The 57,671-nt window shown below is 59.7% G+C and carries 52 protein-coding genes (1 of these 52 running past the window's edge); 3 read left to right on the forward strand and 49 right to left on the reverse strand.

Annotated features, from left to right (window positions below; all coding sequences use genetic code 11):
- Positions 1-131 precede the first annotated feature (131 nt).
- The 20 genes from FJY67_00610 to FJY67_00705 all read right to left on the reverse strand — a co-directional run bounded on the left by FJY67_00610 (position 132) and on the right by FJY67_00705 (position 22,360).
- A complete protein-coding gene (locus tag FJY67_00610) occupies positions 132-767 on the reverse strand; it encodes an ABC transporter ATP-binding protein (GenBank protein ID MBM3327959.1) in 636 nt (211 codons plus the stop codon).
- Entirely contained in the window at positions 767-2,101 is a 1,335-nt protein-coding gene (locus FJY67_00615; GenBank protein MBM3327960.1) for a hypothetical protein, read from the reverse strand. The genes FJY67_00610 and FJY67_00615 overlap by 1 nt, the downstream gene beginning before the upstream one ends.
- Positions 2,055-3,170: a glycosyltransferase family 9 protein gene (locus tag FJY67_00620; protein MBM3327961.1), complete on the reverse strand. Its 1,116-nt coding sequence runs from the start codon at positions 3,168-3,170 to the stop codon at positions 2,055-2,057. Before FJY67_00620 ends, FJY67_00615 begins: the two co-directional genes overlap by 47 nt.
- On the reverse strand, positions 3,146-4,132 hold the full coding sequence (locus FJY67_00625) for a hypothetical protein (GenBank protein MBM3327962.1): 987 nt from the start codon (positions 4,130-4,132) through the stop codon (positions 3,146-3,148). Before FJY67_00625 ends, FJY67_00620 begins: the two co-directional genes overlap by 25 nt.
- A complete protein-coding gene (locus tag FJY67_00630; GenBank protein MBM3327963.1) occupies positions 4,129-5,163 on the reverse strand; it encodes a polyprenyl synthetase family protein in 1,035 nt (344 codons plus the stop codon). The genes FJY67_00625 and FJY67_00630 overlap by 4 nt, the downstream gene beginning before the upstream one ends.
- A gap of 92 nt (positions 5,164-5,255) precedes the next feature.
- The gene (locus tag FJY67_00635; protein ID MBM3327964.1) at positions 5,256-6,158 is read right to left on the reverse strand and encodes a pyruvate synthase subunit beta; all 903 of its coding nucleotides are present in this window, start codon (positions 6,156-6,158) and stop codon (positions 5,256-5,258) included.
- A gap of 335 nt (positions 6,159-6,493) precedes the next feature.
- Positions 6,494-7,804 (reverse strand): ABC transporter substrate-binding protein, encoded by a 1,311-nt coding sequence (locus tag FJY67_00640; GenBank protein MBM3327965.1) that lies wholly within the window; start codon positions 7,802-7,804, stop codon positions 6,494-6,496.
- A 63-nt stretch (positions 7,805-7,867) separates the two neighbouring features.
- A complete protein-coding gene (locus FJY67_00645) occupies positions 7,868-8,632 on the reverse strand; it encodes a hypothetical protein (protein MBM3327966.1) in 765 nt (254 codons plus the stop codon).
- 51 nt (positions 8,633-8,683) lie between these two features.
- Complete coding sequence (locus FJY67_00650) at positions 8,684-9,712, reverse strand: PorV/PorQ family protein (GenBank protein MBM3327967.1); 1,029 nt, start codon at positions 9,710-9,712, stop codon at positions 8,684-8,686.
- On the reverse strand, positions 9,666-10,631 hold the full coding sequence (locus FJY67_00655; protein ID MBM3327968.1) for a hypothetical protein: 966 nt from the start codon (positions 10,629-10,631) through the stop codon (positions 9,666-9,668). The genes FJY67_00650 and FJY67_00655 overlap by 47 nt, the downstream gene beginning before the upstream one ends.
- A 391-nt stretch (positions 10,632-11,022) precedes the next feature.
- A complete protein-coding gene (priA, locus tag FJY67_00660) occupies positions 11,023-13,473 on the reverse strand; it encodes a primosomal protein N' (GenBank protein ID MBM3327969.1) in 2,451 nt (816 codons plus the stop codon).
- Positions 13,470-14,183, reverse strand: coding sequence for a methyltransferase domain-containing protein (locus FJY67_00665; protein ID MBM3327970.1), 714 nt, complete (start codon positions 14,181-14,183; stop codon positions 13,470-13,472). The genes priA and FJY67_00665 overlap by 4 nt, the downstream gene beginning before the upstream one ends.
- Entirely contained in the window at positions 14,104-15,201 is a 1,098-nt protein-coding gene (locus FJY67_00670) for an ABC transporter ATP-binding protein (GenBank protein ID MBM3327971.1), read from the reverse strand. Before FJY67_00670 ends, FJY67_00665 begins: the two co-directional genes overlap by 80 nt.
- Positions 15,149-16,093, reverse strand: coding sequence for a transketolase family protein (locus FJY67_00675; GenBank protein ID MBM3327972.1), 945 nt, complete (start codon positions 16,091-16,093; stop codon positions 15,149-15,151). Before FJY67_00675 ends, FJY67_00670 begins: the two co-directional genes overlap by 53 nt.
- Complete coding sequence (locus tag FJY67_00680) at positions 16,090-16,914, reverse strand: hypothetical protein (protein MBM3327973.1); 825 nt, start codon at positions 16,912-16,914, stop codon at positions 16,090-16,092. The genes FJY67_00675 and FJY67_00680 overlap by 4 nt, the downstream gene beginning before the upstream one ends.
- 28 nt (positions 16,915-16,942) lie before the next feature.
- Positions 16,943-17,758 carry a phosphatidate cytidylyltransferase gene (locus FJY67_00685; protein MBM3327974.1) on the reverse strand — a complete coding sequence of 272 codons (816 nt, stop codon included), beginning with the start codon at positions 17,756-17,758 and terminating at the stop codon, positions 16,943-16,945.
- On the reverse strand, positions 17,755-18,222 hold the full coding sequence (locus FJY67_00690) for a septal ring lytic transglycosylase RlpA family protein (protein ID MBM3327975.1): 468 nt from the start codon (positions 18,220-18,222) through the stop codon (positions 17,755-17,757). The genes FJY67_00685 and FJY67_00690 overlap by 4 nt, the downstream gene beginning before the upstream one ends.
- A 12-nt stretch (positions 18,223-18,234) precedes the next feature.
- Positions 18,235-19,215 carry a dihydroorotate dehydrogenase gene (locus FJY67_00695; protein ID MBM3327976.1) on the reverse strand — a complete coding sequence of 327 codons (981 nt, stop codon included), beginning with the start codon at positions 19,213-19,215 and terminating at the stop codon, positions 18,235-18,237.
- Positions 19,152-19,949 carry a dihydroorotate dehydrogenase electron transfer subunit gene (locus tag FJY67_00700; GenBank protein MBM3327977.1) on the reverse strand — a complete coding sequence of 266 codons (798 nt, stop codon included), beginning with the start codon at positions 19,947-19,949 and terminating at the stop codon, positions 19,152-19,154. Before FJY67_00700 ends, FJY67_00695 begins: the two co-directional genes overlap by 64 nt.
- On the reverse strand, positions 19,946-22,360 hold the full coding sequence (locus FJY67_00705) for a tetratricopeptide repeat protein (protein ID MBM3327978.1): 2,415 nt from the start codon (positions 22,358-22,360) through the stop codon (positions 19,946-19,948). Before FJY67_00705 ends, FJY67_00700 begins: the two co-directional genes overlap by 4 nt.
- Before the next feature lie 117 nt (positions 22,361-22,477).
- Between FJY67_00705 and rpsT the strand changes: the two genes are divergently transcribed.
- Entirely contained in the window at positions 22,478-22,741 is a 264-nt protein-coding gene (gene rpsT / locus FJY67_00710) for a 30S ribosomal protein S20 (GenBank protein ID MBM3327979.1), read from the forward strand.
- A gap of 61 nt (positions 22,742-22,802) precedes the next feature.
- Here rpsT and guaB read toward each other — a convergent pair whose 3' ends face one another.
- The 9 genes from guaB to tgt all read right to left on the reverse strand — a co-directional run bounded on the left by guaB (position 22,803) and on the right by tgt (position 32,471).
- A complete protein-coding gene (gene guaB, locus FJY67_00715; GenBank protein ID MBM3327980.1) occupies positions 22,803-24,302 on the reverse strand; it encodes an IMP dehydrogenase in 1,500 nt (499 codons plus the stop codon).
- A 68-nt stretch (positions 24,303-24,370) separates the two neighbouring features.
- The gene (locus FJY67_00720; protein MBM3327981.1) at positions 24,371-25,009 is read right to left on the reverse strand and encodes a ribulose-phosphate 3-epimerase; all 639 of its coding nucleotides are present in this window, start codon (positions 25,007-25,009) and stop codon (positions 24,371-24,373) included.
- Positions 25,010-25,050: 41 nt separating this feature from the next.
- The gene (locus FJY67_00725) at positions 25,051-25,884 is read right to left on the reverse strand and encodes a PASTA domain-containing protein (protein ID MBM3327982.1); all 834 of its coding nucleotides are present in this window, start codon (positions 25,882-25,884) and stop codon (positions 25,051-25,053) included.
- Positions 25,881-27,233, reverse strand: coding sequence for a 16S rRNA (cytosine(967)-C(5))-methyltransferase RsmB (rsmB, locus tag FJY67_00730; GenBank protein MBM3327983.1), 1,353 nt, complete (start codon positions 27,231-27,233; stop codon positions 25,881-25,883). Before rsmB ends, FJY67_00725 begins: the two co-directional genes overlap by 4 nt.
- A 112-nt stretch (positions 27,234-27,345) precedes the next feature.
- Positions 27,346-28,035, reverse strand: a complete 690-nt coding sequence (locus tag FJY67_00735) for a zinc metallopeptidase (protein ID MBM3327984.1) — start codon at positions 28,033-28,035, stop codon at positions 27,346-27,348.
- Positions 28,036-28,127: 92 nt separating this feature from the next.
- Positions 28,128-29,069: a methionyl-tRNA formyltransferase gene (locus FJY67_00740; GenBank protein ID MBM3327985.1), complete on the reverse strand. Its 942-nt coding sequence runs from the start codon at positions 29,067-29,069 to the stop codon at positions 28,128-28,130.
- Positions 29,070-29,072: 3 nt separating this feature from the next.
- Complete coding sequence (gene yajC, locus FJY67_00745; protein ID MBM3327986.1) at positions 29,073-29,381, reverse strand: preprotein translocase subunit YajC; 309 nt, start codon at positions 29,379-29,381, stop codon at positions 29,073-29,075.
- 38 nt (positions 29,382-29,419) lie between these two features.
- Entirely contained in the window at positions 29,420-30,979 is a 1,560-nt protein-coding gene (locus tag FJY67_00750; GenBank protein ID MBM3327987.1) for a hypothetical protein, read from the reverse strand.
- 340 nt (positions 30,980-31,319) lie between these two features.
- Positions 31,320-32,471 carry a tRNA guanosine(34) transglycosylase Tgt gene (gene tgt, locus FJY67_00755; GenBank protein MBM3327988.1) on the reverse strand — a complete coding sequence of 384 codons (1,152 nt, stop codon included), beginning with the start codon at positions 32,469-32,471 and terminating at the stop codon, positions 31,320-31,322.
- Positions 32,472-32,516: 45 nt separating this feature from the next.
- Here tgt and FJY67_00760 point away from each other — a divergent pair, with 45 nt between their 5' ends.
- Both FJY67_00760 and FJY67_00765 read left to right on the forward strand, forming a co-directional pair.
- Positions 32,517-32,951: an OsmC family protein gene (locus tag FJY67_00760; GenBank protein ID MBM3327989.1), complete on the forward strand. Its 435-nt coding sequence runs from the start codon at positions 32,517-32,519 to the stop codon at positions 32,949-32,951.
- Positions 32,952-33,166: 215 nt separating this feature from the next.
- Positions 33,167-35,314: a hypothetical protein gene (locus FJY67_00765; protein MBM3327990.1), complete on the forward strand. Its 2,148-nt coding sequence runs from the start codon at positions 33,167-33,169 to the stop codon at positions 35,312-35,314.
- Between the two features lie 62 nt (positions 35,315-35,376).
- Here FJY67_00765 and FJY67_00770 read toward each other — a convergent pair whose 3' ends face one another.
- The 20 genes from FJY67_00770 to FJY67_00865 form a co-directional block, all read right to left on the reverse strand.
- Positions 35,377-36,006, reverse strand: a complete 630-nt coding sequence (locus tag FJY67_00770; GenBank protein ID MBM3327991.1) for a phosphatase PAP2 family protein — start codon at positions 36,004-36,006, stop codon at positions 35,377-35,379.
- Between the two features lie 247 nt (positions 36,007-36,253).
- Positions 36,254-36,958: an rRNA pseudouridine synthase gene (locus FJY67_00775; protein ID MBM3327992.1), complete on the reverse strand. Its 705-nt coding sequence runs from the start codon at positions 36,956-36,958 to the stop codon at positions 36,254-36,256.
- Positions 36,959-37,173: 215 nt separating this feature from the next.
- Positions 37,174-40,539 (reverse strand): hypothetical protein, encoded by a 3,366-nt coding sequence (locus FJY67_00780; protein MBM3327993.1) that lies wholly within the window; start codon positions 40,537-40,539, stop codon positions 37,174-37,176.
- A 603-nt stretch (positions 40,540-41,142) separates the two neighbouring features.
- Complete coding sequence (locus FJY67_00785; protein MBM3327994.1) at positions 41,143-41,913, reverse strand: slipin family protein; 771 nt, start codon at positions 41,911-41,913, stop codon at positions 41,143-41,145.
- Between the two features lie 306 nt (positions 41,914-42,219).
- Positions 42,220-43,572 carry an aminomethyl-transferring glycine dehydrogenase subunit GcvPA gene (locus tag FJY67_00790; protein ID MBM3327995.1) on the reverse strand — a complete coding sequence of 451 codons (1,353 nt, stop codon included), beginning with the start codon at positions 43,570-43,572 and terminating at the stop codon, positions 42,220-42,222.
- Positions 43,573-43,575: 3 nt separating this feature from the next.
- On the reverse strand, positions 43,576-43,968 hold the full coding sequence (gene gcvH, locus FJY67_00795) for a glycine cleavage system protein GcvH (protein MBM3327996.1): 393 nt from the start codon (positions 43,966-43,968) through the stop codon (positions 43,576-43,578).
- Positions 43,969-44,068: 100 nt separating this feature from the next.
- Positions 44,069-45,400, reverse strand: a complete 1,332-nt coding sequence (gene accC / locus FJY67_00800; protein ID MBM3327997.1) for an acetyl-CoA carboxylase biotin carboxylase subunit — start codon at positions 45,398-45,400, stop codon at positions 44,069-44,071.
- Entirely contained in the window at positions 45,400-45,891 is a 492-nt protein-coding gene (locus tag FJY67_00805) for an acetyl-CoA carboxylase biotin carboxyl carrier protein (GenBank protein MBM3327998.1), read from the reverse strand. Before FJY67_00805 ends, accC begins: the two co-directional genes overlap by 1 nt.
- A gap of 21 nt (positions 45,892-45,912) precedes the next feature.
- Complete coding sequence (gene efp / locus FJY67_00810) at positions 45,913-46,473, reverse strand: elongation factor P (protein ID MBM3327999.1); 561 nt, start codon at positions 46,471-46,473, stop codon at positions 45,913-45,915.
- Positions 46,474-46,509: 36 nt separating this feature from the next.
- Positions 46,510-46,947: a hypothetical protein gene (locus tag FJY67_00815; protein ID MBM3328000.1), complete on the reverse strand. Its 438-nt coding sequence runs from the start codon at positions 46,945-46,947 to the stop codon at positions 46,510-46,512.
- 327 nt (positions 46,948-47,274) lie between these two features.
- On the reverse strand, positions 47,275-48,237 hold the full coding sequence (locus FJY67_00820) for a hypothetical protein (GenBank protein ID MBM3328001.1): 963 nt from the start codon (positions 48,235-48,237) through the stop codon (positions 47,275-47,277).
- Positions 48,238-48,269: 32 nt separating this feature from the next.
- Complete coding sequence (locus FJY67_00825) at positions 48,270-48,539, reverse strand: DUF2442 domain-containing protein (protein MBM3328002.1); 270 nt, start codon at positions 48,537-48,539, stop codon at positions 48,270-48,272.
- 7 nt (positions 48,540-48,546) lie between these two features.
- Positions 48,547-48,765 carry a DUF2283 domain-containing protein gene (locus tag FJY67_00830; GenBank protein ID MBM3328003.1) on the reverse strand — a complete coding sequence of 73 codons (219 nt, stop codon included), beginning with the start codon at positions 48,763-48,765 and terminating at the stop codon, positions 48,547-48,549.
- Positions 48,766-48,768: 3 nt separating this feature from the next.
- A complete protein-coding gene (locus FJY67_00835) occupies positions 48,769-49,029 on the reverse strand; it encodes a DUF4258 domain-containing protein (GenBank protein MBM3328004.1) in 261 nt (86 codons plus the stop codon).
- A gap of 10 nt (positions 49,030-49,039) precedes the next feature.
- On the reverse strand, positions 49,040-51,034 hold the full coding sequence (ligA, locus tag FJY67_00840; protein MBM3328005.1) for an NAD-dependent DNA ligase LigA: 1,995 nt from the start codon (positions 51,032-51,034) through the stop codon (positions 49,040-49,042).
- 122 nt (positions 51,035-51,156) lie between these two features.
- Entirely contained in the window at positions 51,157-51,888 is a 732-nt protein-coding gene (lepB, locus tag FJY67_00845) for a signal peptidase I (GenBank protein ID MBM3328006.1), read from the reverse strand.
- 230 nt (positions 51,889-52,118) lie between these two features.
- The gene (gene lepA / locus FJY67_00850) at positions 52,119-53,915 is read right to left on the reverse strand and encodes an elongation factor 4 (GenBank protein ID MBM3328007.1); all 1,797 of its coding nucleotides are present in this window, start codon (positions 53,913-53,915) and stop codon (positions 52,119-52,121) included.
- A gap of 42 nt (positions 53,916-53,957) precedes the next feature.
- Positions 53,958-55,166, reverse strand: coding sequence for an N-acetylmuramoyl-L-alanine amidase (locus tag FJY67_00855; protein MBM3328008.1), 1,209 nt, complete (start codon positions 55,164-55,166; stop codon positions 53,958-53,960).
- A complete protein-coding gene (locus FJY67_00860; protein ID MBM3328009.1) occupies positions 55,139-56,305 on the reverse strand; it encodes a hypothetical protein in 1,167 nt (388 codons plus the stop codon). The genes FJY67_00855 and FJY67_00860 overlap by 28 nt, the downstream gene beginning before the upstream one ends.
- 48 nt (positions 56,306-56,353) lie before the next feature.
- Positions 56,354-57,671: the 3' portion of a hypothetical protein gene (locus FJY67_00865; protein MBM3328010.1), read on the reverse strand. The gene runs 524 nt beyond the window's last position; the window shows 1,318 of its 1,842 coding nt (coding positions 525-1,842); the start codon falls outside the window, past its right edge; the stop codon is at positions 56,354-56,356.

A 57,671-nucleotide genomic window follows, 5' to 3' on the forward strand; every position in this document is an offset into this window, starting at 1 on the left:
AACCGCCCGCATCAGGGCTATAGACTAAACGGCTGCACCCCAGCAGAACGACTTATCGCGGCTCCAAAAGCTGCTTGATTGTAAACACGTTGACAAGACAATACAATTTATATAAACAACTATTTAAACGATCATCGCATTACGGTCAAACGCCCGCGTTCCAATATCCACCACGCGTCAGCCGGCGGAAGTTGCCGCCTCCGCGAGGCAATCCAGATCACTCCGGCCTCGCCGCAAAGGTCTTTTGCCAGCCCGGCGATTCGCCGGGCCCATTCGGGATCGAGGAACGACGTCGCTTCGTCAAGGATCAGGAAGTCCGGCCGCATCGAAACGATCGAGGCGAGGGCTGTCAATTGACGCTGACCGTCGCTGAGCGTCTCCGGCGGGCGGTTCCGTAGTGCGCCTAACTCGAACCGACGGATCGCCTCCTCGACCCGATGCGACAACTCCGGCTCCGGCACGGCAAGATTTTCCAGTCCCCATGCCACCTCCCGTTCGACCGACGCCGCGAGGCACTGCGCCTCGGGATCCTGCATCAGGTAACCGATGCCGTTCCACCCCCTGCTCCTTGGCGGCGACTGCCGAATGCTCCCCCCTGAAGGCGTCAGGAGACCGCAAACCAGCCGCGCCAAGGTGCTCTTGCCGGAACCGTTCGCTCCATACAAGATAACACATTCGCCCGTAAAAATGCGCGCCGAAGCGGCTTCGATGACCTTCCCGCCACCCGGCCAGGCAAACGAAACGTCTTCAATCGCCAGCGCAGCCATCAGGCGGGAAGATAGGTCTGGAGTCGCTCGAGGATTCGGTCGGTCGCTCCGGAACGCTCCCGAACGACTTGCCTGGCGCGCCCCGAAGCTTCCTTTAACGTCTCCGGCGATGCCAGCCAGCCTCCCCAAAGTCGTTGCAAAGACTCCCGCTCCATGATGACGAAGCCACCGCCGGACGCAATGAGCAACCCCGCCTCGTGCGCGACATAGTGGCGCGGACCGAAGGCAACCGGGAGACCGCAGGCTGCTGGTTCGAGAACGCTGTGCAGACCCTTGCCAAATCCTCCTCCCACCCAGGCCATATCCCCGACAGCGTAAACTTGCGCCAAAACACCCATCCGATCGACCAATAAGACCTCCGCTTCAACCGCCCCGCCTGTCCACTCCGAGAATCTCAGAACCCCAAGCCCTTCCCGCCGAGCACTCTCAATGTTCCGTTCCAGCGACTCAGAGGTTACTTCGTGAGGAGCAACGACCAACCGGGCGTTCGGGTTCTTCCGCTGCAATTCCGCAAAGACCGGGTAGAAAATCCGCTCGTCAGGCTCCCACGAACTCCCCGCTATGACCACCGGTCCCACACCCAGCGCCTCCCGCAGCGAGGCAAAGCGAGCGCCTCCCTCCTCCGCCCGGCGGAGCACCTGATCGTATCGGGTATCGCCTAACACTGCAAGATCGGTCCTTTCGTCAAGGAAGACCCGGGCGCGGCCGGCATCTTCGTCCGACACCGCCCAGACGGCACTGAGAAACTTCATATGAGATCTTGAAAAGCCCTTGACAAACGGGAAATGCCGCCGTGAACCGCGATGAAAGTTGGCATTCAGGAGTATCGTCGGGATATTAAGTGCGGCCGCCGCACGGAGCATATTAGGCCAGAAGTCATGCTTGCTGATCAGCAAAAGTACCGGCTCGAGCCGCGCTAAAAAGCGGAGTTGATGATCGAGGAAGTCGAGCGGCAAATAACCGCAAGCGGCGAGGTCGGACCGGGCCGAAACGGCTTTCTCGACCGACGACGACGAATAGGAGAGCGCAAGCCGCACCTTTCCCGCAGAATGAAGACGGTCCAGGAGCGGCATCACCCCCTCGAACTCTCCTCGCGACGCGGTATGGATTAAGACGAGCGGTCGGTCATCTTCGCGCTCAATGCGCCAGGCTTTGCGACGCCCTTCAAGTGCGCTGCGAAGCCGCCCCTCAAACGGTGACGCTGCCTTCAGCAAGAGTGCCGCAAGCGGCAGCATCGCATCGTAGAAGCGATACCACCCTCCACCCAGTTCATAAGGCCGGGCAATTCTATCGCCCGCCGTCGGAGCCTCCCGAGGTGCGATGACCGCTTGCATCTACAGCGAGCAGGTCCTTTAGCGCCGCCTCAACCATCTGCGGCCTTATCTCATTCATGCAACGGAAATGTCCCAGCGGACAGACCTTCGGGCCATGGGGATGGCACGGGCGGCAGGCCAGCCCCTCAACCTGAACCACTCCGCTGGCGGCGCGAAACGGGGCAAATCCAAACTCCGGCACCGTCGGCCCAAAAAGCGCTACCGTCGGGGTCCCTACCGCAGTCGCAATGTGCATCGGCCCGCTGTCGCTGCCGATGAATGCTTTTGACTGGGACAACAGGGCAACGAGATCGCCCGGTGTCGTTTCACCGCAAAAGTTCAAGGCCGGCCGGGTGAGTCGGGCCGCCAGGCGATTCGAAAACTCCCTCTCCCGGGTCGTCCCGACGAAAACCAGAAACGCTTCGCCCTGCCGGAAAAGGAACTCCATCCAACCCTCTTCTGTCCAGGCTTTGGTCGGGTGTGACGCTCCGGGAGCAACGACCAACGGCCGGACGTCCTGTGCGATCCCACTTGCTGCACGGAATTCATCAAGTCTTTGTCCGATAATGCGGACCCGTTCCGCATCGGCTCTTAGATAAGTTCCGCCCCCGTCGTCTTCGGCTCCGAAAGCCGCGGCCGCTTCAAGATATTGTAGCGCGACTGCCGGAGGCGTCCCAATCCTATCGCGCAGGGTTGGAAAGTGAATGCGTAAGAACCGGTTAAATCGTGGCCTATGATAGTGGACAATCCGGGTAATGCCGAGCTTTCTGATGAGTATCCGGGAGCGGACGTTGTTCTGTAAATCAAGCGCTCTGGAGATGTCTCGATCCCGGAGCCCGGAGGCAAGTCGCTTCCGCTCGGAATGCTTGCCAGGATAGGCGTGAACGAGATCGACCTCCGGCATTGCCAGTCCGATCTCCGTCCACGATGCGAGGGTAAGCAACTCGATCCGGGCTAAAGGATTCGCCCGTCGCAGCGCCCGGATTGCAACTGAAGTGAGAACGACATCTCCCAACGAACTGAGCCGCACGACCAGTATGCCAGCCGTTTCGTTCCCGGAGATACTCACTTCATCCGGCTGGTGAGCCATTGCCCCATAACCGGATCGGCTTCAGCGGCATACTCTTCGCTGCTGCCGCTTATGACGAAAAACCCGATGCCCGGATGGTGCATCAGCCACTCTGTTGCGCCGCGCCGGCCCATCGTGATGAATGCTTCGACCAAACCGCCGGCTTCCGCAGCCGAGCGACACCAAACGGCAAGCGTCCAGATCTCGCCCGATGGCTGACCGTTGCGAGGACTCACTAATCGAAGATAGAGACTATCCGCTATGACCATACCGTTCGCTGCCGGATGCAGTAGCGCCAATGCTCCGGCCTCCGGGGTAAGGGTATATTGCAGGTCCGGCTCCCGGGGGTCGGCAAAGGTATGATTCCATCTTGCGCTGTCGGCAGCCCGGCCCCAGGCAAGGTGCAGCGGTCCAACTACGATAGTCCCGTCGCTGCTTCCCATTGCGGCGATGGCTTCAAATCCACCGTCCGCTGCCCAACCCAGCCCATATAGACCGGGATCGACGAGTCCCTGACCCTCAATGCCGATGCGCTCCCGCGAGACCTCGATCCGGGTTGCGCGAGCACGCTGCAAGGCTCCCTCCAACTGGGTTGCGTCGGGCATCCCCGGGCGCTTGGAGTCGAGCGCCCAGAGTCTGCGCACTTCGCCGTAGCGATGGTCGAATGCCATCCCGGTCTCGCGTTGAAGACGCTCGGCGCCTTCCAGCAGCCTGACCAGGTCTTCCGGCGGCTGGGCGAGCGCCCGCTCCCGATTCAGTTTCGCCAGTGCGCCGTTATTGTCCTTCAGCAGTTCGAGTCGCTTCTCGATAGCGTCGATACCGGTCTGCGCCAGTTGCGAAGCCCGCTTGCTATCGCCTGCACTCTCCACGCGAACCGTTATTATAACGCCCTGAACGGATTCCTTGTTGACTGCGACTTCGCTCGAACCGCATCCGGATAGGATGCTCCCGGCTGCAAGCGTCAAAACGATTTCCCGAATCATCGGCTTCTCCTCATCGCATAAGTTACCAATTGGTGTAGTTCATCACGGGCAGCACCGGTCGGAACGCCGTTCAGCGCCTGCGCCGCCCGCGCCGCTTCCACTTCCATGACCGCAATGGCAGATTCCTCTCCCCCATACTTACGGACAAAGTCAGCCACCTTACCGGCTTCGCCAAAGCGGAGTCCTCTCCGGATACGAGCCCGAATGCGTCCCGCCTCTCGCGGGGGTGAGTTGCCAAGGGCGGTCAGGAGGGGCAGGGTCAACTTGCGCTGCTTAAGATCACCGAAGAGCGGCTTGCCCAGTCCGGCGCTGCTGCCGAAGAGATCGAGCAGGTCGTCGCGTATCTGGAAGGCGACGCCGAGGTGTTCGCCATAAAGGCCAAGTTGCTTTACCGCATCGTCCGCAAGCCCGCACGAAAGCCCGCCCAATCTGCAACCGGCGCTGAAGAGGGCGCCCGTCTTGTCGCTTATCATCTTCAGGTATTCCTCAGTGCTGAGGTCGAGGCGGCGCGACCCCGAGGCTTGCACCAGTTCGCCGCGCGCCATCCGGCGAGCGGTGTGTGAAAGCACATCGAGCCACTTCAAGTCGCGGGCCTCAAGCGTCTCGGCAAGCACCGTCGCCAGCATATAGTCGCCGAACAGGACCGCTATCTTGTTGCGAAACTTCGCCGGCAGCGACGGCCAGCCGCGCCGCGTTGCCGACTCATCGACGACGTCGTCGTGCACCAGCGTCGCTTCGTGCAGCAACTCGACGATAACCGCCGCCTGAATCGCCGTTTCAGGGGGACGACTCCCATTCAACGATGCAGCGAGCAGCGTCAAGGTCGGACGCAGACCTTTCCCTTGTGTCTTCACCAGATAACCGGCGACCCGGTCGATGACGAAGAGCCCGCTGTGCAGCCTCTCTTTGTATCGCCTGCGGAAACGTTCCAGTTCCGGTTCGATGAGGGCGATGTTCAAGTCTTTATACGCCAGGATGTCATGTGTCAGGCGGGATCGGACTACGGATGCAGCCGCAAAGATGGGTTTAATATACGAATGAGCGGACGGAGCCCAAGATGAAGTCCATTAGGTGGGAATGACCATCCATCAAGAGGAGCGATTTTCCAATCCGTCGGAGGAGGTCAGGCCGCTTCCATACGTCGCCTGAGATGAGCCCAGTCTTCGTCGATCCAATTCTGAATCTGCAACCGCTGTTCCGGTGTGAGATGCTTGAATCGCCCCTGTATTCTAAGGTAGTCGCTCACCGGCCGGGCCGGAGGATCGAGCGAGAGCATAAACCGGCGGCCGTCGAAGACCTCGTAGAGGGGGAAAACACGTGCTTCGACGGCGTAGCGCGCTTCGAGGATGGAGTCCTTTTCGACCGCCTTATGCCCCGGCGGGCAGGGCGAAAAAATGTGGATCAGGCGGAAGCCGGTCATATCCCGTGCGCGCTCAAACTTGCGGACGAGGTCGTCGGGCCACGCCAGCGTCGCCGTTGCCGCATAAGGTATCCGATGCGCGGCCATAATCTCCATCAGGTTCTTTTTGCGCTCGCGCTTGAAATCGTCGCCCGGCGTCGTCGTCGTCCAGGCTCCCCACGGCGTTGCCGATGAGCGCTGAATACCCGTGTTCATATAGGCTTCGTTGTCATAGCAGACGTATATGATGTCGTCGTTTCGCTCAGCAGCCGCCGAGAGTTGCCCGAAGCCGATGTCGAAGGTTCCGCCGTCGCCAGCCCAGGCGACGACGTTCACTCCCTTCTTCCCAGTCGCATTGAGCCCGGCACGGACTGCTCCGGCGGTGATGGCCGCTGTCTCGAACGCCGTCTGATAGACCGGCACCCCCGATGCTGAGTAAGGAAACGGCCCGTCGATCACTGCCCAGCAGCAAGCCGGAATGACCAGAATCGTCTCGCGCCCCAGCGTCTTTAGTGCCAGTCGCATAGCGAGCGCCGCACCGCAACCGGGGCAGGCGACATGGCCGGGATGCATAATCTCGCACCCCGGTATGGCCGGATAGTTTTGTAGATGAGGCAGAGGACGCATGGGCAAGTCGGGTGAAATTGGCAGTTGAAACCCGCTGGGGCAACATTCATCAAAGCAAGAATAGTGCCGCAGTACCTTCCTTACTTGTCCCCCCGCTCACGGGGGGACTACAGGGGGAATATACAGTTAGTCTTGTGAAAAAGCGTGCAGTCGTATTGTATTGGCGGGTGGACCCTTCGTCCACTTGCACCACATCTCCCCGCTACACGCCAGACTGGGTGTCCGGGGGCACGATTCGATTTCATCTGGAATGCCCTTCTTCGGTCGAGACGCTCACTGCGTTCAGCATGACAAGTGCCCTGCTAATACTTAGTGCACCAGGCAATATCCCTCGATCACGGCCCCATTCGCCTTCTCCTCACCATAATCAACACCAACAGGAGCGCAGTGACTGCCACCATAGCCAGGCTGATCCGGTCGCGGACGTTGTCGCGCCGGACGGCACGTTCCCGTTCACGCCAATCGGGAACCGGATAGACAGCTCTCGCAGACGCCAAAACGCGCGGCCAAACGACGCTCCAGGTGCCGCTGCGCAGTTGCATTGCAGAGGTTTGCATGCGATTCTGATTGTAGTAACCGGGGAAGTCGGTGAACTCGACCGGGCCGACTGCTGTCCTAAGCGACGTCTCAGCGAGTGCTTTACGAATGAGCGACCGCTCTTCGCCGCCGGAATGGGTAAGGACATCACCGACGACTTCCATCGCAGCATAGCCCAGCGCTGCGAGCGGATCGGGATCGTCGCCTTTGCGACCCGGTCGCCAGTGACGGAGAAACTCCTGCGCCGCCGGACGTGGATCATCCGCGGTCCAGATAACCGGGGCGAAAATCCAACTCGATGTGCCTTCCGAGAGGGCGATCAAGCGGTAGCTTGCGAGTCCTGTCGTCCCCAGCAGGAAGGCGAACGGCATAAATCGCTCTGATCGCGCCTGCCGTAAGAATCGGGCTATGTCTGCGGTCTCGCCGAAAAGCCAGACTGCGGCCGGTTTCTGAGGCTTAAGCAGCGACAGCAACGGGGTGAAATCCTCCAGTCCCGGGGCAAACCGGATCCGGTCCACCCGGCCCCGCCATACCCGGTTAAGGTCGCGCTCAAGGTCGTCTATCGCCGGCGCTGCGGATGTAGACTCGCTGCCTACGATTGCCAGAGGTTTGCGGTTGCCAATAGTCGTCATGGCCCAGCCGACCAGACCTTCATTCTGCTCCGAAGCCGGTGGCGCAATGCGGAAGATCCACTCGCGATCCTCGGCCGACAGACTGTCGCCCGACGCTGCGTCGATCAGATAGGGCAGGCGGAAAGTCTCGGCAATCCGGGCTATTCGGTAGGCCGATGAGGAAGGAAATCCACCGACCAAGAGTATCACGTTGCGCTGATTCGCAAGGGAGATGGCGAGCGATTCGGCTACTGCCGGATCGGAGCGGGTGTCAAAGGTGAGTAACACCACCCGGACATCGGATGGGCGGGATGTTCGCCATCCAAGATGATAGGACCTGTGCAGCGTCCGGCCGGCCTCCTGATAGGCGCCGGTTAAGGGGACCAAACAGGCGATCTTCGCAAATTCATCCGGCTCTTCAGATATCGCACTACGAACCGTAAACAGCAAACAGAAGAAGATCGAGTCGATTAGCACTCGAGGGCCGAACCGGTTCATCTCCGCCCCGGCTGTTTCAACGTCAACTTCCCGGCATGAGTCCGATTCCGGCCGTCCGCCGCGTCAGACCAGCCAGTCGAGGTAGAGTTCGATGAAGTGCACGACCGCGTTGATGGCTCCAATGTTGCGCAATTTCAGCCAGATGCCGGGGATGTTCAAGAGCACGTTGAAACCGATGGCTATCATCACCAGTGCCCCGATCATGATCGTCGCCAGCCGCCGGAAGTGCTTTAGGCTGAAGATGCCGAGCCGCTCGAGGTAGAACCGGAACCGCACGTCGTCGAGCCATCGCGGATCGAGAAACAGCCCGGCTATCGACCAGGCAAAGGCGAGATACCAACCAACTATCACAATGACCGCCGGGAAGTATTCGAAGTAGAGGCTTATCCCGCCATAGGAGAGCGCGGTAATAAGTCCCAATACGATGGCACCCAGGGTCGCCTTGCGGATGTTGCGAATTCCGGCCCGTTCGCGGATGATGAAGTCCGTCCCATAAGGCAGCCGGATCGGGAGGTGAATCCGCACCGACATGTCGATTAGGATTCCACCGAGGGAAATCCCCAATATCGCCAACAGCAGACTATCCACGAGGTAGCCAAGCAGTTCCCCCCGGCCGGCGAATAGTTCTATGAACCCGACCGCCAGTACCAGAACTCCAAACCAAATTGACCAGAAGATCGCGCCCTTATCCTGCAGGCCCTCGATCGACGATTCCACAAACAGGAACCATTTCGTCGGCTCGGGAAGTTGCTCACCGCAGTGCGGACACTTCCAGTTGACCGGAATCTTGGTTACGTAGGTCTTGCACGAGTTGCACTTGAGTGCCATAAGGCCAATTAATGCTGCGGGTTGATGTCGAGTCCGCCCCCCGGACGGCGGTTAGAGCGTGAACGCAAATCCGAAACGTTGAACGCTGCCCAACGCTCCGAGCGAAAGTATCGCATAGTCGAGGCTGGTGGGGCCGAAGCCGATCCCAAAGCCAAAGGTGAAGCCGGAAAGTGTGTCGCGCCGATGGCCGACCCGCTGGTCGCGACCCTGACTGCCGTAACCGATCCGTAAATAGAGCGGTTTACCGCCTCCCGAAGGAGTAATCTCAAACTCGCCCCCGGCAGCAAATGCCAAATCGGGCTCGCCCGGCAGCATCCCGGCCCGCCACTCGCCTTCGCCCCTGGCTCGCATGAGCGTTGTCAGATGCAGCGTCAGCGGCAAATGCTGCAGTTTCTTCGATCCTCCCAGACGCAGTTCGGTCGGCAGGGGATCGGTTCCGGTTCCGTAGCCGTCCCACTGACGGCCGAGATTGACCATCGCCGCGCCCAGGACGACATCCTCCCATTGCAAGTCGTAAACAAGTCCTGCGTCGAAAGCGTAGCCCGCCGCGTCCGCTTCAGCCAGCCGCCCGGAGATCATACCTGCCGTCAAGCCGCCGTATAGTCGGGGATAGAGTTCACCGGCCCAACTCACGCCGTAATGATACTCCGCCGCTGCAAGCGTCCGCCCGGTCGGACCCAGGTCGCGCTGCGATTCCTCGATGCTCCCGTAGTCGAGGGACTTCAGGAAAAGCGCTGCCGTGCCATAGCGAAGCGGCTGTTGATAATGAAGACGACCACTCCAGATAGCAGCCGGATGAGTGCCGTAAGCGGCTGTCGCGAGTCGCTCGCCAGTCGCGAGATTCGCCGGATTGCAGTCTGTAAGCAGCACCTTGCCCGGCGCGGCAACCGGCGCACCGGCGAGCGCTGCGGCTCGCGCATTGACCGGAATTGCCAGAAGTGGAAAGCCGGTTCGCCCGGCAGCCATCGCTGCATTCATTCCGCTCGCCAGCACCAGCGCGATGAGCGCTCCGCTGCAGGCGGTTCTTTTTGGTTTAATGTGGATGAATCGGCTCATCAGATGGATCGACCGGGGTCTCATCGTCGTCTTCTTCCTCCAGCCATTTCCTGAACTGTATCCGTTTACGAATCCAGACCGCGATTACGGCAACCATCGCCAAGAGAACAATCCCGATCCAGATCAGGTTGTCGAGGTCGAGCAACGCCAACCCGCGATAGCGCTCCTGCGCCTTCTCGAGCCATTCGGCTTGCCAGTATTCGTATTCAACCCCGGTTACGGCGTGAAAAACCGCATCGAAGGGACGGTCGGGAGAAGTCTCCTGCAACAGGCGCCGGACGGATTCCCATCCGAATCGCTCAACGAACGATCCCGCAGCATAGCGCGCCTCAATGTAAGCCAGTTCAGCATCCGGCGCGGAATACTGTAACACGTCGTCGATTCGGGGCAGCCCCATCAGCCGGTTCGCCACTGCGGCGCGACCGAGCGCTCCCAGCGATCCCGCCCGGCTCTCACCCGCCAACACCTGGCAGAGACCTTCCTCTAACCACTTCGGTATCCCCCCCTGGCCGCCATTGGCAACATGGATCAGGATGTGCCCGATCTCGTGGGCTGCGGTAACGCTTATTGGAACGCCGCCCGGTATGGTGTGCGCCGGTCGGATGACGATCCGTCTGCGGTCCGGGTAGGCAATCCCCCCGGCCCACTCCGGCGCGCGCCCTCCGGTGATCCGGACGAACTCGCTGCGCGACGGCGGAAGATCGATCCGCACTTCGTCGGGCAGCGTCGCTCCGAGCGTTGTCTCCATTCCGACACGGAGCGATTGCAGCGCCTCGTCAAGTTGACCCAAAAATCGCTCGTCTTCACCGGCATAGTAATATACAAAAGGGGGACGGGGAACAATGCGATACGAGGTCTGCGCGCCAGCCCTGACGGACATTAGCAGCATCAGCCACAGCCCGACGGTGAGTCGGGGCAGCCATTGGGTATACCATCTAAACATGATGTTAACTGAACAGTTCACCTGAGTATCTGTTTGAGAAGATAAGTATATCTTCCGGCTTCGTCATTCCCGCGCAGCAGCCTGTCCGAGAATGCCCTGGGGTGCCGTCGGGTGTCCTCACCCGACGGGAAGTCATTGTTGGGTGCCGTCGGGTGTCCTCACCCGACGGGAAGTCATTGTTAATAAAGGTATGTTGGTGTCAGATTAGACAACTTACACCGCGACCAAGAGTGCTTGATAGTGTCAGGTGAGACACCTGACACCACACTTAAGAGCACATTTGTCGGTTTCGTCATCCCCGCGCAAGCGGGGATCCAGACCAGATAGGCTGGGATGGGTTCCCGCCTGCGCGGGAACGAAGTCAAATATAGCCAGCATTGTCAGATAGACTTCAGGTCTCAATCGGATCGACATCGATGCTGATTCTCACCGCGCTCCTGCCCGCCAGAGACTGAATTTCCCGGCAGATATTGTAGATTGTCTCCTTGTCGGTTCTGAAGGGTGTGTCGAACCGGCGCGGGAACTTGACAAGAAGTCGGCGTCGGTAATGACCTTCTGCTCGTTCCACCGGCGGCGACGCCGGACCGAGCACCCGTCCCAACTTAAGTCCTTCGACAAGGCGATCGCGAAGCGCATTTGCCGCAGCATCCGCTTTCTCTGCCTCCGGACACCTCACTCCGATCGCTATAAGCCGCCCGAATGGCGGGTAGCCGAGCGGCTCGCGCGCCACAATCTCCGACCGGTAGAGTTGCTCGTAGTCGTGAGCCTGCACCCATCGCAATAGTTTGGCTTCCGGAACCGCGGACTGAATGACGACGTCGCCGCCGCCGGCACGTCCGGTGCGACCGGCCGCTTGAGTGAGGATGCGAAAAGCGCGCTCGACGGCACGATAGTCGGGTTGCAGCCATTCGAGATCCGCCGCCAGTATCCCGGCCAGTTTCACACCCGGAAAATCGTGCCCTTTGGCGACCATTTGGGTGCCGAGCAAAACATCGATCTCACCGGCGGCCATCCGCGAGAGTATCTCCTGACCGGCTCCGGAAGGACGAGTGGTATCGAGATCCATTCGCGCTACGCGGGCCAGTGGATAGAGCAGATTCAACTCCCGCTCAACCTTTTGAGTGCCCAATCCACCATAACGCACCCGAATGCCGCCGCAAGCCGGACAGGTCGTAATCACCCGGCTCGAAAACCCGCAAAGATGGCAGACTAATTTTTCGCCGTCGCGATGATACCTAAGTGAGACGTCGCAGTCGGGGCATTTCACCACTTCCCTGCATTCCCGACACCGGATAAGAGTTGAAAAGCCGCGACGGTTCACGAGCAAGATCGCCTGGCGGCCCTCCCCCAGTGTCCGCTCGAGCCGCGACCTTAGCGGCGGGGAGAGGAGGTTTCCCGGCTCCAGTCCCCACCATTTAACGACTGTAACCGCTGGAAGTTCTACGCCCTGATGCCGCTCGCGCAGTTGCAAAAGTTCATAGCGCCTTCCCAAGGCATTGTGAAAACTGACGACATCGGGCGTCGCCGAGCCGAGCAGGACCGTGGCGCCGCAGAGTTGAGCCCGCTTCAGAGCTGCGTCGCGGGCGTTGTAGCGGGGTGACGGGTCGTCCTGCTTGTAGGAGTCGTCGTGCTCTTCATCGACCACAATCAAGCCAGGCCGGTCAAGCGGCGCAAAGAGCGCCGACCGCGCCCCTACGACGACGTCCCGGACACCGCTCCGAATCGCACGCCAGATATCCCGCCGGTCGGCCGCGGATAGGCTGCTGTGAACGACCGCCACCCGGTCGCCAAAGCGCCTCCGCAAGCGTCCGGCAAGTTGCGGCGTCAAAGCAATCTCCGGCACCAGTACCAGTGCCGAACGCCCGGCCGTCAGCGCCGCGGCGACCGCTTCGAGGTATATCAAACTCTTGCCGCTGCCGGTTACGCCATAGAGCAAAAAGGTCTGGAATCGACGCTCGGCAAGCGCCGACCGGACTTTGGCGACGATCGCCTGCTGCGTTTCAGAGAGTTCCGGCGTCTCCAGAGCCGTTTCGACCAAACCACTCTGCGACCTCACCGTAACATCGCGCAAGACTCTGCCAGATTCCACCCACCGCCGGTTCTTTAGGTTGCGCAAAGCAGCCGTAAGACCTGGCAACTCCGGCGAACGACGCCCTTGCACCAGACGCCCATCTCGCTCGCGAAGATGTTCCACGACCCGGCGCAACTTAAGGGCGTTCTTGGGCAGAGCGTCGAGCGCGTCCTCATAACTGATTACGCCGGTCCAGATCCAAACGAAGTCGAAGCCGGCATCGCGGGAGGGCATCCTATCGGGTGCCGGTTCAAGCCAGCCGCGCTTGCGGAACTGCTCGAAGAGCGAACCTCCCTTGGAAGAGCGTCTAATGATGGCTTCGCGGGAGAGGACTCCGCGCGCCAGCGCCCGCCAGAGGTCGGCTGTCGGGCCGGCTTCTTCAGCGATCCACAACTCGGCGCGACCGGCTTCCGATAAGTGATACTTCCCGGCGACCCGACTCTTTAGCCCGGATGGTATTGCCGCAGCAAGCACTTCCCCCCACTCGCAGAGATAGTATTCCGCCATCCAGCGGGTTAGGTCGAGCAGGTCCGCGGGCAGGAGCGGTGAACGATCGAGCAGGCTTCCGACGGGCTTATGACGTTCTTCTTTCGGCCCGAGATACCACCCGACGGCAACCCCGGTCCGCATCGCACGACCAAAGGGCACCCGCACCCTCTGGCCCGGCTCGACCACTCCCAGTTCATCGGGGACAAGGTAGGTGAACGGCCCGAATGGCGCTTCGAGAAAGCAGACGTCGGTTAGCGGGACAGCAGTGCCGGATACGCTCATCGCCGCTTGCGAAAGGTATAAAGAACAGCAACGACTCCGGTCAACCGGCGGAATCTTACATCATCGAGCTGTTGCGAGGCTATCTCGCGAACGATCGCTTCCGGTGATGGGAAGGCGAAAATGGTGCGGGAAAGATAGCGATAGGCTTCCCGGTCGCCGGAGAGGAGTCCCCCCCAGTGCGGCAGTATGATTTGAAGGTATAACCGCATCAGTCCTCCCCAGAGCCCTCCTTTCGGTGGTGAGAAATCGGTCAGAGCGCCTCGACCGCCGGCACCAAGGACGCGATCCATCTCGCCGATGGCCGCCTGCCGGTCGCTTAGGTTGCGCAGGGCAAAGGCCGAGACGACCGCATCGAACGAGCCGGGACGAAAGGGTAACTCTTCCGCCCGAGCCTGCACCCGGTGAAACGGCACTCGCGAGGTCATCAGCATCGCCCGCTCAGGATCGATCCCGATCTTGACGATACCGCGGCCTTCGACGAACTCGATCAACTCCCCGGCACCAGATCCGACATCGAGCAGTCGCTCCCCCGGTTTCAGCAGAAGTGAGCGCACGACGCTTTGCCGCCAGACGGCGTCGAGACCAAAACTAATGAAGCGGTTGACCCGGCGGTAGCGGCCGGCGATGCGCCTAAACGGCTGAGGGGAGGACGTCCCGGCGGGCATAGAGAGCGGCGGGATCGAATTGACCAGCCTTCCAACAGGCGGCACGGCTGCCGGCACTGACTTGGGGTAGAGAGAGAAGCTCAGGCTCCTCGGCGCGGCAGCGATCGTCGGCTAACGGGCAACGGGGATGAAACCGGCAGCCGGAAGGTAGATTCAGAGGATTCGGCACGACGCCTTCGATCTGGTAGAGCGTCTCGCGCCGAAGGCCGAGTCGCGGCACGGCTTGTTGCAGGCCTATCGTGTAAGGATGTCGAGGCCGCAGGAAGACGTCGGATACGCTCCCGGTCTCGACGATCCGCCCGGCATACATAACCGCGACGTTGTCGGCCAGTTCCGCGACGACGCCGAGGTTATGAGTGATCATTATGATCGCCATCCCAAGTTCACGCTGAAGCCGGCGCAAGAGGACCAGGATTTGGGCTTGGATCGTAACGTCGAGCGCGGTCGTCGGCTCATCGCAGATCAGAAGTCGCGGTCGGCAGGCAAGGGCCATGGCGATCATCACCCGCTGGCGCAGTCCGCCTGATAGTTGATGAGGGTATTCGTCGAGCCGCCGTTCCGGATCGGTCAAGCCGACCAGTTTGAAAGCCTCAAGGGCCGCCCGACGCGCCTCAGAGCGGTTCACGCCTTGATGCAGCATCACCGCTTCGGCTACCTGATCGCCACAGGTGAAAACCGGATTGAGCGACGTCATCGGCTCCTGAAAGACCATCGCAATGTCGTTTCCCCGCACCGAGCGCATTTCATCTTCGCTCAGTTGCAGCAAGTCCCGTCCACTGAAGAGAGCCACTCCGCCTGCTATCCGGCCCGGCGGCTGCTGAATCAGGCGCAGGATCGCCAGGCAGGAGACCGTCTTACCGCAGCCCGATTCGCCGACCAGGCCGAGGGTCTGCCCGGCTTTGACGTCGAACGAAACGCCATCGACCGCGCGCGCCACGCCGTCGTCGGAATGAAATTCGACCCGCAGGTCACGGACGGATAAAAGGACGTCGGAGTCGTTCACAATAAGTTCAGTCACTAACGCCCAGGAACTTCCTGCAGACTTCGACAATAGCCGCTGCATCGACCCCGTAAAGCCTCGCCAATTCGTCCGGTTCGCCCGAGGTTGTGAATATCCGGTCTAACGCCACCCGGCGCATCGGCGTCGGGTGACTCGCCGCGAGCACCCCGGCGGTTCGCTCGTAGAGACCACCCACGAATATATGATCCTCGACTGTGACGACGCGCCCGGTGCGAATGGCGGATGCAACCACCGTCGCGTCGTCGAACGGCTCGATCGAGGCAACGCCAATCACTTCGGCTACGCCATCGCCGAGCATATCGGCGGCTTCAAGCGCGGCATAGACCTTGTCGCCCGTCGCGACGATGCTGATTTCACGGCCTTCGCGTAAGATGACTGCCTTGCCGATCTCGAACCGAACGTCCGGCGCGGTGAAAATCGGCACTTTCGGGCGGTTAAGGCGGAGATAATAGCAACCCTTGCGGTTCAGAATGACCTCGAGCGCTTGCTTAACCTGATGCCCATCCCAAGGCGCCAGGACCGTGAACCCCGGTATGAGCCGCATGCGAGCCAGATCGGTCAGATCGTGCGCCGAGCCGCCGTCCGGGCCTACGGCTATGCCGGTATGACTCGCGGCTACGATGAGATGCAGATCTTCGCCCTGCCTCGCCGCGGTCGTCAGGTGCGCAAAGGCATGCTGGAGAAAGATCGACATGTCGCAGGCTACCACCCTCCGGCCGGCCATTGACAGACCGGTTGCCAGCCCGATCATCCCCGGTTCATTGATCCCGGCGGTATAGAACCGCTCCGGCCACTTCTTGCGAAACGGCTCGCTCATCGTCGAATTGCTGGTCCCGGCATCGAGAACGCGCAGATCGTCAAATTGCTCTCCCGCGGCAAGCAGCGCCTCACCGAAGGCCTCGCGGAGCGAGACGTTGCCAAAGGTCTGCATCAACGGCCCTCCCCTGCGGCATCGACGCCTGCAAGATAGGCGTTCCTCTCAGCCTCGTTTGCTGGAGGCTTGCCGTGGCTGCCGAGTTTCCCGGCTTTGGCGGGGTCGCCGCCCTGCCCTTTGACCGTCCTGCAAACGATGAACTTCGGCCGCTGACGATCGCGAACGGCTTCCTGTAAGGCCTCGCCGAGCGCAGCCCAATCGTGGCCATCGATCTCCATCACGTTCCAGTTGTAAAGCCGGGCCGCATCTGCCAGCGGTCCGATGTCGGTCGCGGCATCCTGCGCCAAGCCGTTGTTGTTGAGCAAGAGCGTGAAATTCCCGGCCGGTTTCAAGTGATGCGGCGCTGCCAGAAGACCGAGCGCCGAAGGCTCTTCGAACTCGCCATCCCCGGCGATGCAATAGACATCTTGCGGCCATTCAAGGGCAAAGCCATAGGCTTGCCAGACGCCGATTGAAAGCGAGCCGTTGGAGTTCTCCAAACCATACTTCAAGTTGCGCTGGGTATGACCTTGAAAGGGCGAGTGCGGCTTGCGGATGCCGGCAAAGACCTCTTCAACCGGATAGTAGTCGAGCCGGGCATTGATAAGGTATTGTATCGGGCAGGCGTGACCTTCCGACAGGAAGATCGCGTCGCGTCCGGACCAATCGCCCCGCGAAGGATCGCAGCGGTAGGAACTGCTGTAAACCAACGCCAGATAGACCTCGACCAGCGAGAGCGAAGTGTCGAGATGGCCCGACCTGGCGCGGTAGATCAGTTCGATCAGGTCGCGCCGCAACTGTCGGGCGTGAGCGTCAAGTTCAGATATGGGTATGCGAAACATAGGTTTGGATAAATGCCTGTCCGGACAACTACAATCGCGTCAATGTCCGGACCAGTAAGACCATTGCCAGGATCGGCGCAGCGGCAAAGAAACTGTCGAACCGGTCGAAGGCGCCGCCATGCCCGGGTATAAGGCGTCCCGAGTCCTTGACGCCCGCCTCCCGCTTAAGTTGCGATTCAACCAGATCGCCATACTGACCAAATAGACCGGCTGCCAGTGCAAGGGCGACGGCGTTGAGAATATCGATCCAACCAACAAGTGCTCCAACAGCCGCGGCAATAACGGCTCCTCCCAGACCGAACAGGAAGCCCTCTACGGTTTTGCCGGGACTGATGGTCGGTGCCAGGGGATGCCGGCCGAGCCAGCGTCCGCCGGCATAGGCAAAGGTGTCGGTGAGCCAGAGCGCAGCCCAGAGCAGGATCGCAAGTGCGCGGCCCTCGTCGGTAAAACCTCCTCCGTAGTTGCGAACGGCGAGAAATGCACCTCCCAGCAGCGGCGGGTAACAGATTCCTCCCAACGTTGCCAGAACGTCTGCCTGCGACCGGCCGGAGGCCATTCCAGAGAAGACCAGCATCAAAAACGAAGTCGCGATCACCCAGCCGAGCGCTTCCATCCCGCGCATCTGCCACAGAACGACAATCAATACCCCGATCAGCAGCCCCGGCTCAGCAAAAGGCCTGCGACCGCACTGCACCTGCAGATCGTAGTACTCCTTCTGTGCGAGTAGCGCGACCGCGGCAACCAGCGCCGTAAGGTAGTATCCACCCTGCCAGGTGCACCAGAGCAGCAGCGGTATTCCGACTGCTGAGACGAGAATCCGCTGCGTCAGGTTGCCTGCTTTCATGGATTATCGGGAAGTGAGAGAATCGTTACCCGCACTTCGCCGACCCCCGGCCCCGTCAGCCCGATCTGACGAGCCGCTCCGAGCGAAAGGTCGAGCGAGCGGCCCGCGATATGCGGTCCCCGGTCGTTCACCACGACGGTCGTCGTCTTGCCGGTCGGCGGGTATTCGACCCGGAGTTGAGTCCCGAAGGGAAGGCTGTTGTGCGCTGCGGTCGAGCCGTGCATATCGTAGGTCTCGCCGCTCGCCGTCTTCCGTCCATCGAAGTCTTCGGCATAGAAGGAGGCAGTGCAGATCCAGGTTTGTCCGACCCGGTAATTCCCCGATGGATCATAACGGCCGCTGGTGAAACGCGGACTGGCAGTGCAAGCCGAAATGAGAACCGTCAACGTCAAGTTACATACGAGGAGTCGCAGCGACATAGTGTAGGTTCCTATGCACCTTGCGACCGGTGGAGAAAGCATCATCCGGTGACCGGATCAAGTCCTGAGCGAGCCGATCAAGTCGGCGAGCCGCGCCACGCCGTGCCGGTCGCACCACGCTTCCATCTCGCGCAGAATGCGCGCCGGGGCATAGGGATCGGCGAACAGGATCGATCCGAGTTGGAGGCCGCTTGCGCCCGCCATAAGGAACTCGATCCCATCGAGGCCATCCGAGATGCCGCCCGAAGCCCAAATCGGCAGATCGACCGCTTGCGATGCCTGCCAGACCTTCGCCAGTGCCACCGGCTTAAGCGGTGGACCCGAATAGCCGCCGGTGACGGTGCCGAGCATCGGTCGTCGCTTCTCGGCGTCGATCATCATGGCGACCAGAGTGTTCGTCATCGTAAGGGCGTCGGCGCCGGCTTTGGCAGCGGCTTCCGCCAGGGGCGGCACGGAGGGATGATGCGGCGTCAGTTTTACCGCCAGAAAGCGCTTCGTCAGCCCCCGGCAGGCGCGAACGATCTCGGCAACCGCGACCTGATCTCCCCCGATGCTGAGTCCACCCTTCTTCACATTGGGACAGGAGACGTTGAGTTCGTAGCCATCGATCTCGGGAATGGTCTCCAACTTCTCCAGGACGGCGGTGAACTCCTCGACCGTATCGCCTACGATGCTGAGGAAAATCCGCGTTGTACCGACGGGGAGAGATTTCACTTTTGTCTTCAGGAATGCCTCGACGCCCGGATTGGCCAGGCCGATCGAGTTGATCACCCCGCCGCCCGGCGTCTCACAAATGCGCGGGGGTGGATTGCCTTCGCGCGGACGGATCGAGAGCGACTTGGTAACGATTCCTCCGAGCGGCGCATAGTCCATCACACTAAGGAACTCGTCGCCGTAGCCGAAGGTCCCCGATCCGGTCAGAAGCGGCGACCGAAAGGTCAGCCCCCGCATCGTAACCGACGCATCGAACGGCATCAGGGCAGCACCTCCGGTTCGAGTATCACCGACCGCGCATCGAAGACCGGCCCATCGTGGCATACCAGATAATAGCCTTCGCCATCCGCCCGCGGCACGGCGCAGGATTGGCAAGCCCCCAGTCCGCAGCCCATCGGCACTTCAAGCGACGCAAAAGCCGGGATGCCCGCTCCCAGCGAAATGCGCTTGACGGCTGACAGCATCGCTCCCGGCCCACAGGTGTAGATGTCAAGTGAAGCCGTATCCGTCCCGCCAAGCACCTGCTCGAGCAGAGCGGCGACATTGCCCTTGAAGCCGAGGCTGCCGTCGTCCGAGGCGACGTCGATGCGACGGTCCTCGATCTCCTCCAGTGTCAACGGCGAGGTGCTTTGCGAACGCATTCCCAGCAGGAACCTTCGCGGAGCATTGGCGGGCAATTGATCGTCGAGCAACTGCAACGGCACGACCCCGATCCCACCGCCGACGAGGAGGCTGGTCCGCGCAGGATTAGGCTGCGCAAAGCCGGTTCCGAGCGGGCCTATCAGGTCGAGGGCGTCGCCGGGACGCTTGGCGGCAAGGAGGCGTGTTCCTTCGCCGCGAATGTTGAAGATGAGACGCAGGGACTTGCCTGCAACCGGCCCGACCGAAAGCGGACGACGAAGGAAGGGATGGTGGTTGTCCGTCACCCGGACATGGACGAACTGGCCGGCACGGGTGACCGGCGCGATCTGAGGCGCTTCGACCGTGAGGTCCCAGAGGTTCGCCGAGACCTCGAAGGCGTGCCGGACGATGCCTATCTCCGCGATCGGTCGGTTCAATTCTCTCCCAACGGTGGAAACTCGAGGACCTGCTTCATCCGAACCGCAACCGGACGTCCCTGGTGCCGGCCGGGACGATATTGCAAAAGACTCATCACCTCCGGCGCCACCCGGTCAAAGCCGCGTCCTTCCGGTTCCGCCATCAGTACGACAACATCCCGCGGATCTCCGGTCCTGCTCACCACAAGTTCCACCTCGACGCGGCCCCGGACATTCTCGGCCAACGCCTCCATCGGGTAGTAGTTGCTCAAGTGGCTGCGGAGGATCTCCGGAAGCGTCGTCAACACCGGCGGCTCATCGACCATCGCAGCGTCGTAAATACGTTCCTCTTCGATAGACGGATCCGGCATTGACATCTCAAAGCGATCGTAGAACTCATCCTCCGGTGCCGGTGAAGCGGGCATTTCCTGCTTGGGCGCAGGTGTGCGCGGTGCCGCCGTCGGACGCTGCCCCGGATACTTGCGCTGGGCGATACGCGCCTCAGCCGAGCCGGGGAAGCGCGTCACAACCTCGCCATAGAGTTGCGCTGCAAGCGTATCCTCGCCGAGCACCCGCTTGGTGATGTATGCCGCGCCCAATAGCGCTCGAGCCCCCCGCGAATCGCCCGAATCGGCGCTCGCCGAAGCGAGTAGGTAGAGATGACGCGCAGCGGTTGGATCGCCTGCCGTCCAGAGCGATTCCGCCTCCACCATTATCCGCTCCATATCCGATACGACAGGTTCGACGGCACGACCCAATGCCTTGCGCGCCCGCGCTTCCCAGCCCGGATCGGGAGGCTCGGCCAGGATAAGACTATAAAGCGAATCGTGCGCCGTCGTATCCCCCGACGAGCGCGCTACAAATGCCAACGTTGCCAAAGCCCGCGCTCGCATGGTGGTATCGAGCGGTTGATCCAAAGTGAGCCTAAGGTAGTAACCGGCGCTGTCGGCTGCGTTGCGCTCGAAGAGGTGAAACTCTGCCAGTTGCAGCCAGGTCTTAAGGCGGGAGGCGCGCCTTAGGGAGTCGATCCGCGCCACCGCAGTTGAATCAAACTCCGCTGTAATCTTAGATACCGTAGTATCCCCTCCCAGTGTATCGCCCCGGGCTTTGGCTTCCTCAACCATCCGGGCGAGTGGGTCGCGGGTGCGGGACCTTGATGCACGGGACGTCCGGTCCGGAGTCTTATCCTTGAAGGGTGCGAGCGAATCGACAAAGGCGGTATCTGCAGAGGTCATCGCTCTAAGACCCCTCTGGACGCTGTCGATCAAGGTCATCTGCCGCTCAATAAAGCGGAGATGATACCAATATTTGCTGAGGGCTTCGACTTCAGCCAGAAGTGAGTCGGCCAGCGGCCCCGACCGGGCGGTTCGCTCGGCCTGCTTGACCGCCTTAAACGCGGCAACTGCACCGCCGTAGTCGCGCCGCACCTGCCAAAGCAGCCGCCCTAATTCATACTGCGCATCGGCCGCGACCTCGCCCCGCTTGTCGCCTTCGACCGATCTGGCAAGACGGGCTATGGCATCATCCTGCCGGCCGGTAATCGCTTCTGCGCGCGCCATTTCAAGTTCGATGCGGGGAAAGTCCTCGAAGTAGGCGCCATCGTCCAGGAGGTCGTCGAAGACCTGCATCGCCTCGTCTATTTGACCTGCTTCCCGCAGCGCAACGCCGCGCTGAAGCGAGGCTTCGAACCTCAGCCGGCGCGGAATCTTGCGAGCCAGGACACGGTCATAGAAGCGGACGGCATCCTCGTGACGCCGGGCAAGTCCAAGGCACTCGCCCGACCTCACCCATGCCTGGCCGCGCAGCCATTCATCGTCGCCGGCCCGTTCGGCCGCCAGTTCATACTCCTCGAGGGCTTGATCCCACCTCTTGTCGTCGTAATAATAGTCGCCTACAGCCAGATGAGCCTGCGCTGCGATCAGGTCGGATGATTCGGATGCAGTCAGTTCGGAGAGCAACTGCCGCGCCGAGTCGGGCTGCGCCAGTTTAAAGAGCGACATTCCCTTCCATAGGCGCCCTTCGGGGATGAGTTCCGACAAAGGGTACTTCGCCTCGAGTTCGTCGATCTTCCCGGCTGCGCTGCGATACTTGGAAGTGCGGTAGTAAGCCTTGGCGATCAAGAGGAGGGCGTCGTCCTCCCACTTGCTTCCGGGATAGTAGGCGAGCATCTTGCCGGCCGACTCGATGGCTTTGTCATAGTTGCTGCTGCCCGATACCCGCCGCGCCGGTTGACGCGAGCCGGCTTCGCGTTGTTGATTCTCGGCTTCGCGATAGTGTTTGCGAGCGTTGTAGAAGTAGTTGTAATATGCGCAGCCGACGGAAAACTGGAGCGCAATCGGAACCAGCAGCACAAGCATCGTCCGGTGGAGGATGGAATTATCGCGCAAGGGGCGGTTCGGACGGGAGCGATCTCTTGACTTGGAGGGCGACAAGGACTAACTTATAAGTTTGTTAACAGGCAGGGGCGGCCGAATCGGCGCCTCCCAAGTTTCACCCGCCGCACGGGGACTCCGTTTCCCCCGGCCATCGTCTGACAGAGACCCGACCCTATGGCTCATCACAAGTCCGCCATCAAGCGCATTCGAACCAATCTGAAAGCCAACCTGCGCAACCGCCATTACCGCTCGATGCTCCGGACGGCGATTCGCCGCGTCCGGGAGGCTGGTGCCGGCGAGGCTTCGCGGGGAAGCCTCGCCGAAGCCTATAGCCTGATTGATAAATTGGTCATAAAGGGGATTCTTCACCGCAACACCGCCGCTCGCCGCAAAGCCCACCTGGCACGGACTTCGTCCGGCAGCAAGCCTGCTTCCTGACCAGCCTTCCCGTTTCCGGACCCGGAATGACTCCGGCAGCCGTTGGTGGTTGCCGGACCGATCAAATCGTAGTCTGATAGTTTGGCGCTTCGCGGGTGATGATCACATCGTGGGGGTGGCTTTCGCGGACCCCTGCCGCAGTGATCCGAATAAACCGCGTATCCCGTTGAAATGACGGGATGTCAGGCGTTCCGCAATAACCCATTGCAGCCTTTAGTCCGCCGGTCATCTGTTGGACAGCATCGGCCAACCGGCCCTTGAACGGAACCCGGCCTTCGATGCCTTCCGGCACCAATTTGTCAGGATCGGCGCCTTCCTGGAAATAACGGTCGGCAGAGCCTTGCTTCATCGCCGCCAACGACCCCATCCCGTGATAGACTTTGTAGGTCCGTCCTTCCCAGAGCACCATTTCGCCGGGGCTTTCTTCCATCCCGGCAAAGAGCGACCCTATCATGACCGATGAGGCTCCCGCGGCGATCGCTTTGGCAATGTCGCCGGAGTAACGGATGCCGCCGTCGGCAATAATCGGGATACCCTCCGGTAAGGCGGCTTCGGCGCAATCGAGGATCGCGCTGATCTGCGGCACGCCGATCCCGGCAATGACTCGGGTGGTGCAGATCGCTCCGGCGCCGATCCCGACCTTGACCGCATCGGCTCCAACCTGAACGAGGTCGCGCACCGCCGCACCGGTAGCGACGTTGCCGGCGATCAGGTCGAGGTTGGGCAGGAGGCTCTTGATCCGCCCGGTCATCTTCAGAACGCCCTCCGAATGACCGTGAGCAGTGTCGATGCAGATCACATCGACCCCGGCGTCGGCAAGGGCTTTGGCCCGGTCAAGGGTGTTCTCCGCGACACCGACAGCAGCCCCGACCCGAAGCCGGCCCAGCGCATCCATACAGGCGTGAGGGAACATCGCCTTCTTCTGAATGTCCTTGGCGGTAATCAGGCCGACCAGCCGTCCCCGCCCATCGACCACCGGCAACTTTTCGATCCGCTTCTCCTGCAAAATCTGCTGCGCCTGCTCGAGCGTCGTTCCGACCGGTGCCGTTACCAGCGGCCCTTTGGTCATATACTCCGCAATGGGCCGGTTATAGTCCGCGGCGAAGCGTATGTCGCGATGGGTCAGGATGCCGGTAAGGCGGTCGTCATCGACGATCGGGATGCCCGATATGAGGTAGCGGTGCATCACTTCGAGCGCCCGGCCAAGCGGAAGATGCGACGGGAGCGTGACCGGGGAGGTGATGGTGAAACTCTCAGACCGCTTCACCGTATCGACCTGGGCAGCCTGCTCTTCAATCGAGAGATTCTTGTGAATGATGCCGATCCCGCCCTGGCGCGCCAGCGAAATCGCCAGTTTAGACTCGGTAACGGTGTCCATCGCTGCCGAGAGGAGCGGGATGTTGAGGCGGATGTTGCGGGTGAGACGGGTTTCAAGGTTGGCCTGTCGCGGCAATATGCCGGACCGGCGGGGAACGATCAGGACGTCATCGAAGGTGAGGGCAAGGCCGCCGGACTGAAGCGACTTGCCGCCCTCGCCGGAAGCGGAAGGAATCTTCTCCATAAGGACTCTAAAGATAGCGGATCGTAGCCGATGCAGCGAAGCGCATCAGTAAGGCTTAATCTTTCATATTAGGGCATATCGTCCTGTAACGCAATGGTCGCCGCCCGCCGAAGTTCTTCGGCCGCACTTTTCGGGTCTCTTTCGCCATAAATAGCCTTGCCGGCTACCAGGAGCCGCGCTCCCTGCTTCGCGGCAAGAGGTGCAGTCCGGCCATCTATACCGCCATCGACTGCCAGCAGGCACTCTCCTACGAGGCGCGCCTTCGTTTCGGCTATTCGCGGAAGCATCTCCGCGATGAAAGCCTGTCCCCCAAAACCTGGCTCTACGGTCATAACCAGAACCTGATCGACACGGTCCAGCCAAGGCTCAATCGCGCCGAACGGCGTCCCCGGCTTGATCGAGAGTCCGGCGCCGACACCTGCTGCGCGGATGACGCCGATCGCTTCCGACGGATCCGGCTCGGCTTCGATGTGGAATGTCAGGTAATCTCCCCTCCCGAGTCCGGCACCGAGAAATCGTTCTATCCAGGCGCCGGGACGTTCGATCATCAAATGGACATCGAGCGGCACCGCAGAGACGCGCTTGATCGCCTTGATGACGGGCGGGCCGAAGGTCAGGTTAGGGACAAAATGACCGTCCATTACGTCGCAATGAATGTAATCGACGGCGTCTTCGATGCTCCCTATGGAGCCCGCCAAGTCGGCCATATCGGCCGAGAGCAAACTGGCTCCGATCCGGATGTCGCTCTTCACCGGCGCTCCCGGGGATGGACTGCCGTGTCGTTAATCGATTCTCCGTAGCGAGTCGTATCCGTAACCGGAACTCCGCCGACCGGAGGGGTAGCGATTCTAATTGCAACCAAGCCATCCTCAGGCAGCGGCGAGCCTGCCCGAGGCGTCTGTTCGATCACCGTTCCGGGCGGCCTCGACCGGTCGGGATACCGTGCGATGGTGCCGGCGGTCAGATTGTAGCGCGCCAGAAGAAAGCGCACTTCGGGTAGCGAGCGACCCGACAGGTCGGGAACGATCGGGTGTTCGGGAAAGGCTCCCAAACCGACGGTCAGTAGAACCTCGCTACCGCGTTCGGCGTCGCTTCCAGCGAGCGGTTTCTGGTCGATAATGACTCCCTCCGGATCGGACGACGAATGGCGATAACGGAGATGCTCCAGATCGACCTTCAGACCGCTCGAGTCGGCAATCAATAACGCTTCCCGGGGCGATCTTCCCTTTAATTCCGGAACTGTTGCCATTCCTCGCGACGCAGCCAGGACCAACTCAATCGTCCGCCCCGGCTTGACCACGGATCCGGCAGGCGGGAATTGATCGACAACGGAACCGGGCGGGATGCGGTCGTCAAACCGGTCCCGGGTGCGCGCGATGACCAACCCGGCCTTCCGGCAGAGCACTTCGGCTTCATTATAGGTCAGCCGGCGCAGATTCGGGACCGCAACCTCGGCACCGGCGCGGGTCACCAGCGGCATCACGATCTTGTCGAAAAAGGCCAGCAGCCAGATACTGCCCACTCCCACCACTACCAGCCCGGCAATGAGATCGAGCCGGTTCTGCCACCGGCGGCGCTTCACCTACCTCCCCGAACGGCCGCTTTCTGCCGGATTAGTTGCACCGCAAAGACCCCGTCGCCGCCTATCTCTTCGCCCCAGAGATCGATCCGGCCCGCCTCATCGAGCAAATCGTCGGGGATCAATCCCGCGCCCGACCGGAATGCGAAATCGCTCCTATCGGCGAGGAACTGCCCGATCAGTTCGCGGTTCTCTTCCGGTTCGACCGAGCAGGTGCTATAGACGATCCTCCCGCCGGGGCGGACGCGGTCGGCAGCGTATTTCAGGAGGTTCAATTGAAGCGATGCCATCCGGCGAATGTCGTCCGGCCGACGGCGCCAGCGCAAATCGGGCCGGCGCGCCAGAACGCCCGTCCCGGTGCAGGGCGCATCGACCAATACGGCATCGAACTGCCGTTTGCTGGCCAGCAGATCGTCGTAGGGAACAAGTTCAATGTTGGCATAGCCGCTGCGACGAATCGCCGCTTCGAGCATGGTCAGCCGGTCCGCTGAAGAGTCGGTCGCGGCGATGCGCGCATCCGGGGCTAACTCGGCCATATGGGTGCACTTGCCGCCCGGCGCGGAGCAGAGGTCGAGGATCTCTTCGCCGGCATCTGGATTCAGCAACTTCGCCACCAGTCCCTGCGAGACATCCTGCGGCTGTGCGCGACCGCTCCGCACTGCCTCGATCTCGCCCGGGGTGATACCGTGAGGCAATGTTATGAAAAAGGGATCGACACTGTGCGGCCGGGCGCCCGACTCCTGAGCCAGGCTGCCGGCCAGAAAGTCCTCTGGAGACGTGCGCAGCCGGTTGATGCGCAGATGCACCTCAGGGCGGCGGTTGTTCCAGGTTAAATGACGGCGGAGATTGTCCGGTGCGAGGCGCTTCAGATAGCGGGTTACAAGCCATTCAGGGTGGGAGAATTCGACGCTGAGCAAGGCTGGAGACGGCGACCGGTCGGTGTCCGGCAATCGGATTTTCCACTCCCCCGCTTCACGGCCGACTCGTCGCAGTAGTGCATTGACCCATCCCGTAGCCCCTCCGCCGCCGGCACGGCGCACAGCTTCAACGGACCCATCGACGATGGCGTGCTCCGGCACCCGATCGAGGAACAGGAATTGATAAAGCCCGGTCGAAACGGCGGCGATTGCCATCGGGTCGTGCGACTCGTTCGTCCGGTCGAGTTGCGCTATGATCCACTCGAGACGCCCCTTCTGGCGGACGGTGCCGTAGAGGATTTCAAGATATAGCCCCCGGTCACGCCGGTCCCAGGGTGAAGCGTCCAGTTCCCGCCCGGCAAGGGTCTCGATCCGGCCGGGATTCTTCAGCCACCGGGCATAAGCACGAATGGCAGCCTCGCGAGGCGGCATCATCCGTGAAGGACGAGTCTCGCGAGCACCGTTAGGACGGGGCGAACGCGCCCGGCTTAATGTCGGACTTGCCTTGCGGACAAGGGGCTGTCCGGCAACGACAGAATGCCTCTTCTCAGTCGCGGGAATTCCGCAGCAGGATCATGCGGAGGAGGTGCATCAGGGTCACGGTCGCTGCCGCGACATAGGTCCAGGCGGCAGCCGTCAGCACCTTGCGCGTCTGGCTGATCTCATAGTCCGCCATCAAGCCGGTTCCGCGCAACTGAGCCAGCGCCCGCCGCGACGCGTCAAACTCGACCGGCAGGGTGATCAATTGAAACGTCAGCGCCCCCAGGAAGAGGATAATGCCAACGTCCATCAGCACCTTGAAACTGGAGAAGATCAGTCCGACGAAAAAGATCGGCATTGCCAGCGTCGAGCCAATGTTGGCCGGCCAAAGGAACAGGTGTCGCAGTTGCAAAGCGAGATAGCCCTTTTGGTGCTGAATCGCGTGTCCCACTTCATGCGCCGCGATGCCCAGCGCTGCGAGTGAGGAACTGCCATAGATGCCCTCCGAAAGGCGCACCTTGCGGCTACGCGGGTCGTAGTGATCGCTCAGTTCGCCTTCGACGGCTTCGACTTCGACATCATTAATGCCGTTAAGGTTGAGTATCTTTCGGGCGACTTGTGCACCGGTAAGGCCGGCCGCCGAGCGCACCTCGCTATACTTCTGATAGGCGCTCTTGACCTTCGCCTGAGCCCAGAAGGCGAGGATCATCGCCGGAATGAGCAGGACGAAGGTCGGGTCGAAAAACGGGAACATCATATGCGAATTTGGATTTTACCTTTATGCTGATGAAGGTCAACGCTTCGATTGTTGCCTAAAGTAGGCTGCGAAGGAGACCGCTTCTTATACTACTACCCGCCTAACCGGGTTCCGGGACTCAGCCGCCTCCCCCGCAGAAACTCGGAAGTTGTCATCCACCTCCGGCCTTCGAGTTGCAGTTCGAGGATCTGCAAGTGGCTGTCGCCGGTCTTGACGATCATCGCTTCGGACGAGATTACGGTGATCGTTCCGGTCTCCTGATCACGCACTGCATCCAAGGTATCGGCCGGCATCAGACGAGTCCGCAGGATCTTCAGCACCTTTCCTTCGAGAGTGGTGAAGGCAGCCGGCTCGGTGGCCAGCCCGCGCACCCGGTTATGAATCTCGAGCGAAGGTGCACTCCAGTCGATACGGCAAAGGTCCCGGGTCAGTTTGGGAGCCGTGCCGAACGCACCGGATTGCCGGTGAGGTTTCATCAATCCCGTCTCCATGCCGTCCAGGGTCTCGACCATCAGACTCGCTCCCAGTTTCGCGAGGCGTTCGCTCAGCGAGTCGGCGTTATCATCGGGATAAACAGGCTCTTCACGCTGCAGGAGAACCCCCCCGGTATCTACTCCCTTGTCGATCAGAAAGGTTGTCAAGCCGGTCTTTTCCAAGCCGCGCATCAATGCCCAGTTGATCGGCGCTGCGCCGCGCAGATCGGGCAGGAGTGAAGCGTGCAGATTGACGCAGCCGAGTCGGGGCACTCCGAACACGGCCGGAGGCAGAATGCGAAAGGCCACGATGACCCCAATATCGGGCTGCCAGCCAGCGAGCGCCGAAACGAATCCGGGATCGTTAAGGTCGTCGGGCTGCAGGACGGGCAGTCCGGTTGTAAGTGCCGTCGTCTTAACCGGCGGATCTGTGACCTTAAGCGACCGGCCGGTCGGCTTCGAGGGCGCCGTTACGACGCCGACGACAGAGTGACGGCTTGACAGCACCGCTTCCAGCGTCGGCAACGCGAATCGGGGCGTCCCCATGAAGACGACCCGCAAGGACTATTCTCCCGCCGAAATCCGCCGCGCTACCGCCCCGCGGTCGATCTCAACCTTGACGTTATCGTCGATGCGGACGATAAGCGTCCCCTCCTTTTCATTCACCCGCTGCACAGTCCCGTGCAAGCCGCCCGAGGTGACGATTTGGTCGCCTTTGGTAACTGCTTCGAGCATCTTCTGGTGCTCCTTCTGACGCTTGGCTTGAGGCCGCAAGATCAGGAACCAAAAGATGACGAAAATCAGCAGAAAGGGCAGCAGGCCGAGCAGGCCCGAACCGCCGGAACCCGGCTGACCGCCCGGCGGCGGCGCCATTGCAAGGAGAGGAAGGAACACAGGTAACCTGTTGTTGATTAGTAGAGTTGAAAAACCTGAAAGGCGCCGGTGCAGGCGACGTAAAGATAACGCCCGCCGACTGTCATTCCCCGCACCGGAGGCATGTTGCGAAACTCGGTTACCACCGGCAGGGTCGCAAGTTGTCCAGCCTGCAGGACTGCCAGACCGTCACCGAATCCGGCATAAAGATACGGCATCTCGAGGTGCAGGCTCTGCAGCCCGCGATGGCGGGGATGATCGAACTCCAGACTTGGGCTTGCCGGATCACGGCAGTCAAAGACCTTGATGCCCCGACTCTCGGTGGCTAAGATGACCCGGTTGTCGAGAGCCTCAACACCGACCGGCACCCCATCGACCGGAATCTCGGCCACAATGCGCGGTAATTCGGGACTGAAGATATCGATCACCGACAGCCCCCATTCGCCGATGACGAAGGCGGTCCGACCGCTGATGGAGATTGCCTCACCGTAATTGGTGAGGCGCAAGTTAAAGGCTCGCCGCGGCTCGCGGACGTTGGCGACGTCGATCGACCAGAGGCCGGTGAAATGGCAGGTCGCGAAGAGATAACTCCCCGCCAGCGCAACGTCGCGCACCTTCCCGGGAATGATCGATCTTGCGACCTCGTTAGGGGATCCGGGGCGGCCCAGTCCGTAAATGACGACGCCTTCATCGTCATCGGCAAGATAAATAGCCCTCTCGTCTAAGGTCATGCCGTTCGCCCAGATGCCGGCCGGACTCGTGTAGGTAAGCCGCGGGCGAACCGGGTCGGCGACCTCGATGACGTGAAATGCGCCTTTGGCGTCGCTCAGATAGCAATAGCCGTGGCGATAGACGACATCCTCAAACTCGGCGTCCGGCACCGGCAAATGCGCGATGCGCCAGGGCTGGAGGCTATGGCCCCTGACGACAAACCGGGCATCAGCACGGAAGCTCTCCGCCCGATTGCCGACTTCGTCTCGAAACGTGCCGATGACATAGGCGGCGGTGTCGTTCACGCCGGACGGTATCGTCATACTGCGCTGAAAGACGCCCGACCCCACCGAATAGAGCCGGAAGAATCTTAGGAACTCACCAAACTCGATCTCTGCGACTCCCGGTTCTCCAGTTGTCATCACAAACTGCACTTCATCTCCGGGCCGAAGCGTGTCGGAATAGGCGTAGGCGTCGAGCGAGTCGATGCGGGCGGTGAAGTCGAGGCGGATCGAGTCCGAGAGCACCTCGGTAGTGCCTCCTCCGGTCGCTGCAAACCGCCCGAATATAATCTCCAAGCCCTCTCTACGCGGCACCGGAATAAGGCTCTCGGCGCTATAGTCCTCCCACCCTTTTGCGGCCGTCAGCGAGTCGTGCCAAAGGTGCATCCGGTCGATGTGTTCGCCAGTAACAGCGATGCGGAGCATGGTGTCGTTGGTCGCTGCGGCGCCCTCATCGATCAAGATCCGGACATTCTCAGGCTTCAATTCCCACGGCTTGGTCACTTCCGGCTCCCGACAGCCGGGCAGGATCATGGCTGCCAACAGCCCGCAAGTTGGCAAGCTTACTGCCGTCAGCCTGCCTTGTTCCCAAGTTTTGGCACTCATCGCTCATGACCTCATAAGGTCTAAATAGATATCATATCGTTAAGGGTGGCGTCAAGTAGTGTCATCCTGAACGAAGTAAAGGATCTCGTTTGGGATGAGATATTGAAGAGGTGATGCTTCACTTCGTTCAGCATGACGACCACCGCCAGAAAATACACTTGTTGCGCCAGGTTATATCACTTGGTGCAGATTATAGTAGTGCTTCCCCTCTTTAGCCCCCCCGCTAAGCGGGGGAGCGAAGCGATACAAGACTGAATCGTAACCACTCTGACCCTTGCGATCGACTGGCTCTAATGACTGTCATGCCAGCCCGCCGTTCAACTCTCCACTTTCCACACTATCAGCCCTTCCAGCCGGCTACAAGAGTCTTCTTCCACTGACCGAATTCCCCTTTGACGATCGCGGCTTGAGCCTGCTGCATCAAGTGCTCGTAATAGGCTATGTTGTGCAGACTTAGCAGTCGCATTCCCAACAGTTCACCGGCGGTCGTCAAGTGATGCAAATAAGCGCGGCTGAAGTTGCGGCAGGCCGGGCAGCCGCATATCGGGTCGAGCGGGCCCTGATCGCTGCGAAAGCGAGCCAGGCGCAGGTCGATACGACCGGACGATGTGAAAGTCTCCCCGTTGCGGCCGTTGCGGGTCGGCAGGACGCAGTCGAAGAGATCGACTCCGAATCCGATACAGGTCAGGAGGTCTTCCGGCGTCCCGACGCCTAACAGGTGTCGCACCCTGTCGGAAGGCAGGCGGCTGCAACAAATCTCCGCGACCCGATACATTTCCTGCGGAGGCTCGCCGACCGACACGCCTCCAATGGCAAAGGTGTCCGGATCAAGCAAGGCCAACTCCTCCAGCGAACGCACCCGCAGATCGTCGAAGAGACCGCCCTGGATGACAACCGTCAACCCCTGCTGAGAGCGCTTATCCGATGTCTGCCTCAAGTGACTCAGGAACCGCTCGGCCCAGCGGGTCGTTAGTGCAGTAGCGCGATCGACCTCGTCCCGCGATGCCGGGTAGGGTGGACACTCGTCGAGGGCGTAGATCAGATCGGCGCCCAAGGCACGTTGGATATCTCCTGCCCTTTCCGGCGTCAGGTGCACCAGTCGGCCGTCATAGACCGACCGGAAGGCTACGCCGGCTTCGTCGATCTTGCGCGTTTCGGAGAGGCTGAAGACCTGAAAGCCGCCCGAGTCGGTCAAGGTAGGCCCGTTCCAGCCCATAAAGGCTGCCAGTCCCCCCATACTGGCAACCAACTCTTCACCGGGACGGTGGTGCAAATGGTAGGTGTTCCCGAGCACCATCTCGACCCCGGCAGCGCGTAGTTCATCGGGACCAAGGCCTTTGACCGATGCGACCGTCCCTACCGGCAGGAAAGCAGGCGTCCGGACGATCCCATGCGGCGTCGTCAGGATTCCGGCGCGCGCCGCGCCGTCGGTCGCGGTCGTTTGAAAGTCTCTAGGACGGGCCGGATCCGCCGCTCCGCTGGGAAAAGGCACAATCCTAATTTACATTGACTATTGTCATCATTCAAGGGAAATAGGATGGGAGCAACCAAGACTGAGTTACATGCCGTCGTCACCTGGCGCGGCGAATCCCGCTTCGAAGGCGCTAATCCTACCGGGCAGGGCATCCTCTTCGACTCCCGACCGGCTGGCGAACCGACGTCAGGCCCGTCGCCGATGGAGACCGTCCTCCAGGCCGCCGGCGCCTGCAGTGGTATGGATGTCGAGTTCATTCTGCGCAAACGGCAGTTGAAACTCGAACATCTCGAAGTGCACCTGACCGGCGTCAAACGCGCCGAACATCCCCGCATCTATGAGTCGATTCACGCTGCCTACCGCGCCAAAGGCGAGGGTATCACCAAAGATGAGATGGAGCGCGCCGTCAACCTCTCGCATACAACCTACTGCTCGGTCTTCGGGATGCTGAGGCAGATTGCCGACGTTACTTGGGAATGCGAAGTCATCACCGACTAATGACCAACAACTAATGTCAATGAAGAAGTTGATGAATATGTTATTAATGGTGGCATTTTCATCTCTTCAAGTCCCTCTGCTTTGCGGGGGGACGGCAGGGGGGAATATGGATCAAACCAAGATTACCCCCCTACATTCCCCCCCGCAAAACTGGTGGGGAGAGTACAAGAGCATCTGACCAAGTAATAATATGGACTTGTGAGGTCGTCAGAGTGATGTTTGTAACTAAGCATTCCGCAATCTGCATTCTGCATTTTGCGCTCGCCCTGTTTGGTCTGTTGCTTGCTGAGAGATCATCCGGCGTTCCCCGTTGGGAGGTGATCAGCCCCTGGCCGGCGCCAGGGAGCATCGTTTCGCTCGACTTCATCAGCCCTGATACCGGCTATCTTGTCAACGATGTCGCGATGCTGCTAAAGACCGTGAACGGCGGAGAATCTTGGACGGAGATCGCCTCTCCGCGCCATCTGGCGACAGGGCCGTGGCGGATTGAAGCGTTCAACAACCGGCTGGCGCTTCTTGGCGGCACCTACCATGAAGCGCCGTTCACCGGAGCCTTATTCTACACCGATAATGGGGGTGAGGATTGGGATCGATGGGAATTGGGAGGGGACTTCGATCCCTTTGGTCCAACGGCGGTTACCTTTCGACCGGCTTTACTCGGCTGGGTAGCCGGGACGACCTATGATGTGCAAGGCGTACCAGTAGCAGCGGTCTATCGCAACAATGGCGAAATCAACTGGACAAAGACGATTCTCCCGGAGAGTCGCGGTATGACGATCCACGACCTGCACTTCGCCAATGGATCCCTCGGCTGGGCGGTCGGGTCGAATGGCTATGCCGCGAGGACTGATGATGGCGGAGATCACTGGGTGCGTATCGCCACCGGCACCGGCCTTGCGCTCCATACTGTTCATTTCGTCAACGCCACGACAGGCATTGTAGCGGGAGGAAATTTCAATACCGCGGTGATGCTGCGGACGACCAACGGCGGTGCCAGGTGGGACGCTGTCGAAACGCCGGCCCGAACCCGTATCACCGGGCTTACGATGCTGGACAACGGGCAATGGGTAGCCATCAGCGAAGGCGGCAATGCTCCGGCAGCCATAATGACCTCGCCGGACGGCATCCGCTGGGAGACAGCACTTTCAAGCGAGAGACTGCTCTGGTGCCTCGGGAGCGCCGGCAACACAGCCTATGTCGGTGGCAGCGACGGGACCTTAATCACTGCCCGGGACGGTAGGAACTGGCGCGAAACAACCCGCCGCCTCGGCGAAGGAACGATCTACGATTTGCACTTTCGCATCCCATCGACCGGCTGGTTCTGCGGCGAAGATGGTCTCTTTGGCCGGACCGACGACGGCGGGGCAACCTGGAGCACCGGAGCAGTCGCAGAAGGCGTCAACATCTTCGCCATACACTTCACCGACGACGAGACCGGCTATGCGGCCGGATCAACCTCACGCGAGTTTCGGACGGAAGACGCCGGGAGAACCTGGGAGCCGGTCTCTATTGCCGAAACACAGGTGAGCCGGATCGTTTTCGTAGGTGGGCGCGGCTTTGCGCTGGCGGGCGATCAGGTTGCATCTACCGACGACGGACTGGACTGGAGGACGACAGTCGTTACGCGCAACGGAGCCATTCTGACCGGGCTGGCGGTCGTGAACCGCGATACGCTCTTCGTTGCATCGCCGAACGACTCGATGCGCAAGTCCACCGACGGCGGGCGCACTTGGCAGCGGGTCGCGACGCCCTTCGGACCGGCCAACGATGTTGGCTTTCTTGACCGGCGCCGGGGCTATGCCGTATCCATCGACCGCGTTCAACCGAGATTCTACTTCACCACCGACGGCGGCACTAACTGGCAGGCGCGCGGCGGATTCGACTTCATCCCGATCGGTGTCAGCATGCCCGACGAAGGCGTCGCCTGGCTGCGCGGAGGCGACGGGGAACTGATGCGGAGTGTCAACGCCGGATGGACCTGGCAGGATGCCGGCCTTCCGGCGCGGAGCATCGTCCGGGACGTTGTGCCGCTTGGCCCTGACCGGGCGGTCGTTTGCGGTGAAGGAAGCCTGATGGCGCGCTGGGGCGAGGACGATCTAAATGCACCAGTAGGCCCGATCGCAAAGCCGGTCAACTATGAAGCGGTGATCTTCCCCAATCCGGCCAACCGGTCGGCGCAGATTCGATTCGGTGGTCTATCCAGTAATGTCGTGCTCTATGATCTGCGCGGGCGGGAAGTGTTAAGATCAAGCGGTGACGTCCGGGAAGCGTTCAACCTCGACCTGACGGCACTTCCATCGGGGAGTTATCGAGTGGTGGCGGACGGACGGACGTCAGCAGTCCGGCTGGTCGTCCTCAAGTAGTAAGTCTCATCTGGCGGCGCTGTGCCGCCGGACGTCCTCGTCCGGCGGCTGAGTCGTCATACTCACGCCGCAAATCGGGCTCCATTTGGATTTGGATTTCGCACCCAGCCGGCTTTGGATCCAACCCACCAGACTATACCGAAACTAACCGCCCCAATAATCCAGCCGCCGATGACGTCGCCCGGATAGTGCACACCGATGTAGATGCGCGAATAGCCGATTACCAGCGCACCGCCCAGATACCACCACCTTCCCGCCGGATAGAACAAAGCCCACCAGAGTGCCTGCCCCATCGAGTTCGCGGCATGCGACGACGGGAACGAGAACGACCTCTTATAGACGACCTCGATCACGTCGGGTATGACGATCCAGCCCTCTTTCGACCAGTAATGCAGTCCCGGGATGACGTTGCAGGGCCGGATCCGTTCGACGAGCGGTTTGACCAGCCCGGAACTGATCTGGTCGGTCAGGATCACGACGACGACCGCGAGCACCCCGGCGATGCGGCCTCGTTTGCCGCCCCAGATCATCACCCCGAGCCAAACCAGCAACAGAGGCCCCATCCAGTTTACGTTGCGGTCGAGGAAGGGCATCGCGACATCAAAGAGAGGGTTGCGGAAGGCACCGTTCAGGACGAGCGCCAGTTGGGCGTCTAATTGAATGAAGAATGCAAAATGCAGAATGTTGAACACAGGAAGTTAGATGGTGAAGTATATCTATTATTGATCAGTGCATCTGATTGCTGGCATGTCATGCTGAACGCAGTGAAGCATCCCAACCTGAAGATAGGCATCCCAAACGAGATCCTTCACTTCGTTCAGGATGACACCAAAATGCACCCCTTGGTATCAAGGTATATGCATACCGGATGCCCTTGTCCGGCGTGCACGAGTCGAGGTTTTGATTTGCGGACTCATTCTTCATTCTAAATTCTCCATTTCAAAGCCCGGCTGTCTGCTTCAGCCGCTGCACCTCGCCCGGTGTCAACTTACGCCATCTGCCGACCCCGAGCCGGCCGAGCGCCACCGGCCCGATTCGCGTCCGCTTCAACTCGACGACCGTCAACTTCAGTTCCCGAAAGAGCCGCCGGACGATGTGCTTGCGGCCTTCGTGGATGACGACCCGGCAACGTCCTCCCGGAGCCGGGAGAAGCGCCGAGACCTCCACCTTGCGCTCGTCGATGATGATGCCCTTGCGGATGCGCTCAAAGTCGCGGGAGCCAAGCGGGCGGTTCAGTCGGACAAGGTATTCCTTTTCGACCTCATGGCGGGGATGAATCAAGCGGAACGCAAGGTCGCCGTCGTCGGTCAGGATCAGCAGGCCGGTCGTTTCGCGGTCGAGCCGACCGACCGGGAAGAGCCGCTCGGGGAGGTCAGGCAGCGCTTCCGGCAGCGAAAGCCCAGGTTCGCGGCTCTTCGCCAACGTGGTGATGACGCCGGCCGGCTTGTGGTAGATAATATAGGTGCGCGCCCGGGCAATCTCGAGCGGCGCGCCGTCGAGGGTGATGTCGGAGGTCTCTTCGACACCGGTCGCCGGGTCGAGGACGACCTTGCCGCCGACGCGGACGCGACCGGCGCAGATCAAGTCTTCGGCGCTGCGGCGGGAGGCGGCTCCGGCCAAGGCAAGGAAGCGGGAAAGGCGCATGGGAAGCGTAATAGGGATTTTGGGGGGTGTGTAGCAAGAAAATCGTCACTTCGTCACCGAAAGGGCGTATCCTGCGTGGCAGCATAGAGATACGCGGTGACGGAAGGGTGACGGAAGGTGCTGATGATGACTAATGACTGATGACTGATGCCAATGCTGATGCTGATGAAACCGTAGCGCCGCCATGCTGGCGGCATGCCATCAGGATGATGGCGCTACGAGCGCCCCTCCACAATCGCAATTTCCTTCTCTGTCAAGCCGTAAAGTTCATAGACCGCGCGGTCGATGGCGCGCTCGACTTCGGCAAGTTGCGCCTCGAGTCGGCGGCGCTCGGCAAGGCCGGGGGAGATAAGTATACTGTCCTTGATTCTTAAGGCATGATCTGTTAGGCCCGTAATAGCCAACTTATTGCCATTTCCGGAAGTGGGAACCGAGACCATATATTGTCGTATTTGTCTTATGCGACCCTTCATATCAGGATCACCTAATACAGCTGAATGGCGTAATAAGTATTGCCAAACAGCCTTCGAGTTTAGTAATCCTGTAAGGAATAGATCATTTGTAGGCATAATGTAACACGTTTGAATCGAATATAAGCCATGAATGTCGTAGGCAAACCTACTTTCCATAGCAATATCGGGCCAAATAATCTTCGGTTTGAGAAATTCATCGTAATAATCGCATGCTCTCAATTCCCACCAGTGTTTGCCTTGATCCTGACGCTTTTCAAGTTGCGGTTGATAGTCCTTAAGATGATCGAAAATTAGAGGATATTCTTCAATATCAACTCCTATTTTAGTCATAATCAAGTATCTGTCCCGATAGTTAACCCGCCATTTGCGCACATCGTCGCCCTTGACGAAGGGGACGATGATCTCCGACGATTTCGGATCCTTGTCGATGAGGCGCTGGCGCTGTTCGGCGGTGATGACGAAAGCTTCGTTAAGCCCGGTCTTTATACCATAGTATATTTGATTACCTACATACTCCCCGAGCGGCTTTCCCGCTTCCCGCATCTTCTCAAACACGTCCACCAAGCCTCTTTGCACCAAAGTGAAACCTGTAGGTGACAAAGCCCCTGCCGAAAGCGGGAACGCGGAGTCTTCGAAGATCGCCCTAATCTGTTTTGCTTGAACATCGTTGCTTTTCGCGGGCAGTTCGGGGATAGCCGCAAAGCGCGGCTCACCTTCCGGCGGCTGCTTCGAGGCGATGACGATCATCGGCATCACTGCGGGTTCGTCGAAGACCTTTGCCTCTCCGAAATCTACCAGTTTCTCAAGCCGCTTCGCCAGCAGAAACTCCCGTAATTTTTCCCCATAAGCTGCCCGCATCCACTTGTTTGAAACGATGTAACCGAAACGTCCGCCCTCTCTCATCAGGTTGAATGCCTGCTCGATGAACGCAATGTATAAGTCGGTTGTGGCGCTGGAAGTCGTGAACCGGACATCCAGAAACTCTTTGACCGCGCCGAGTGATTCCTGCCGGACATAAGGCGGGTTGCCGATGACAGCATCGAATCCTCGCGGCTCGCCGGGATGGAAGAAGACTTCGGGAAAGGCAAGTTCAAAGTGAAAGAATCGATTGCGGTGTCTAATGTCTCCTGCGTCATCGGGGAGTTTGTCTCCGCCGAGCAGTTTTTCGCAGAGTTCGGTGTATTTCAACTGGTCGATATCGTAACCGAAATCGGCAGCGGTGCGGAGGTGGGCGATGTTCTCGAAAGGTGAGAGACGCTGCAAGACTTCGCGGCGGAAAATGGCTTCCTTCTCTTTCACCTGGGGATAGTTGTCGCTCGGCATCTCATGGATACGGCTCAGCGCCTCGATGGCATCGTTAAGCGCGGTCTGGACTCCTGTGGCTTCGAATAGAGCGCCATCCTTTCTGCGCAGCCTCTCAGGAACGAACCCAAACAAGTCGGTGGTCGATCCAGCAAGCGAGTTTCCGTGCCGAAGGTGATGGTCGAGGAAGTTGAGCGGATTCGAGGACGTGATACAGGTGAGCCAGAGCGCGAGTTTCGCCAATTCGACCGCCAGATCGTTAAGATCGACGCCGTAGATACAGGATTCGACCACCCGGCGCCGCCAATAGGCTTTATTGGCCTTGAGATCGTCGGGCTTGTCGGGATTTGCCGGTGCGCTGGTCGGGTGGTCGGCAATTAGATCGCCGAGGTATTCGGTTGCCCGGACCAGGAAGTGACCGCTGCCCATCGACGGGTCGAGGAGACGGAGTTTGAGGACGCCCTCCGCGAACGAATTCGGAAGACCCTTTGAAACAGGCTGTGAATCCCTAACCTTTTGAATCAGGGGAGCAAGTGTCTCCTCGATAATATAATCGACCACCCACTCGGGGGTGTAATAGGAACCGGAGACTTTGCGGTCGCTGCGGGCGCGGGCCTGCTGGCGAACCTCCACGAATTTGATCCTGCCATTAGCGAGTTTCGGCTTATATTCGAGTAGTCCTTCGTAGATCGAACCGAGTTGCAGAACGCTGAGCGAGGCGTAATCGATGGTCTCCTTGAAATCGACGGAAATGGTGTCGTCATCTGAGGAGGGGAGTGGGGCATAGATTAGCCCTTTGAGTAACTGCTGGACGGTATAGTTGCCGAGAAACCAAGCGCCTTTGGAAGTATCAATGGTTGAAATCCGATAGTATTTCTTAGGGTCGAATAGTCCGCCATTATAGCGAGGGATACCGAGGCTTTCGCTTCTTGCCTCGTTTTCTCCGTCAATCGTTTTAGAGAGTTCCACCAATATTGGCCACATTGTCGTGTGGACATCGTCTTCCGATCGATAACTGGAATTGGGAAGGATTTCCTGATACTGCCTTAGCGAATAAAGTTCGCGATATCTTTTACGCGCGCCGGATCCCCACTTTTGAACTGGAAGTAACTCGCGCGATTCGGCATAGAGGACAAACAGGAGGCGATAGAGAAGGATAAGGCTGTAGGTAAAGACTTCCTCTATTTGGTCTTCACGGATTTTGTTGTTGACCTTGGGGGTATAGAATCCATTTGCGACGATTTCGGCGAGTTTGAAGACGCGGACGCGGAGGCGCTCTTCGAGGTCCTGCCGTCGGGCGAGGGACTTGTTCCAGAGCGAATCGAGCCTTGAAAAGCCGTCGTCGCCTTTCGCGAAGGCGCTCCTACCAAAGAGCGCAAGAAAGAGCCGGAGACTGTCCAGATCGGCGAGGACTCTGGAGAGTCTCATCGAAAAATAGGAGGTTACATCGTCCTTGCTGTGATAGAGTCTCCACTCGTTGCCGTTTGAGAGAATCCCCCAATTGATGGGCGAGCCCGGGCGGTCAGTGAGGTAGTTCCTTATCTGTCGATAATAGGGCAAGCCGGGCGTTTCGCGGCGGGATTTACGGTCGAGCGGGAGGTCGAACATCTTCGCCTCAAGCAACCCGATGCCTAGTTGGTAACGTTGCTCATCGGGCAGTTGACCGGACTGGGTTTTGGCCTCTTCGCCATCATATAGGATATAATCAGGGAAGCCAACCAACTGGAAAGATCGGCGATGGAAGGCAAAGCCGAGCAGGGGGAGGATTTTGTCAAAGAGGTCGGTTTCGGTCTGACTCTCGCTCATGCCTCCTTTTTCGGAGTGGGCTTTGATCGACCGCTGGGCTTTGACGACGGATAGGTAAATGGCAGCCGCCGATTCAAACAGATCTTGAGCCGATTCGGCGGGGACGGCAGCAAGCAGCGTGTCCCGCTGTTCGTTAATGAAATGGGGCGTAAAGATTCCGTGAGTTTCAAAGATGTCTCCATCGCTGGCAATGGGAGACCCAGGCTGGAGGGCAAGTGAGCCGTTGTCAGGAGGTATGTGCTTGCGTTTGTTGATTTTATACTCGATCGGTGAGATTTTCTAATCTGGAAATGAACATGTACCCCCATTCATCTCCCCGCACGTTTGTTACCCATCTCCCCAGACTATAGACCCCCGCAGAGCGGGGGGATGGAATAGGCAATCCCCTTTCAGTTCCCTCCTGCTGCGCAGTGTGGGATTACTGGATTCCCACCTGCGCGGAGTGCCCCCCTATGGTCCCCCCGCAGAGCGGTGGATGTGCGAAGAGCAACACCCATGGGTTCCCCTCTACTGTGGGGGAAAAGGGCGGACAGGGATGTCCGCCCTCCGGACGCTCCTTCCTTTCTGGATTCCCGCCTTCGCGGGAATGACGAAGGTAAACCCCTAACTCCCCTCGATCTGCTTTTGCTGCGGGGTGCCCATCAGCGGCTTCAGGATGTCGATCGGAATGGGGAAGACGATCGTCGAGTTCTTTTCGGTGGCGATCTCGGTCAGCGTCTGGAGATAGCGCAACTGCAGTGCGATCGGGTCTTTCGAGATTACCTGTGCGGCTTCAGCGAGTTTTACTGAGGCTTGCAGTTCGCCTTCGGCGTGGGTGATCTTGGCGCGACGTTCCCGCTCGGCTTCGGACTGCTTGGCCCAGGCGCGCTTCATTTCCTGTGGCAGATCGACGTGCTTGATCTCTACCGACGAAACCTTCACGCCCCACGGCTCGATATGCCGGTCGATGATTTCCTGCAGGCGGATGTTGACCTTCTCGCGCTCGGCCAGGAGTTCGTCGAGTTCGACCTGGCCGATCACCGAGCGGAGCGTCGTCTGGGCGAACTGGAGCGTCGCATAGAGGTAATTCTCGACGGCTACGATCGATTTATTAGGTTCGACGACGCGGAAGTAAATCACCGCATTGACTTGGATCGAGACATTGTCCTTGGTGATGCAGTCCTGCGGCGGGACGTCGCGCGCTTCGACCCGCAAAGATATGCGCACCATGCGGTCGATGATCGGGATCAGCAGGATGATACCCGGCCCCTTGGCGCCGATCACACGCCCGAGCCGGAAGATGACGCCGCGCTCATACTCGTTCAGCACCTTGATGGCGCTGGCGAGGATGAAAATCGCGACGATGACGATGAAGATCGTCGGGAGGGAAATCATAGGTCGTTCCTTTCTAAAGTTAGTCGGATTGGAATCCGACCCTACGCAAGGTAATGGTCGGATCGGAATCCGACCCTACGCGATAAGGCGGATTGGAATCCGACCCTACGCGAAACAGGACACAAATGGTCGGATCGGAATCCGACCCTACGCGATAAGGCGGATTGGAATCCGACCCTACGCGAAACAGGACACAAATGGTCGGATTGGAATCCGACCCTACGCGATAAGGCGGATTGGAATCCGACCCTACGCGAAACACGACACAAATGGTCGGATCGGAATCCGACCCTACGCGATAAGAGGCTAATCGGTCTGGTGGAGCGCGGTCTTCAAGACCTCCACAAACCGGTCCATTTCTTCGACTGACCGCTTTTCCGTCACGGCAATGGAGAGGCAGTTCTCCATACCCGGGTAGTCGCGGCCCGGGAGCGGTCCGGCAAGTATGCCGTGCTTGACCAAGCGCTTCTGCACGTCTGCAGCCGGTCGGGGCAGTTCGAGGAGAAACTCGCTGAAGAACTCGCCGCTAAAGCGGAGACTACAGCCGGGCAGCGCTGCGACCTTTTCAGCCAGATAGTGCGCGCCTTTGTAAGAGCTGCCCGCTGCACGGCGCAGTCCGTCCCGCCCGACGAGGCTGAGATAGACCAGTGCGCAGAGCGCAATAAGAGCCTGATTGGTGCAGATATTGGAGGTCGCCTTTTCGCGGCGGATGTGCTGCTCGCGGGTCTGAAGCGTCAGGACGAAGCCGTCGCGGCCGAGGCGGTCTTTCGCACGGGCAACGATCCGGCCCGGCATGAGGCGGACAAGGTCTTTCTTGACGGCGAAAAGCCCGAGATAAGGCCCGCCGAGCGACATCGGCACCCCGAGCGGCTGGCCTTCGGCGGTGGCGATGTCGGCTCCCCACTCGCCGGGAGGCTTGAGAAGTGCAAGCGAGGTCGGGTAGGTGGACGACACTACCAGCGCTCCGGCTTGATGGGCGGCCCGTGCACATTCGGCTACCGGCTCCAGAAGCCCGAAGTAGTTGGGATGCTGAAGGACCAGCGCGGCGGCGCCTTCGACCGTGGGAGCGAGAGTTGTCAGGTCGATCCGGCCGTTCTTCAAGTCAAGGGTTCGGACCTCGATGCCGGTAGGGGTGCAATAGGTTGATAGCACCGCCCGGTAGTGCGGGTTGACGGAGCCTGCTACGACGACGACCTTCCGACCGGTCTTGCGAACTGCCATCAGGGCGCCCTCGGCGAGCGCGGTGGCGCCGTCATAGTGCGAGGCGTTTGCGGCGTCCATTCCCATCAGGCGGCAGACCATGGACTGAAATTCGTATATGGTCTGTAATGTCCCCTGCGCGACTTCGGCCTGATAGGGTGTATAAGCGGTGTAGAACTCAGACCGGCCGATGATGTGCGATATGGCGGCGGGGATATAATGGTCATAGACTCCCCCGCCGAGAAAGGAGAGCGACTCCGATGCCGGCAGGTTGGTCCCGGCCAGCGCCTTCATTTCCTTCAAAACCTCGTATTCGGTCAGCCCTGGTGGGAGGTCGAGCGGTTCGGGAAGGTGAAAGCGTTCCGGGATGACCTTGGAGAGCAATTCGTCAATTGAAGTGACGCCAATGGCGGCGAGCATCGCGGCGCGGTCGGCATCGCTGTGCGAGGTGTAATTCAAGGATCAGTGGCCTCCGGAGGCAGAGACCAGCCGGTGGTAGGTATCGGCATCGAGCAGGGTGTCGATTTCGCCCGTGTCGGCGATCTGAATCCGGATGATCCAGCCGTCGCCGTAGGGTGACTGATTGATCAGTTCCGGCTGCTGGTCGAGCAGTCCGTTGACGGCGACGACTTCGCCCGAAATCGGGGCATAGAGGTCGGTGGCGGCCTTGACCGCTTCGATAGAGCCGAACGGCTTGCCCTGGGTGACGACGGTTCCGATATCAGGCAGATCGACGAAGACAATATCGCCCAGTTCCCCCTGGGCATAGTCCGTTATACCGACCGTGCCTTCGCCCTTTTCGGCGCGAAACCACTCGTGGTCTTTGGTGTAACGAAGTTCGGGTGGGATGTTCATTGACTCCTCAAATGTTGTAATTGCTCGGGTGAGGGCGGGATAAATCCCACCCTCCAAGTAGTCTAATCGGGCGGGATGAATACCGACCTCCATGTTTCTATCACGCCTGAAATTCTTCCATAAACCGCGTCGAATAGGCGCTCGTGCGGAAACGTTCGTCGCGCAGGATGCGCTTATGGAGCGGGATGGTCGTGGCGATGCCTTCGACGACGAACTCGTCGAGAGCCCGCAGCATCCGGGCGATGGCTTCCTCGCGGTCGTTGCCGTAGGCAATCAATTTGGCGATCAGTGAATCGTAGTGCGGGGGGATCGTATAGCCGGCGTAGGCGTGGGTATCGACGCGGACGCCCATCCCACCAGGGACGTGAAAAGCCGTTATCGTGCCGGGAGAAGGCGTGAAATTGCGGTCGGGATCTTCGGCGTTGATGCGGCATTCGATGGCGTGACCCTCGATAGCCGGAAGGGATGGCGGCTGTTCGCGCCCGCTTACGGCGAGGATCTGTTCCTTGACGAGATCGGTGCGAAAGATCTGCTCGGTAACCGGGTGCTCGACCTGGATGCGGGTGTTCATCTCCATGAAGAAGAACTCGCCGCCCTGAACGAGGAATTCGATCGTCCCGGCGCCGAGGTATTCGACCGCTTCAGCGCCCCGGACGGCGGCATCGGTCAAGTTTCGTCGCAAGTCTTCGGAGATCACGGGCGAAGGCGCTTCTTCGATCAACTTCTGATGCCGTCGCTGCACTGAGCAGTCGCGTTCTCCGAACGAGAGCGAGCGTCCGCTACGATAGCCCATCACTTGCACTTCGATGTGCCGGGGGCCTTCGAGGTATCTCTCGATATAGACCGATCCGTCGGCAAAGGCGGTCTCGGCTTCGACCTTGGCCATGCCAAACAGGCGGGGGAGATCTTCCGCGGTCTTGACGACCCGCATACCTTTTCCACCGCCACCTGCGGCGGCTTTGATGATCACCGGATAGCCGATCCGGCCCGCCTCGGCCATGGCTTCCTCTTCAGACTGGACGGCATCGCGCGTGCCGGGCAGGATCGGAACGCCGGCTTCCTCCATCGTCCGCCGGGCAAGCGCTTTGTCGCCCATTTTGCGGATCGTCTCGGGGGCGGGGCCGATGAAGGCGAGGTTCGATTCGGCGCAGATTTCGGCAAACTGGGCGTTTTCGGCGAGGAAGCCGTAGCCGGGATGGATGGCATCGGCGCCGGTGATTTCGGCGGCGCCGATGAGACGGGGGATGTGGAGATAACTGTCGCGCGACTTCGCCGGGCCAATACAGATGGCTTCATCGGCGAACCGGACATGGAGGGCATCGGCATCGGCCTGGCTATAGACCGCCACTGTTTTCAGCCCCAACTCCCGGCAGGCGCGGATGACCCGGAGCGCGATTTCGCCGCGATTGGCGATCAGGACTTTCTTGAACATCAGGCCGGGTCGATGCGGAAGAGCACCTGCCCGAACTCGACCGGCTGAGCGTTTTCCACGAGCGCTTCTACGATCCGCCCTGAGACTTCGGCCTCGATCTCGTTCATCAACTTCATCGCTTCGATGATGCAGAGCACTTTGCCCGGCTTGACCTGATCGCCCGGCTGGACATAGGGCGGTGCCTCCGGCGCCGGCGCCAGATAGAAGGTGCCGACCATCGGCGACTGGACTTCGATCAGTTTCCGTGCCGGCGCGGCGACCGGCGCAGCCGCAGTGGCATCCGGCGCAGTCGCGGGTGTAACCGGAGCGGCAGATGCCGGCGGCATTCCCGCAGGAATCGGAAACATCGCCGGGAATGGGATCGCAGTTGCCTGCCCGGAGGTATTCGACTTGGCAATTCGGACGCGCGATTCGCCCTCTCCCAGTTCGAGTTCGGCGATGTCGCTCGACTCGACGAGTCTTACAAGCCGTTTGATGTCGGCGTAGTTCATTTGCGGGGCCTTTCGCCCTGGTTAGCGGACCCGTTCGATATACTGACCGGTGCGGGTGTCAACCCGGATGCGCTCGCCGGATTCGACGAAGAGCGGCACTTGCACGGTCGCGCCGGTCTCGATCTTCGCGGGTTTGGTAACGTTCGATACTGTGTCGCCTTTGACGCCCGGCTCGCACTGGACGATCGTGTATTCGATGAAGAAGGGGATTTCGATAGTGAGCGGCGTCTCGTCGTTGAAGGCGATCTTGACGATCTCGCCTTCCTTCAGGAAGAGCGCGGCATCGCCGACGACGGCTTCCGGCACCGCGACCTGTTCGAAGGTCTCCTGGTCCATAAACTGGAAGTGGTCGCCGTCGTGGTAGAGGAACTGCATCTGGCGCGGGTCGAGTTTGATGATCTCGATCTTTTCGCCCGAGCGAAGCGTCCGGTCGATCACCTTGCCGGTAACGATGTTCTTCAAGGTGTTGCGGACGAAGGCGCCGCCCTTGCCGGGCTTGACGTGCTGGAAATCGACGATGGTCCAGAGCCCGCCTTCAAGGTCGATGACGACGCCCTTTTTGATGTCTGCGGTAGTTGCCATTCAGATGATGATGATGATGATGCTAATGCACACGGTTTAGGTTAAATGTTCGAGGTCATCGAGGTCGCGGTGGCGGCCGGCGGCTCGCTTGTTGGCGATCAGGCTGGCGCGGTCGATGAGGGATACCTTGATGCCATCGATCTCCACCATCTCTCGCTTCGCAAAGCAGTCGTCGAAATCGACGCCGGAGATGGAGGTCAGCAACTCGATACGCTGCGGCGGAAGCCCCATACGAATCACCTTGTTCTTCTGAACGAACGACTCCCGGTTCAAGTCCGGCAGATCGAAGCCGAATTCTCGAATTGCCAATACAATTCGATCAGCATTATCGGGGTCGATGGCCACCCATAGGTCCATATCCCCTGTCGCGCGCGGGTAGCCGTGAACGCCGACCGCAAAGCCGCCGATGAGCAGATACCTAACTTTGTGGGAAGTCAACAACTTCAAAAATTCTTTGAAGTCGCTGCTGAGCAAGATCGCCAAAGTTAACCTTGCGTAAGTATTCGATGTGCGCCAGACGCTCGGCAAAGGTGCGCGAGCGCCAGTATTCGTCCGCGTCGTCCTTGTCGTTCAGGTCGGCGACGGAGAAATGGGCGCGGGAGAGTGTTTCGGGCATAATGAACAATGACTAATGACTAATGACTAATGTTGATGCTGAGCTGATGCTGATGGGCTTCCGAAATATCACCCTGAACGAATTGAAGGGTCTCAACCGGTTGATCGCACCCCGGTAGGGCGGGAACATAGGCGGTGTAGCCGCCCTCGGGGGAGGGTTCAAGGATGATTGAAGTTTCATTGTCTTTATCTCTTTATATTGCCCAAGTTAAGGTATCCATCCGGCCAACCCTGGTGCTTTCTATGAAAAGGAATTTTCTTTATGATATCGCCGATTCCAATTGTCCTGATCCCCTCCGTTAACAACCATACGAGGGATGCCGCTGCCGCCTCAACTAAAAGTATTGCTTCTTGAAGGTAGCGATACTCGGGCAGCGTGTCTTTACCCTTTTGTTTGTTGTCTGTCTTGCAGATTTCACTCCAAAATCCTATCCACAGCGACTCTGCCCCAAAGAGTGTGTCAAGAGAAACCTTATATGGTGCGAAAGGCTTCACATAATCACCTCCATTATTCGGGCCGTTTTCCCTTTCAATTACTGGCGAGACAAAGTACCACCACTTCGGCTGTCGCTTTGCGTGCTCTATATATCGAGTTGCGAATTCAGATGATTGACCTAAGTATAGGCCATTTGGAGTGTTCAGCATATATAGCCCCCTTCGATCTTCGTCCAAATAACTTGGGGGTTTGCCGGTTCCAACAACTGCTTCCATTATTGGAAGCGCTTGATATCGAAAAGAAATTCTGTATCGATGAAAATTCTCCTTTTCCGCTCTTGGATCGACCCCAATGAGTATCGCATCTCGCGCCAACACTCTGATTCGCAAATGAGATGGCAGGTGCAAGAGGGACCAATGACTACGCCAATAAGTTGCGTCAATCAATTCCAATGGACTCGCTTTTGGATCCTTACTAAACGATCTTCGTAGCACTTGGAGTCTCTCTCGCGCTGCAGGATCCTTCAAAGGTTCTATTCCGAGTGCTATCCTCGCGTTCTGAAGATATTGGAGTGCCTCGCCTACCTTCTTCGGTGGAATAGAGGCCCATAAATACTCCCACGCCAATGAGCGCAGGAATACCCTGTCATATGGAAGAAGGGAATCAAGAGTGGTCTCGTAATTACTCGGGGATTCACCTGCGTCCTTCTTCACTCTAGCACTCATACCTCCACCACCTCCTCTTTCTAGACGCGGACGGTTAGCGGGGTGCCGGTGGCTTTGGCGTAGAGCGCGAGCGGATCGATGTCGGCATCGTTGGGCCAGCGAATCGCGCCGAAGTCCTCGTCAATGGTAACTTGACGAAAGTATGCCGGATCCCTGAGCGGCGCATAATAATCGCCTTCAAAACCCGTCAATTCTCCAATGTCAACCTCGCCTGATCTGCCGTTCTTGAACCAGACCTTGATCTGGTAGCCGCCGGTCAGTTCGAAGCGGGTGACGTTTCTCTTTGCCATCGAAATGCTACCGGCTGCCACCAAACACCAAATCTTCAAGCACGATTTGCCTGAAGGTCTGTTTATCTCCAAGGCGCGTGGAAGCATCGAGGATTTCAAGCCCCGCAAGATGTCCCTCGGAATCATAGTCAGCGGCTATTCCTTCAGAGAGATGCTCAGTTGTAACGGTGGCGTCCCGAAATCGAATATAGAGCGCATCGACGCGGGAGTCGTAGGTGATTTTCATGATTTACTCGTTGAAATAATAGGTGTATACCGTAATGATGACAATCGTGTCGGTCTCAAGAACGAATATTGGTCGAACCTGTTTCAGATGATAACCTATCCCATTCCAAACGTCGTCGAATCTGAAATTTAGCCTGCATTCATACCGATCTGCTTTAGATTTGATCCACTCTGCAGTTCGTATTGCCTGAATAACTTCTGCAGGGTTTGTGCCTCGATGTCGCATCTGCTCAAGGGCATGTTCTGAAAACTCAATTTCCTTCATTGATAGATGCTCAAGACTCGATCATCAATGCCAACTCCGCTTCCCCGATCACCTCCACGCCCAACTCCCTCGCCCGCGCAAGTTTCGACCCGGCATCCTTCCCCGCGACCAGATAGTCGGTCTTTTTGCTGACTGACGATGAAGCCCGACCGCCAAACCGGCGGATCAACTCCTCGGCGTCCCCGCGCGACCAGCGCTCGAGCGTCCCGGTGATGACAAAGGTCTTCCCCGCCAGTTTCCGGGGAACCTCGGCAGTCGCGCCTGAACCCACCCCCAGTCCGGCAGCCTTCAGTTTAGCGAGCAGACGCTGCTCGTTCGGATCGGCAAGAAACCGGACGATCGACGCGGCGATCTTTTCGCCTACATCGGGGATCGCGGTCAGATCGGACTCGGCGGCCGACTTCAACGCAGCGAGCGATGGATAACGACCGGCCAACACCCTCGCCACATTACGCCCGACATGGCGTATCCCCAGCCCGAAGAGGAGCCGGTCGAACGGCTTGGACTTCGAGGCCGCTATTGCGGTGATCAGGTTCTCGGCCGAAATCTCCGCCAGCCGGGGCAGTGCCATGACCTGCTCGACTGTCAGTCCGTAAATGTCGCCGGCGTCCCGCACCAGACCGGCTCCAAAGAGCAAATCGACGGTCTTCTCGCCGAGGCCTTCGATCTCCATCGCCGTCCGCGATGCAAAGTGAACGATCCGCCCCTTGACGATGTCGGGGCAGTGAGGATTGACGCAGCGCAGGACGGCTTCCTCGGCGTCCCGGACGAGCGGCTTGCCACAGGTCGGGCAGAGCGTCGGTATCTCTATTGACGCCGCGTCTGAGGGACGGCGCTCGATGACGACTTTCAGCACCTTGGGGATGATCTCGCCGGCTTTCTCGATCTCGACGAAGTCGCCAATCATCACCCCGAGCCGGGCGATTTCGTCGGGATTGTGGAGCGTCGCGCGCTTCACAATCGTCCCTGCCAAGAGCACCGGCTCCAGTTCGGCGACCGGAGTGACGGCACCGGTCCGACCTACCTGCCAGGTTACGCCGTTAAGCCGCGTGACCGAACCTTCGGCGACGAACTTGAAGGCGATAGCCCAGCGCGGCGACTTGGCTGTCGCGCCTAACTTCTCCTGACCCGACCGGTCGTTCAACTTCACGACGATACCGTCGGCGTCGAAGGGGAGGTCGTCGTGATGTGTCTCCCATTCCCGCCAGAAGTTTTCGACCCCGGCAATGTCCTTGCAGAGACGCCATTTGGCCAGCACGGGGAAGCCGGCTTCGCCAAGCCATGTCAATACTTTGCTCTGCGCCCTCAGCGCGACGCCGTCTGCATAATAGGCGAAGAAGCGGAGCCGCCGCCTGGCAACTTCGGCGGTGTCGAGCATTTTGAGCGTCCCCGCTGCCGAGTTGCGGGGATTCATGAAGGTCTTCAAACCGGAGGCTTCGCGCTCCCGGTTCAGCCTTGTGAAGTCGTCGCGCCGATAATAGACTTCGCCGCGCACTTCGACGTGTCCCGCTACAGTATCCCCGGCAAGAACCAGCGGAATGTCCCGGATCGTCTTCAGGTTGGCGGTTATGTCATCGCCGATGCGTCCGTCGCCGCGGGTTACGCCGCGCACCAGAACACCATTTTCATAATGGAGGCTGACCGCGACGCCGTCGATCTTCAGTTCTGTAACATACTCCGGATCACCTCCGAGCAACTCGCGCACCCGGCGGTCGAAGTCGCGCAGTTCCTCGAAGGTGTAGCAATTCGCCAGCGACATCATCGGCACGGCGTGAGCGACCTGACGAAAGCTCTCGAGCGGCGATCCGGCGACGCGTTCGGTAGGCGAGTCATGCGAACGAAAGTCGGGCCAGGCCGTTTCGAGGTCGATCAGGCGCCGCATCAGGCGGTCGTATTCGACGTCGCTGACGACAGGCGCAGCCTCTTCATAGTAAAGGCGGTCGTGATGCCGGATCTCCGTCCGGAGCAGTTCGATCTCGGCCTTTGCTGCAGTCCGGTCGTTCATTGTCGCATCACGGACAAATTAAATCCCAAGACTGACAATTTACACCTGCCCGGACGAAGAGGCAACTACAGGACGGCAGATGATGGCTGTTGTGGAGAGTGATGCCATGGCCAACAGCCGGGTTACCGGATCAGATTCCCGATGCGCTCCCACCGGACTTTCCTGTTAAGGCGGTAGAACGGCTTGGAAGCATCGTATGAGAAGTAGATCACCAGTGCCTTGCCGATGACGTTTCGCTCCGGCAAGAAGCCCCAGTAGCGGCTATCGGCGGAGTTGTCGCGGTTGTCGCCCATCACGAAGAGGTGCCCGTCGGGGACGGTCGCCGGGCCGTAGTTGTCGCGGTTGCGCATTTCGAGGTTTTTCGGGAAGACCGCCGGCTCGACATAGTCGCGCGGGTAGGTCAACTGGCTCGTCCGCTTGGAATGCGGCGGGTCGTTAAAGGGCTGACCATCGACATAGACGATCTTCTCCCGAATTTCGACCGTTTGACCGGCGGTGGCGATGCAGCGCTTGATATAGGAGAGGTTGGGGTCGAGCGGAAACCGGAAGACGACGATGTCGCCCGACTTTGGCTTGGCGAATCCGGGCAGCCTGGCAAAGGGGACGAAGACGCCGGCCCGGGTGAACGGAATGCCGATCCAGTCGGGCGTCCGGATGCCATAGACGAACTTGTTGACGAGTAGAAAATCGCCAACGAGCAGCGTATCCTCCATCGAACCGGTCGGAATACGAAAGGCTTCGACGATCGCCAGCCGGATCGCAAAAACGATCAGGACAACCGAGACGACCAGTTCGATCCATTCCCGGACCGGCCCGATCCGCTTCGAACGTTCGATCTTCTTTTGCCGCCGCAATTCGCGCCAGTTCCGGTAGCGCTGCCCAAATCCGTGGTCATCGGGCGGATGAGTTTTCGTTGATGGGGAGATGTTCAAGGTTCTCAAATCTTATTGCTAATCAATAGCATTGCATTGCCGGGGGCAGTTTATAGTTATCCATTCCGAGAGTTGATGTTCGCTTAGGGTCGGATTCCAATCCGACCATCCCGTCGGGCGATTTGGAAATCGCTCCTGCGCGCAGCACGATGTCAATCCGCCTTTAGGATCGCCATAAAGGCCTCCTGAGGCAGTTCAACGCGGCCGATAACCTTCATGCGCTTTTTGCCTTCGCGCTGCTTTTCGAGCAGTTTACGCTTGCGGGTGATGTCGCCGCCGTAGCACTTTGCCAGGACGTTCTTGCGCATTGCGCGCACCGTCGAGCGGGCGATGATCCGGCCTCCGATGGCGGCTTGAATCGCCACCTCGAACATCTGACGCGGGATCACCTCAGCCAGTTTGTCCACTACCCGCCGCCCCCAATTATAGGCTTTATCCTCGTGGACGATCACCGAGAGCGCATCTACCATTTCGCTGTTTATCAGGATGTCAAGCCTCGAAAGTCGGGTCGGCTCCCAGCCGGTGTGCTCGTAGTCGAGCGACGCGAAGCCCCGGCTGACGGACTTAAGTTTGTCGTAGTAGTCGTAGATGATCTCGGCGAGCGGCAGTTTGTAGTGCAGGAGGACGCGCTTGGGGTCGAGATACTCGGTGTTGAGGTGCAGCCCCCGCCGCTCGGTCGTGATACCCATTATGGCTCCGATAGCATCCGGCGGAGTTACGATTTGTGCCGAGACGATCGGCTCTTCGACCCGGGCAATGGCCGTCGATGGCGGCAGGAGCGTGGGGTTGTCAATCAGGATCACCTGCCCGTCTGTTGTCGTCACCCGATATTCAACGTTGGGAACGGTGGTTACAAGGTTGAGACCGTATTCCCGTTCGAGACGTTCCTGGACGATTTCGAGGTGGAGCAGGCCTAAGAAGCCGCAGCGAAAGCCAAATCCCAGCGCGACCGAGGTTTCGGGCTCATACCAAAGCGATGCGTCGTTGAGTCTTAAGCGCTCCAGTCCGCTCTTTAGTTCCTCATAGTCTTCGGCCATCGCCGGGAAGAGGCCGGCAAAGACCATCGGTTTCGGTTCACGGTAGCCGGGAAGCATCCCCACATCGGGAAAGGCTGGATCGCCAATGGTGTCGCCGACACGGGTCTCGGCAACTTCCTTGCAGCCGGGGATCAAATAGCCGACTTCGCCGGCCGCCAGTTCCTCGCCCGGATACTTCTTCAGCCGCAGGTAACCGACCTCGTCGATCAGGTATTTCTTACCGGTGGAGTGAAAAACGATCGTCATCCCCGGCTTCATCACCCCGTTGACGACACGGACATAGGGAATGGCTCCCCGATAGGTGTCGAATTGCGAATCGAAGATGAGCGCTTGCAGCGGCGCGTCGCTGCGTCCCTTTGGCGGCGGGATACGGGTTACGATGGCGTCGAGCAGTTCTGCGGCGCCGGTGCCTTCCTTGGCGCTGACGGAGAGGATTTCGTCCGGCGGACAGCCGAGCAGATCGACGATCTGCTGGCGCGAGCCATCAATGTCGGCAGCCGGGAGGTCGATCTTGTTCAGCACCGGGATGATGGTGAGGTTGGCTTCAACGGCTTGATAGAGGTTGGCGATGGTTTGCGCTTCGACGCCTTGAGCCGCATCGACGAGCAGCAACGCGCCTTCGCAAGCCGCCAGCGCCCGCGAGACTTCATAACCAAAGTCCACGTGTCCGGGAGTATCGATCAAGTTTAGACGGTATTCGCCGTCTGAGGGGCGCCGGTAAGTCATCGCCACCGCGTGAGCCTTGATGGTGATGCCGCGCTCGCGCTCGAGATCCATATCGTCGAGAATTTGCGGCATACCGGCTCCGCCCGCAACGACGCCGGTCAGTTCAAGCAACCGGTCGGCGAGGGTCGATTTGCCATGGTCGATATGGGCAATGATACAGAAGTTGCGGATGCGCTGCGGATCCATTCCGAGTGGTCTGGCGCCTCGATGGGAGGAGGCGCCGTGAAGTTACTGGTTGTTGTTTAGAAAGTGAATTATCGTCTCGCCCATTCCTTCGGCCAAGGTCTGGCGAAACGACCTGGTCTTCAGTTGTTTCGCTTCCTGAGGATTGGTGATGAAAGCCATCTCGAACAGGATCGCCGGCATCGATGCGCCGACCAATACATAGAAACCGGCTTGATCGACGCCGCGGTTCTTCAGCCCGGCTTTAGGCGCAACGCGCTCTTGGACCAGTCCAGCCAGGCTCTGCGATTCCCGGGTAAAAGTCGCCTGCGCCATCGAGAGCAGGATGAAGTTCTCCTCCGTGATGTCGCGGTAGTCTTCGGGCGAATCCTCCAGGTGGATCACCTCGTTTTCAAGGAGCGCCACCTCCATTGCCCGTGCGGTCTTTGCCGGAGCCAGGAAGTAGGTCTCCATTCCGCCGGCCTTCTTGTTTTTCGCGGCATTGCAATGCAGACTGACGAAGAGTTTGCCCCCGCTGCGATTGGCAATGCGGGTCCGCTCGGCGAGCGGGATGAAGATATCAGTTTCACGGGTCAGAATGGTCCGGATGCCCTTTTCGCGAAGGACTTTGGCGAGGCGCAGACCGACGTCGAGACAGATTTCCTTCTCTTTCAAGCCTCCGGACCCGATGGCTCCCGGATCCTTGCCGCCGTGCCCGGGGTCGATTACGACGACATCGAGAGCCCAGCGCTCGCGGTCGGCCGCCAGACGCCGGTTCGTTGCGCCGTTATCGACTGCACCCGGTGAAGGTCCTTTAAAGTGGATGGAGTGCGATTCGGGTTCGAACCGGAGTTCGATGCCGGTGAAGCGTTGGATCAACCGGCAGAGCGAGCCGCTTTCTGCAAAGCAGCGCCCGTCTTCCTGCAGTACCGGGAAGAGAAGGTTGCCCGTTTCGGACCCGATGACGACCGCCGCTGTACCGTCATGAAATCGGAGGCTCCTCCCGGAGAGGACGACCTCGAGTCCGGCACTCTCATCCTCGACAACCTGCCCCCCCAGGCGTCTTGCCAGGGCTGCAATATCGATCCACGCACCACTGCCCACCGGTCGCGATGGTATGGTATCGGGTGCGCTGACTCCGGAATGATAACAGAGGACGTAATCGACCTCGCCCTGCGCATAACCGGTTCCGCTGCTGAGCCAAAAAGCGAGCGCAAGGCACGCGGTCGCACCAAACCAGCGCCTGATCACTGCCGGAGCGACAGCGCCGACCATCTCCCGGCAATCGAATCGGCAAGCGACATTACGCAGTCGGCGTAGAAGGACGATTTGTTATACGTCAGAATTGCTTTTCGGCGTCGGATGCGGTCGGGGCTTTCAGGCCAGCCGTTCTTTCTCAAGTAATTTGCGATCGAGGCTCCCGCATCGGCCACCCGGTCGAGGTCGATTACGCCGTCGCCGTTGCCATCCCTGCCATAGGCGCGGTAACTCGACGGGATGAACTGGCAAAGTCCGAAGGCACCGGCAAACGAGCCGGGCGTGGCGAGCGGATCGACGCCGCCGTGGCGTGCCATATAGAGCAGGTCGCGCAACTGGCTTCGCGCCCAGAGTGCCCGGCGGGTGAGCCGGGCGGTCATTTCCGACCGCGGGTAGTCGGGGGGCGGCGATAGGACGGCTTGAATCTCCCGCACATCACCGAGCGCCAGCGTCCAGAAGACGTTGAAGACCGACTCCTTGCCGGTGAAGGTGCCGAAGTTGGTCTCCACCTTCATTATCGCAAGAAGAAATTCGGGTGGAACGCCCCCCTGACCGGCAGCCGGCGCGAGCGCGCTGCGGTGGAGGTTCCAATATGCGATCGACTGCTCGACGGCGTCAAAGGTCAGGTTATGGGCATATAGCGCTTCATGTTCGACAAAGGTCGAATTGCGCACCAGCAGGTCGCCGCGAAATCTCACCCGGCGATCGTCGAGCAGCAGTGCCAGGTGGTCACGATCATCCTGCTTCCAGCCTTGCCGTTCGACCACTTCGAGGAGCATCCGTTTGAGCGATTGAAGATCGGCGGTGTCGGGAACGACCTTCCCGGCGAGGGGCGTTGCGACCCGACCGGCAACCGGCGGACTAACGGTCTCGGCCGGTTTCGCAGTGTTATTCGACCCGACGGGAACATCGACCGGCGGATTCGCATTCTGAAGAGAATCGGTATACGGCTCGACGGTCGGACTCACAATTACGGCCGGGGTCGCTGCGAAAGACTCTGTGGCAGCCACGCTGATAACAGGCTCACTTGCCGGGTTACTTTCCGGATCGGGCGATGCGCTCTCAGGAGTGCCAAACCGCTTGTTCATCCCGTTGATAATCAGGATGACTCCGGCGACGGCAAGGCCAATCGCGACAACGTTCCAGAGGCGGCTCATTTCAGTGGACTGAGAGAAGATTCCAGAGTGAGCGTCCGTCCGGGGAGGTCAAATGTCAATCGCATAGGAATAACTAATATAGCCTTCAAGATCGCCCTTATCAACGGCGTTGAGGTAAGTTTGGGCAGCCATCAATCCAAACCAACTGCGACCCGACTGCCCGACAAGCGAAACCGACCAGCGCATTCCCCGGCCGGATAGGCGCACCACCCGCATCCGGTCGGGCAAACCGGACTCTGAAAGATAAATGGGCAGCGCAGCTGGCGTGTCGAACCAACTTCCGGTGAGGCTTAGTGTGCTACTTCCGGGCAATCCAAGACGTTCGGTCGAAGTCTCGTCTTCGTAGCGAATCAGCCCGAGCCAGCCGGTCTGACGACCGGTCGTCGAAGGTGACCTGTAACCGGTCTCCAGACCGGCGATGAAGGCATGCCCGTAATGCGAACCGTAGTCGGTCCGGTGTAAATAGCGCACCCGGGAGACGTCGGCTCTTTCGATAGCACCGGCTTCGCCGTGCCCGATGACGTCGCGCTGATGCCGGAGGCGAAGCCGCCCCGAGTGGATCGGATTATAAGCGAATTCACCTTCGAGCGAGGCTTTGGATTCAGAGTGTGGCTCGGGGACTGTTACCGTCCGCGCCGGACGGTGCGTTGCTTCGAGGTAGAGCGCCAGTTTGGAGAGTTTGAACAAACGGCCGTCGAATCGAGACTTACGGAACGATCTATGAAGACTTGCCGCAACGCCCTGCAGATTGGACGCTTGATCTCCTATCGGCGATGCTCCGGCGGGATTCCGGTATTCGGGCGGCAGGTCGAAGGCGATCAGATGGAGCGACGGAATATCCCCATCCCGCTTCCGATTCAGCGTAATGCAACGGGCCCGGGTGCGGTTCCGGTCAGAAGCGATCTCCCCGAAAAGTCCGGTGATGCCGGCTTCGAAGCCAAGACTAAGACCGGCCGCACCGGCGTTGCGTCCGGCTAAAGGATAAGGGTAGCGGACGTTCGGCATCGGCTCGAAGGGTGGTTTATACTTCCCCTGCCAGCCGGAGAGTCCGGCGTTTAGGGAAAGGTCACGGGCGATTCGCTCCCGCCACTCTATAGCCCCTCCAACGGCAGACTCGACGACCGAATCACGCTTGCGCGCTTCGCCGGGTGTCCGGTGCAAGCCTCCGTCGGAGAGGCGCTCGATCCGGCCGTCGGGTGTGACGATGGCATCATAGGGTGTCTTCGATGTGAAGAGGAGAACCTCCCAGGCTCCAAATTCGCCTCGAACTCCGACGCCTCGAAAGGACTTATTGAGACGGGTGCCGGATGCCGGGGAGAGGGTCGGGGATGGCTTCCGGTAAAGGGGCGAAGACGGAAATAACGAA

Source organism: Calditrichota bacterium (genome assembly GCA_016867835.1).
In the GTDB taxonomy this organism is placed as follows: domain Bacteria; phylum Electryoneota; class AABM5-125-24; order Hatepunaeales; family Hatepunaeaceae; genus VGIQ01.

Bases quoted from the DNA above. Each gene is read 5' to 3' on its own strand.
- FJY67_00785 (MBM3327994.1), bottom strand. From the start codon at position 41,913: ATGATTTCCCTCCCGACGATCTTCATCGTCATCGTCGCGATTTTCATC.
- priA (MBM3327969.1), bottom strand. From the start codon at position 13,473: ATGAGCGTATCCGGCACTGCTGTCCCGCTAACCGACGTCTGCTTTCTC.
- FJY67_00680 (MBM3327973.1), bottom strand. From the start codon at position 16,914: ATGTTTCGCATACCCATATCTGAACTTGACGCTCACGCCCGACAGTTG.
- FJY67_00780 (MBM3327993.1), bottom strand. From the start codon at position 40,539: ATGAGCGAGAGTCAGACCGAAACCGACCTCTTTGACAAAATCCTCCCC.
- FJY67_00835 (MBM3328004.1), bottom strand. From the start codon at position 49,029: ATGAAGGAAATTGAGTTTTCAGAACATGCCCTTGAGCAGATGCGACAT.
- FJY67_00645 (MBM3327966.1), bottom strand. From the start codon at position 8,632: ATGGCACTCAAGTGCAACTCGTGCAAGACCTACGTAACCAAGATTCCG.
- FJY67_00695 (MBM3327976.1), bottom strand. From the start codon at position 19,215: ATGCCACGATGGGCCGGTCTTCGATGCGCGGTCGGTGATACTCGAACC.
- ligA (MBM3328005.1), bottom strand. From the start codon at position 51,034: ATGAACGACCGGACTGCAGCAAAGGCCGAGATCGAACTGCTCCGGACG.
- efp (MBM3327999.1), bottom strand. From the start codon at position 46,473: ATGGCAACTACCGCAGACATCAAAAAGGGCGTCGTCATCGACCTTGAA.
- FJY67_00620 (MBM3327961.1), bottom strand. From the start codon at position 3,170: ATGGCTCACCAGCCGGATGAAGTGAGTATCTCCGGGAACGAAACGGCT.
- FJY67_00775 (MBM3327992.1), bottom strand. From the start codon at position 36,958: ATGCGCCTTTCCCGCTTCCTTGCCTTGGCCGGAGCCGCCTCCCGCCGC.
- yajC (MBM3327986.1), bottom strand. From the start codon at position 29,381: ATGGCGCCGCCGCCGGGCGGTCAGCCGGGTTCCGGCGGTTCGGGCCTG.
- FJY67_00625 (MBM3327962.1), bottom strand. From the start codon at position 4,132: ATGATTCGGGAAATCGTTTTGACGCTTGCAGCCGGGAGCATCCTATCC.
- gcvH (MBM3327996.1), bottom strand. From the start codon at position 43,968: ATGAACATCCCACCCGAACTTCGTTACACCAAAGACCACGAGTGGTTT.
- FJY67_00855 (MBM3328008.1), bottom strand. From the start codon at position 55,166: ATGGTCGGCGCTGTCGCTCCGGCAGTGATCAGGCGCTGGTTTGGTGCG.
- accC (MBM3327997.1), bottom strand. From the start codon at position 45,400: ATGTTCAAGAAAGTCCTGATCGCCAATCGCGGCGAAATCGCGCTCCGG.
- FJY67_00760 (MBM3327989.1), top strand. From the start codon at position 32,517: ATGGGAGCAACCAAGACTGAGTTACATGCCGTCGTCACCTGGCGCGGC.
- FJY67_00655 (MBM3327968.1), bottom strand. From the start codon at position 10,631: ATGTTTAGATGGTATACCCAATGGCTGCCCCGACTCACCGTCGGGCTG.
- FJY67_00825 (MBM3328002.1), bottom strand. From the start codon at position 48,539: ATGGCAAAGAGAAACGTCACCCGCTTCGAACTGACCGGCGGCTACCAG.
- FJY67_00640 (MBM3327965.1), bottom strand. From the start codon at position 7,804: ATGAACCGGTTCGGCCCTCGAGTGCTAATCGACTCGATCTTCTTCTGT.
- FJY67_00765 (MBM3327990.1), top strand. From the start codon at position 33,167: ATGTTTGTAACTAAGCATTCCGCAATCTGCATTCTGCATTTTGCGCTC.
- FJY67_00750 (MBM3327987.1), bottom strand. From the start codon at position 30,979: ATGAGTGCCAAAACTTGGGAACAAGGCAGGCTGACGGCAGTAAGCTTG.
- rsmB (MBM3327983.1), bottom strand. From the start codon at position 27,233: ATGATGCCGCCTCGCGAGGCTGCCATTCGTGCTTATGCCCGGTGGCTG.
- FJY67_00650 (MBM3327967.1), bottom strand. From the start codon at position 9,712: ATGAGACCCCGGTCGATCCATCTGATGAGCCGATTCATCCACATTAAA.
- FJY67_00860 (MBM3328009.1), bottom strand. From the start codon at position 56,305: ATGAGCCGCCTCTGGAACGTTGTCGCGATTGGCCTTGCCGTCGCCGGA.
- FJY67_00805 (MBM3327998.1), bottom strand. From the start codon at position 45,891: ATGAACTACGCCGACATCAAACGGCTTGTAAGACTCGTCGAGTCGAGC.
- FJY67_00735 (MBM3327984.1), bottom strand. From the start codon at position 28,035: ATGATGTTCCCGTTTTTCGACCCGACCTTCGTCCTGCTCATTCCGGCG.
- FJY67_00720 (MBM3327981.1), bottom strand. From the start codon at position 25,009: ATGGCCGACTTGGCGGGCTCCATAGGGAGCATCGAAGACGCCGTCGAT.
- FJY67_00635 (MBM3327964.1), bottom strand. From the start codon at position 6,158: ATGCGTCCTCTGCCTCATCTACAAAACTATCCGGCCATACCGGGGTGC.
- rpsT (MBM3327979.1), top strand. From the start codon at position 22,478: ATGGCTCATCACAAGTCCGCCATCAAGCGCATTCGAACCAATCTGAAA.
- FJY67_00670 (MBM3327971.1), bottom strand. From the start codon at position 15,201: ATGCAGCGGCTATTGTCGAAGTCTGCAGGAAGTTCCTGGGCGTTAGTG.
- guaB (MBM3327980.1), bottom strand. From the start codon at position 24,302: ATGGAGAAGATTCCTTCCGCTTCCGGCGAGGGCGGCAAGTCGCTTCAG.
- FJY67_00610 (MBM3327959.1), bottom strand. From the start codon at position 767: ATGGCTGCGCTGGCGATTGAAGACGTTTCGTTTGCCTGGCCGGGTGGC.
- FJY67_00615 (MBM3327960.1), bottom strand. From the start codon at position 2,101: ATGCAAGCGGTCATCGCACCTCGGGAGGCTCCGACGGCGGGCGATAGA.
- FJY67_00690 (MBM3327975.1), bottom strand. From the start codon at position 18,222: ATGATGCTTTCTCCACCGGTCGCAAGGTGCATAGGAACCTACACTATG.
- lepA (MBM3328007.1), bottom strand. From the start codon at position 53,915: ATGGATCCGCAGCGCATCCGCAACTTCTGTATCATTGCCCATATCGAC.
- FJY67_00830 (MBM3328003.1), bottom strand. From the start codon at position 48,765: ATGAAAATCACCTACGACTCCCGCGTCGATGCGCTCTATATTCGATTT.
- FJY67_00685 (MBM3327974.1), bottom strand. From the start codon at position 17,758: ATGAAAGCAGGCAACCTGACGCAGCGGATTCTCGTCTCAGCAGTCGGA.